Origin of the sequence: Pontibacter korlensis, from assembly GCF_000973725.1 — a bacterium.
GTDB classification, from domain to species: domain Bacteria; phylum Bacteroidota; class Bacteroidia; order Cytophagales; family Hymenobacteraceae; genus Pontibacter; species Pontibacter korlensis.
On record NZ_CP009621.1, the window covers coordinates 5367258 to 5424928 of the forward strand.

The 57671-nt window shown below is 52.9% G+C and carries 31 protein-coding genes (2 of these 31 cut by a window edge); 8 read left to right on the forward strand and 23 right to left on the reverse strand.

What is annotated here, in order from left to right; all coding sequences use genetic code 11:
* From PKOR_RS22940 to PKOR_RS22955, 4 genes are all read right to left on the reverse strand, one after another.
* Positions 1 to 428 carry the 5' end (the start) of a sugar MFS transporter gene (locus PKOR_RS22940; protein ID WP_046313752.1) on the reverse strand. Its footprint begins 820 nt before the window's first position, so 428 of the gene's 1248 nt are visible here — the first part of the coding sequence; its start codon is at positions 426 to 428; its stop codon lies off the left edge, out of view.
* A 1-nt stretch (position 429) separates the two neighbouring features.
* On the reverse strand, positions 430 to 1635 hold the full coding sequence (locus tag PKOR_RS22945; protein WP_046313753.1) for a n-acyl-d-glucosamine 2-epimerase: 1206 nt from the start codon (positions 1633 to 1635) through the stop codon (positions 430 to 432).
* 505 nt (positions 1636 to 2140) lie between these two features.
* Positions 2141 to 3328: a M20 metallopeptidase family protein gene (locus PKOR_RS22950; RefSeq protein WP_046313755.1), complete on the reverse strand. Its 1188-nt coding sequence runs from the start codon at positions 3326 to 3328 to the stop codon at positions 2141 to 2143.
* Between the two features lie 24 nt (positions 3329 to 3352).
* Positions 3353 to 5512: a hypothetical protein gene (locus tag PKOR_RS22955; RefSeq protein WP_052739061.1), complete on the reverse strand. Its 2160-nt coding sequence runs from the start codon at positions 5510 to 5512 to the stop codon at positions 3353 to 3355.
* Positions 5513 to 5761: 249 nt separating this feature from the next.
* On the opposite strand from PKOR_RS22955, the gene PKOR_RS22960 reads away from it, so the two are divergent.
* Positions 5762 to 7387, forward strand: coding sequence for a beta-N-acetylhexosaminidase (locus PKOR_RS22960; protein WP_046313758.1), 1626 nt, complete (start codon positions 5762 to 5764; stop codon positions 7385 to 7387).
* Between the two features lie 5 nt (positions 7388 to 7392).
* Positions 7393 to 9354 carry a hypothetical protein gene (locus PKOR_RS22965; RefSeq protein WP_046313760.1) on the forward strand — a complete coding sequence of 654 codons (1962 nt, stop codon included), beginning with the start codon at positions 7393 to 7395 and terminating at the stop codon, positions 9352 to 9354.
* 123 nt (positions 9355 to 9477) lie between these two features.
* Here the strand turns inward: PKOR_RS22965 and PKOR_RS22970 are convergent, their stop codons facing one another.
* From PKOR_RS22970 to PKOR_RS25920, 5 genes are all read right to left on the reverse strand, one after another.
* Positions 9478 to 11193, reverse strand: a complete 1716-nt coding sequence (locus PKOR_RS22970) for a GMC oxidoreductase (RefSeq protein WP_046313763.1) — start codon at positions 11191 to 11193, stop codon at positions 9478 to 9480.
* 72 nt (positions 11194 to 11265) lie between these two features.
* On the reverse strand, positions 11266 to 14694 hold the full coding sequence (locus tag PKOR_RS22975) for a 3-keto-alpha-glucoside-1,2-lyase-like domain-containing protein (RefSeq protein ID WP_046313764.1): 3429 nt from the start codon (positions 14692 to 14694) through the stop codon (positions 11266 to 11268).
* Positions 14695 to 14755: 61 nt separating this feature from the next.
* Positions 14756 to 16030, reverse strand: a complete 1275-nt coding sequence (locus PKOR_RS22980) for a Gfo/Idh/MocA family oxidoreductase (RefSeq protein ID WP_046313766.1) — start codon at positions 16028 to 16030, stop codon at positions 14756 to 14758.
* Between the two features lie 780 nt (positions 16031 to 16810).
* Positions 16811 to 17230 carry a HipA domain-containing protein gene (locus PKOR_RS25915; protein ID WP_052739063.1) on the reverse strand — a complete coding sequence of 140 codons (420 nt, stop codon included), beginning with the start codon at positions 17228 to 17230 and terminating at the stop codon, positions 16811 to 16813.
* A gap of 74 nt (positions 17231 to 17304) precedes the next feature.
* Positions 17305 to 17577, reverse strand: coding sequence for a HipA domain-containing protein (locus PKOR_RS25920; RefSeq protein ID WP_148561781.1), 273 nt, complete (start codon positions 17575 to 17577; stop codon positions 17305 to 17307).
* Positions 17578 to 18295: 718 nt separating this feature from the next.
* On the opposite strand from PKOR_RS25920, the gene PKOR_RS22990 reads away from it, so the two are divergent.
* From PKOR_RS22990 to PKOR_RS23010, 5 genes are all read left to right on the forward strand, one after another.
* Entirely contained in the window at positions 18296 to 19702 is a 1407-nt protein-coding gene (locus PKOR_RS22990; RefSeq protein ID WP_046313768.1) for a purine-cytosine permease family protein, read from the forward strand.
* 30 nt (positions 19703 to 19732) lie between these two features.
* On the forward strand, positions 19733 to 19927 hold the full coding sequence (locus tag PKOR_RS22995; protein ID WP_046313770.1) for a hypothetical protein: 195 nt from the start codon (positions 19733 to 19735) through the stop codon (positions 19925 to 19927).
* A 314-nt stretch (positions 19928 to 20241) separates the two neighbouring features.
* Complete coding sequence (locus PKOR_RS23000) at positions 20242 to 22359, forward strand: bifunctional rhamnulose-1-phosphate aldolase/short-chain dehydrogenase (protein WP_046314850.1); 2118 nt, start codon at positions 20242 to 20244, stop codon at positions 22357 to 22359.
* Positions 22360 to 22535: 176 nt separating this feature from the next.
* Complete coding sequence (locus PKOR_RS23005) at positions 22536 to 23819, forward strand: sugar isomerase (RefSeq protein WP_046313772.1); 1284 nt, start codon at positions 22536 to 22538, stop codon at positions 23817 to 23819.
* An 84-nt stretch (positions 23820 to 23903) separates the two neighbouring features.
* On the forward strand, positions 23904 to 25232 hold the full coding sequence (locus tag PKOR_RS23010; RefSeq protein WP_046313774.1) for an FGGY-family carbohydrate kinase: 1329 nt from the start codon (positions 23904 to 23906) through the stop codon (positions 25230 to 25232).
* Between the two features lie 504 nt (positions 25233 to 25736).
* Here PKOR_RS23010 and PKOR_RS23015 read toward each other — a convergent pair.
* From PKOR_RS23015 to PKOR_RS23030, 4 genes are all read right to left on the reverse strand, one after another.
* A complete protein-coding gene (locus tag PKOR_RS23015) occupies positions 25737 to 27245 on the reverse strand; it encodes a RagB/SusD family nutrient uptake outer membrane protein (protein WP_046313776.1) in 1509 nt (502 codons plus the stop codon).
* 23 nt (positions 27246 to 27268) lie between these two features.
* Positions 27269 to 30427, reverse strand: coding sequence for a SusC/RagA family TonB-linked outer membrane protein (locus PKOR_RS23020; protein ID WP_046313777.1), 3159 nt, complete (start codon positions 30425 to 30427; stop codon positions 27269 to 27271).
* Between the two features lie 456 nt (positions 30428 to 30883).
* Positions 30884 to 32179, reverse strand: coding sequence for a glycoside hydrolase family 88/105 protein (locus PKOR_RS23025; RefSeq protein WP_052739065.1), 1296 nt, complete (start codon positions 32177 to 32179; stop codon positions 30884 to 30886).
* 182 nt (positions 32180 to 32361) lie between these two features.
* Positions 32362 to 33513: a glycoside hydrolase family 88/105 protein gene (locus PKOR_RS23030; protein WP_235337017.1), complete on the reverse strand. Its 1152-nt coding sequence runs from the start codon at positions 33511 to 33513 to the stop codon at positions 32362 to 32364.
* Between the two features lie 252 nt (positions 33514 to 33765).
* On the opposite strand from PKOR_RS23030, the gene PKOR_RS23035 reads away from it, so the two are divergent.
* A complete protein-coding gene (locus tag PKOR_RS23035) occupies positions 33766 to 35208 on the forward strand; it encodes a glycoside hydrolase family 28 protein (RefSeq protein ID WP_235337019.1) in 1443 nt (480 codons plus the stop codon).
* A 421-nt stretch (positions 35209 to 35629) separates the two neighbouring features.
* Here PKOR_RS23035 and PKOR_RS23040 read toward each other — a convergent pair whose 3' ends face one another.
* The 10 genes from PKOR_RS23040 to PKOR_RS23085 all read right to left on the reverse strand — a co-directional run.
* Positions 35630 to 37222 (reverse strand): sialate O-acetylesterase, encoded by a 1593-nt coding sequence (locus tag PKOR_RS23040; RefSeq protein ID WP_046313779.1) that lies wholly within the window; start codon positions 37220 to 37222, stop codon positions 35630 to 35632.
* 60 nt (positions 37223 to 37282) lie between these two features.
* A complete protein-coding gene (locus tag PKOR_RS23045; protein WP_052739066.1) occupies positions 37283 to 39748 on the reverse strand; it encodes a glycoside hydrolase family 31 protein in 2466 nt (821 codons plus the stop codon).
* A gap of 195 nt (positions 39749 to 39943) precedes the next feature.
* Positions 39944 to 43051 carry a LamG-like jellyroll fold domain-containing protein gene (locus PKOR_RS24280; protein WP_071843189.1) on the reverse strand — a complete coding sequence of 1036 codons (3108 nt, stop codon included), beginning with the start codon at positions 43049 to 43051 and terminating at the stop codon, positions 39944 to 39946.
* 252 nt (positions 43052 to 43303) lie between these two features.
* Complete coding sequence (locus PKOR_RS25940) at positions 43304 to 47023, reverse strand: rhamnogalacturonan lyase family protein (protein ID WP_071843190.1); 3720 nt, start codon at positions 47021 to 47023, stop codon at positions 43304 to 43306.
* Positions 47024 to 47684: 661 nt separating this feature from the next.
* Positions 47685 to 49142, reverse strand: a complete 1458-nt coding sequence (locus tag PKOR_RS23060) for a glycoside hydrolase family 28 protein (protein ID WP_084694896.1) — start codon at positions 49140 to 49142, stop codon at positions 47685 to 47687.
* Between the two features lie 13 nt (positions 49143 to 49155).
* Positions 49156 to 50370, reverse strand: a complete 1215-nt coding sequence (locus PKOR_RS23065) for a glycoside hydrolase family 88/105 protein (RefSeq protein WP_235337021.1) — start codon at positions 50368 to 50370, stop codon at positions 49156 to 49158.
* 36 nt (positions 50371 to 50406) lie between these two features.
* On the reverse strand, positions 50407 to 52611 hold the full coding sequence (locus PKOR_RS23070; protein ID WP_200897404.1) for a hypothetical protein: 2205 nt from the start codon (positions 52609 to 52611) through the stop codon (positions 50407 to 50409).
* 40 nt (positions 52612 to 52651) lie between these two features.
* Positions 52652 to 53758: a glycoside hydrolase family protein gene (locus PKOR_RS23075; RefSeq protein WP_046313781.1), complete on the reverse strand. Its 1107-nt coding sequence runs from the start codon at positions 53756 to 53758 to the stop codon at positions 52652 to 52654.
* Between the two features lie 161 nt (positions 53759 to 53919).
* Complete coding sequence (locus PKOR_RS23080; protein WP_052739067.1) at positions 53920 to 55788, reverse strand: RagB/SusD family nutrient uptake outer membrane protein; 1869 nt, start codon at positions 55786 to 55788, stop codon at positions 53920 to 53922.
* 12 nt (positions 55789 to 55800) lie between these two features.
* Positions 55801 to 57671: the 3' portion of a SusC/RagA family TonB-linked outer membrane protein gene (locus PKOR_RS23085; protein WP_052739068.1), read on the reverse strand. It continues 1315 nt past the right edge of the window; the window shows 1871 of its 3186 coding nt (coding positions 1316-3186); the start codon falls outside the window, past its right edge; its stop codon occupies positions 55801 to 55803.

Below are 57671 nucleotides of genomic sequence, written 5' to 3' on the forward strand. Positions count from 1 at the left end.
AGCACTGTGATATAGGGGTTAGCGGCCACCTGCAGCAGCACGATCCCAACAGCGATCACAAACAGGGCAGCCAGGAACAGTGGGTACTGGTGCATCACTGCAGCAGGATAAAACAACAGCGCTCCCAATGCGGCAATAAAGAAGCCTAGCACCATTCCTTTCTTATAACCTACCCGCTCTACGACCTTTCCCGCGGGAAGGGACATTACCCCATAGGTCAGAAAAAAATAAAACTGCACCAAAGAAGACTCTGAATAGGTCAAGGTGAAGCCTTCCTTGAAGAAGGGGACAAGCGTATCATTAAGACAGGTAATAAACCCCATCATAAAGTACAGGACTGCAAGTGAGACCAAGGCTGGACCGTAACTCCCGCTTGCCGTATCCGCAGCCTTCTTCAGGGATATTTCTTGAACAGGTAGATTTGCCATCTTATTTTTCTTGCAGTGTTAAACTTTCATGCTTCTCAGCGATGGCCTCTAAGGCCTTCCAGCACTGATAGAGTCCGCGCGGTACATGGAAGCACCCCTTCCACTTTCCACCTTTCAAAGACAGCAGAGGTTCTCCTTGCCTGTTAAGATAGCCAAACCACTCCCCATACCCCGGGTCCGGGAAACGTGTCCATGTGTACTCATGCACCCGCTGAAACCACTCCCAGCACCTTTCATCTCCTGTGTGCTGATACCCCTTCAGAAGGCAAACTAACGCCTCAATGTGCACCCACCATAACTTCTGATCCCACTCTAGCTGTTGTGGTGGAAAACCCTTGACGTCTTTAAAGTACAGGATACCACCTAACTGTTTATCCCACCCGTAGTCTAGGGCGCGCATGGCCACCTCTACTGTTCTGGAAATCAAGGCTTGGTCATCCAGACGCACGGCCTGGTCCATAATAAACCACATCGCCTCCAGAATGTGCCCGGGGTTAACGACACGCCCCTCAAAAGAGTCACTCACGTTTCCATCCGGGTAAACATTTTCCATGATCAAACCTGTGTCGGGCTGGTAAAAGACTTCCATCACCTCGTGCACCACCTCCTGCACAAGCGTATTTGCTACTTCCTTATCCAGGAGGTGCTCCATTTCAAGGGAAAGGTTACAAAGGATCATGGGCAAGGAGAAGTTCTTTAGGGGCCGGGAACCTGGAAAGACCTTGTTGTACTTCCCCTTAGGGTTTCCGCGACGTTTCAATATATTCTCAAAGGTGCTGCGTGCAATGTCAGCATACACCTCTTCAGGCTTCACCTTGTAAAGGGCACTAAAACCCAGGGCAGCAAAGCAGTCAGAGAAAATATTATAGGGCTGCATCAGCGGCTTGCCCTGCCTATCCAAGGAAAAGTACCAGTTTCCTTCTGCATCACGTCCGTGCTCGATTAAAAACTCAGCGCCATGCACGGCGATATCCAGCCACTCCTGTCTTTTCTCCACCTTGTCGTACAGGCTGGAAAACATCCACACCTGCCGCCCCTGTAACCACATAAACTTATCTGTATCAAACACGTCCCCTTTCCTATCAAGGCAGGTAAAATACCCCCCAAACTCCTTATCCAAAGAATGTTCGACCCAGAAGGGTATGACATCATTGAGCAGACTACCACGGTATAAGTCAATATAACTAGCAAGTTCTTTTGATTTCATTTTACTGCGTTTTCTTTAAGCTTTATTTTACACCCGAGCCTGGTCACCTACCCTTCCCTAAATTTTTCTACACCGGCACTGTCACCACCAGGTGTTTCCTACAGCATAAACAGGACTATGATTAAAAATAAAAATTATTTTTAATATATGAAAACAACTTATAAAATTTATTTAATAAATTAACACTTAATAATGTTATATACTCTTGTTAGAATACAAATTCAATAATTATATGTGTGAATTAAAACAGGTAAAGCATACTATTGCTTTCTACAGGTGTAGAAAAAAACCTGCATTATTAATTTTATTTAATAATGATAAATAGTTTATAGGATAATAAAAATAAGCACAAGAAGTACGCCTGTAAAAACTGTCGCTTTGCCTTTCAACACAGTGCCTACAGGCAAACGTATGGCAGGATCAGGGACAAGCTTGGGTAAACCAATCTAAAAGGGAAGCTCCTCAGCAAAGAGCGACGCTGGCTGCCAATGCATGCAGCGAAGCGTCAAGCTCCCATGCCAAGGCACCTTAGGGCTGCAAAAGCCATAAGGCCAGCACCTGTCTCCAGAGCTTGTTCATCGATATCAAAAGTAGGTGTATGAAGGGAGGCATTCTGCCCCTGTGCAGCAGCACCGACACCCAGCAGGTAAAAGCATGCATCAGCGGCTTGGGCATAATAGGCAAAGTCCTCAGAGGCCATCCAAACATCTGCCTCCAACACGTTCTCCTCCCCCAGGTACTCTTCAGCCCAGGACTTGAACATGGCAGTCAGGCGGTCTTCGTTTATAAGGCAAGGGTAGCCCTGCACGATGGTCACATCACATGATGCCCCCATACAGGCAGCAATACCAGAGGCTACCTCCCTGATTCGCCTGTGGGCTACACCGCGCCACAGTTCATCGGTAGTTCGAAAAGTCCCCTCTAGCGTCGCTTCATCAGGGATCACGTTGACTGCCCCATTCGCGACTACTTTGCCAAAAGATAGCACAGTGGGCGTTTTTGGATCAGCCTCCCTGCTGACGATTTGCTGCAAGGCCAGCAGAATATGTGCGGCAATTACCACAGGGTCCGTGTTCAACTGAGGTTGTGCGCCATGGCCGCCCCTTCCCCTGACAGTGATGTATACCTCATCATTGGAAGCCATAAAGCGCCCCGACCGCACCCCCACCTGCCCGGCACGTATGGAAGGCATGACATGCTGTCCCAACACCGCCTGCGGCCTTGGTTGCTCAAGCACCCCCTCTTTCATCATCTGCAACGCTCCTCCAGGCACCTTTTCTTCGGCCGGTTGAAACACCAGCTTTACGACACCGCCAAACTCGGACCTGAGCTGGTGCAGGATTGCCGCTGCACCCAATAAAGAGGCTGTATGCGCATCGTGTCCACAGGCATGCATCACGCCCTCTTGCCTGGAACGGTAAGCAACAGCGTTTGCCTCCTGAATAGGAAGTGCATCTATGTCTGCTCGCAGGGCTAGCACAGCCTCCGATGGCTTCTCGCCCCGGATGATGCCCACAACACCTGTGTTAGCCATGGTATCCCATGCTATCCCGAGACTATCTAAAGTTGATTTGATGAAACGGGAGGTATTGTGCTCTTGAAATGAGAGTTCAGGATGCGTATGCAGGTACCGGCGATAAGCCACGACATCTTCGTAAAGCCCCTGTGCCAACTCTTGTATCTTCTGTTTCATCTGCTGCTTCCTTGGTAAAGGCTATTATTTACGGAGCTCTCCCACCACAGACTGCCGCGGAGATCCTAGCATGGAGTCAATAGCTTTTTGCGCTTCCGTTCCGATTGCAGAACCCTCTGATATCTCCCAAAGGCTTTGCCCTTCCTGCTGCAGTGCCAACGTACTCACAATCCAACTCTGGGTCCAGCCTGTAAGTGTCCCCCAAGCTCCCCAACCTGCATCGGCATTGGAAGCCCAATACTCCCATCGGTTATAGTCAAAGGCCCTGAACCAGGCACCGTCCAAGTCAGGGTGAACATCACTCTCTACCTGAATGCGCACCAGGAAGTCTGCCAGTTTTTCAACCGCATGTTGGTATTTTGCATCCCCAGTGGCAGCGGCAGCCTCGTTAAGGGCAAAAAAGGCAAAGTTCGTGGTGTAAAGCATGTCTGCAACAGGGTCCCCATTGACAGCAATCAGCGGTGCCTCGTGCTTTCCATAATCTGCATTTGACTTTGTGGCACCGAACATACCGTCTCCCGCTGCCCCAAGCTCTTCTCGAATAGCCCCGCTTTCATCCATATTCTCCAAAAGCCTGTCAGCTATCAGGCTTAGCCATTTCCTGTGCTGCGGCGTATCCTCTACACGCACCAGCCAGGCTAACGGCAGGATCATCCTGGCCCTCTCTTGTTGTATACCGTTAGTCCATTTCCAGTTGGGGTATCTGTCCATCGTGATGGAAATAGCTTTCTTTGTCTGCTCTAAAAAAGGGCGGTAGCCCGTTTTGTCGTACAGCCACAAGTAACAGGCCCACATCCAGGCCTCAAAGTGCGGATGCGGATATACAAGATCATTCTGCCTGATAGCGTCAAGCCCAGCACTCATAATGAAGGCATCCTCCAGACGCTCCCCCCTGAACCCGTTCTTGCCGGTCGTCCTGAAGTTCGCAATGATGGCCTCGGCGATATACTTGTCCCACGCACTCTCCCCTAGGCGAGCCGACGCCCCTAGGGCACCTAGTATTACCCGAGCGTTGTCGTCCCCATAATACACGTGGGGGTGAGTCGTACTCCAACCTACCAAACCGTAAGTAGCTGCGCCAGGGTCGTTTCTATTACCAGCCCGCAGATTTGAACTCTTGAAAACGTAGTCCAGCAGGTTACCCGCCACCCGCGCCTGCTCAGCAGAGGAATCACTCAACACACTAAGGGCATAGGCTACCTCGGCATTACAGTCGGCACGCATCCAATACCTATATATTTGGGATCCGTCAGCCTGTATCCTGGACAGGTGCCCTTCAAGCACCCCTAGCGAACCATCCCCCGACGGTAGGCTTAGGTCCAGGGGTGGCCCTGCAACACTAGTACCATCTCCCTGTCTTTTGAGGAAAAGGGCTTCCCATTCGGGGTGTACCAGAAAGCGCCCCTTATAAAACCAGTCTGCCCCTCTCCTGATGGCATTTCTGTAATCGTTGGAAGAGAGGATCTCCCCCTTAGCATGCATGGGTTTCACCTGAAGCGGCCAGTTATCAAGCCTCCAGTCCAGCCCAGGGGACAGGTAACGGAAAATGTGTTCCCAAACGGGCCGAATGTGGTTAACAGGGCCAAACCGGGAGGTAATGGCATTGCTCAGCCTCGTGGTTGCTACCAGGAACCTGCCATGTTGAAACAGGAGCGGTTGCGGCTTGACATCGCCAATCCCGTATTGTGCATTATCAAAGCCAGCCACCTTTGCCACTACCACCAGAGGGTTTGGGGCGCTCGCCCCTAATACGTAAGCATTGTGAATAGCAAACAAACCCAGAGAGTCCACGCCTTTGATCTTACTTGTAGCAATGACAGCTCTTTCGAGCTGCGTTTTCAGTGTATCTTGGCTGACGGGCAGGCCTGTAGAGCTTGCCGGATACTCAACAAACACCCTAAGCTTTTTCCTGGCAATCAACCGTCCCACCCCCTGCTCAAATGCAAAGCGCTTCTCTGGATACCCATCAGCAATGAAAATAACACCGCCTCCTTTTCTGGCAGCCTTCACAGCATCGACCTGTTTGGCAATAAGACGGTAACTGTAGTTATTGGCCTCAAGCATCTTACTAACATCACTACCTGCTCTGGAGCAAATGATAATGTCTGTATGGACTTTTTGCCCGTTGCCATCTAAGGAAAACAGCAAGGATACCAGGGTCAGGAGTAAAGCAACTCTTCTCATATTTACTTATGGGTGTACACTATTAAACTTATGTCGTCTGGTCACTCTCAGAGGCACTAACCCTGCTGCACCACAATACCCACCACCTGCACCTAGCTCCGATCCGCCTCCACATGCTAATGTTAAGAAATTGTATATTTAAACACAAACGTATTTAATAAAAAATATTAAGAAGTCTTCTATGTTAATAAAAAAAATGTATATTAATAAGCAAATGAATCTTTCTCAACTATACAACACGAGCAACATATGCGCACAAGAACTTTCCTTTACCTGGCTTTTCTGCTTTTGCCGGCGCTTGCCAGCGCGCAAAGCCATTATGGGGAAACATATGCCGTTATACCCAAGCCGCTAAAACTGCAGCCGCACAAAGGCAGTTTCACCCTCAACACATCCACCAGGGTGGTCTTTGATAAGGCTTTCGGCGGTTCCCCAGCCCTTCAGGCTGCACTGCAGGCGCTGCCTATAGCCTTAGGCAAGGCACAACTGGCAAACAGCAGCACAACACCTGGAAAGGGCAACACTTTGCACTTCGTCCAAGACAGCAGCCTCCGTCATGCGGAGGGCTACAGACTACATGTCCAACGGAAAGGAATCATTATCACCTATAAGAAGCCACAAGGGGCTTTTTACGCCATCAAAACGCTGCAACAGTTGGTGAATCCTGTCACCGGTAGGGTGCCCCGCCTTCTAATAGAGGACCAACCACGCTTTGCTTACCGGGGTGTTATGCTGGACGTCAGCCGTCACTTCTTTCCCCTTGAGTTCATAAAGAAGTACGTAGATGCCCTAGCCTTTTACAAGATCAACACCTTGCACCTGCACCTGACAGATGACCAAGGCTGGCGCATTGAGATCAAAAAATACCCAAAACTGCAGGAAACCGCAGCCTTCAGGGAGCAGACCCTTATCGGGCACCTCAAGGACACACCGCAGGTGTTTGATGGGAAACGTTATGGGGGCTACTATACCCAACAGGAGCTGCGTGATCTGGTTAAGTACGCCGAAAGCAGGTTCGTCACCATTGTACCGGAGATAGAACTACCAGGGCATGCGCAGGCAGCACTGGCAGCCTATCCTGAACTCGGCTGCATACCAGATACCACGTACAGCGTCGGCACGCGCTGGGGTATCTATCAGGATATTTACTGCCCCAGTGAGGCAACCTTCAATTTCCTGGAAGAAGTACTTAGCGAGGTAATCGACATCTTTCCAGGCAAGTATATTCACATCGGGGGAGATGAAGCTCCCAAAGACAGGTGGAAAGCCTCTCCCCTGGCGCAGGAGGTCATCAGGCAACACAACCTTCAAGACGAGCATGAGCTCCAGAGTTATTTTGTGCGCAGGATAGAAACGTTCCTCAACTCCAAAGGCAGGGCGATCATTGGATGGGATGAGATACTGGAGGGGGGCTTGGCCCCAAATGCAACAGTAATGTCCTGGCGGGGGGAAGAAGGGGGAATCGCTGCGGCCAGGCTGCACCACAACGTGATCATGACCCCACACCCGTTTGTCTACCTGGACGCCTACCAGACGCCGGAAGGCAGAGACCTGGAGCCTTTGGCGATTGGAGGGTTTCTCGCCCTGGAGAAAGTCTACTCCTACAACCCCACACCTGCAAGCCTGTCTGAGCAGGAAAAATCATACATCATGGGAGTACAGGCTAACGTTTGGACAGAGTACATGCCTACTCCTGAGCATGTCGAGCACATGACCTTTCCAAGAGCCTGCGCCCTTGCTGAGACAGCCTGGACGCAGGAAGAGCAGAAAGCTTTCCCAGACTTCAGGAAAAGGCTCCTGGAACACACCCGGCACTTTAATGCATGGAACCTCAACTTTGCCACTTATTTTCTAAAAGACACTAACTCACAATAACACATATGAGGCAGTTACTCTATTATTATGTTCTACTCCTGCTCTTTGCCAGCAATGGAGCACTCGCCCAGGAAAAAGGCACCTTTAAAAATCTTGGCCCACAGCTCCATTCTGCCACCTTGCAGGGCTCCGCCTTCATAAAAGCTAAAGGCGGCAAGGAATACGTCTACACCGTCGTCAGGGGGCGCCCTGCCCATTTGGTTGGCTATAACCTGGCCACCAACGAACTGGTGGCAGACCTTCCGCTGGAAAATACAGACGGCTCCTGGGCTATTGTTGCTTCCTCAGACGGAACACTCTATGTCTCCAGTGCGCAAGGCTATCTGTTTAGGCACCAACCCGGTACCCAGAGCCTTGAAAACCTAGGTATTGTCTTGGAGGGAGAAAAGCTGGTATGGGATGTTGTGGCTGGAAAGAACGGAGCAATATACGGGGGTACCTATCCTGGTTGCCGCATCTTCCGCTACCACCCCAAAGACGGATTCGAGGACATCAGCAAAGGGCCGGTTGTAGAAAACCAGCAGTATGCACAATTCCTGGCTTATGATGACAACACCCATAAACTGTATGTGGCTGTCTATGTTGGTGCAAATGTGGTTGAGATTGACCTCAGCACCGGCGCTAAACGGGAGCTCCTTCCTGAACACTACCAAAGGAATGGCTCCATCTATAATCTGAAACTGGTTCAAACCCGCACAGGAACACAACTGCTTGTGTGGCTCAACAACAAGGGCGTTGGAAGGGAGACGCTCGTTATAGATACGCAGACAGGGGTCCTAATGGGAAAAATGGGTTCTATGGAAGTGCGCACGCTGCTACAAGAGGATAAAGGTTCTACGATCTTTTACACAGTAGACTCCGACTTATTCAGGGGCAATCTAAAGGAGGCATTGTCTGTCGCACCCAAACAACTCTTATCGTTTGAAGGCAAAGCCAAGGCAGCCCGGTGGAGAAATAAACAGGAGGTTGAGCTGTTTACTTCGGCAGGGGAATTAATAAGGCACAATACCAAAACCGGTAAAACCAGCACCATCAGCCTGCAGGTTCCCAAGCAACCGATCGATATTCAGAGCATATGTTATGGTCCAGATAAAAGAGTCTGGCTTAGTGGCTACCTGGCTGGCGGTAATGCTGCCTATACCCCTGCAACAGGGGAGACGGTGGAGTACACTGGCTTGATCCAGTCTGAGGGAATGGCCAGTCAAGGCAAGGACCTGTACTTTGGGGTTTACCCCCATGCCCAGCTGTACCGATACGACACCCGCACGCCCTGGAACATAAGTAAAGCCAACCCTAAACTTATCCAGCAGGTTGAGGGCCAGTCAAGGCCCTTTGCCATCCTGAGTGTTGATACCCTGCAGAAGGTGTACTTCGGAACAGTACCCAACTATGGCGTCCTAGGCGGGGCAATTACTGAGTATAACACAGCCACGGAGGAAACGGTAACTTACACAAATATCGTGAATAAGCAGTCACCCGTATGCCTTGCCTACGCTAATGGGATGGTTTGGGGCGGAACAAGCATCTCTGGTGGCCTTGGCATTTCTCCTAGCGCGAAAGAGGGTAAGCTTTTCTGCTGGGACCCAGTGAAACGGGAAACTGTTTTCGAGACTAGTCCAATTGCGGGTATTATGGCCGTTACAGCCTTGGTGAAGGGGCCAGACGGAAACCTTTGGGGCATGGCCGACGGAAACCTCTTTGTTTTTGACCCGGTACAGAGGAAAGTTCTGCGGAAAAGGAAAGTGTATGAAGTGCCCCCTAAACGGACACACCTGTGGAGAGATGCATTCCTGGTGGCACACCCTTCCGGGAAGGTATACGGTACCGGTGGACGGAAAGTCTTCGCTATTGACCCTGACACGCTAAACGTCGAAATCCTTCGAGAAGGGCTGGATCTGCTGACCATGGATGATGAGGGAGTGCTTTACTTCAGGCAAGGGGCTGACTTGTGGAGCTACACTCCCTGAATATTCCTTTGATAGCCAGAATGGGGAGGAACCAATAACCCATAAAGCAGAAGCCAAAAGAAGCGGGGTCATGGCCTTAAGGCCATGACCCCGCTTACAAAAAACGCCACTTCCGGGTATGCTCTAAAGGCTTCCTTTTCTCATTTCGCTCACCGCATAGTTGACCGCTCTCGCTGTCAAGGCCATGAAGGTCAGGGAAGGATTTTGTGTTCCTGTCGAGGTCATACAAGCCCCGTCGGTGACAAAAACATTCTTACAGGCGTGCAGCTGGTTATACTTGTTCAGGAGTGAGGTCTTCGGGTCACGGCCCATCCTCACGCCCCCCATCTCATGAATATCGAGCCCCGGTGCCTGCCTGCTGTCATTGGCGTGAATGCTCTTGCATCCGGCTTTGTCTAGCATCTCTGCGCCCTGCTCCAGAAAGTCCTTCAGGGATTTTTCGTCATTCTCATCATACCCAACCGACACCTTCAAAAGAGGCACACCCCACGCATCCTTCTCACTGCCACTAAGGCTAACGTGGTTGCTTTCCTTCGGGATCGTCTCACCTTGCATCATCATGTAGATACCCCAATTCCCCGGCTCCAGCAATGCATCCTTGTAGGCTGCACCAAGCTGCTCGCCGTTTGCAGGGGCGCCTGCTCTAGCCCTGCTGGCGCTGTAGAAGACCATGTATCCCCGCAAGAAGTCTGTTTCCTGCCTGTGCACGTTCCGAAAGTTGGGCATCATCACAGCACATGGCCGCCGTCCAAAGTAGTAACTATCCTCATACCCTTCCATACTGGCCGAAAGCGTACCCCGGTAGTTGTGAAAGGCTACATACTTCCCTAACAGTCCATTGTCATTTCCTAAGCCTGCAGGAAATCTGCCTGATGTGGAATTCAGCAGGATCAGGTTTGTATTCAGGGTGGCTGCATTCACAAAGATGATTTTAGCGAAATATTCCTGTACCTCCATAGTATGTGCATCTATCACCCTTACCCCCACTGCCCTACCCTTCTTTTCATCATAAAGGATAGAGTGCACCACCGAATCGGGGCGAAGGGTTAGCTTACCGGTTTTAGCAGCCCAAGGCAACGTAGAGGAGTTGGAGGAGAAGTAAGCCCCATAGGGGCAGCCGCGCTGGCATAGGGTTCTGGCCTGGCACTGGCCCCGCCCCTGCTGGTGATGGATTTCCTCAGGCTTCGTTAGGTGGGCGCAACGGCCAATCACCACATAGCGGTCCTGGTAAGCTTCTACAATTCTGTTGCGGATCGCTTTCTCGACCACGTTCATCTCCCAAGGAGGCAGGAACTCCCCATCTGGCAGGGTATCCACCCCATCTTTGTTTCCGCTAATTCCAACAAAGCGTTCCACATAGCTGTACCAGGGGGCTAAGTCTTCATAACGGATAGGCCAGTCTACGGCAAACCCATCGCGGGCAGGCCCTTCAAAATCATACCTGCTCCACCGTTGTGTCTGCCGCGCCCACATCAGCGACTTGCCGCCTACCTGGTAGCCCCGTATCCAATCAAAAGGCTTTTCCTGCACATAAGGGTGCTCTGAGTCCTTTACAAAAAAGTGGGTGGCATCCTCTCGAAAGGCGTAGCACTTGGATGCGATCGGGTTCTCCTCTTTGACTTCTAGTGGCAAGCGGCCACGGTGCGGAAAATCCCAGGGGTTCTTGATAGCCGTGGGATAGTCTTTCACATGCTCCACGTTTCTCCCACGCTCCAGTACTAACGTTCTCAGCCCTTTTTCACACAGTTCTTTGGCAGCCCAGCCGCCACTGATCCCCGACCCGATCACGATGGTATCAAAGGTACGGTCAGAAAATTTGGAGGAATTGCTATTTGCCATCTTACTTGCTTGAAGTGATTTTAAATCATCAAATGGCTGAAGGCCGGTACATGCCGGCCTTCAGGATATTTACTACAATGCTTTCTGGTCCTTGCCTAGATCCTTGATGCGGATGTTCCTGAACCACACCGTTGAACCATGCCCTAAGAAGCCTAGGTGGCCTTTTGCTCGCTTCAGTCCTGGGTGCTCTTTCCCGTCCAAGGTGCCGCTTTTGCTGGCTTCCGCAATATCGCCATCCAAAATGGTAGTGCCGTTGAGTATGACTTTCACTTTTGGTCCTTTCAAGATCACTTCCTGGTAGTTCCACTCCCCTACCGGCTTTAAGGCTCCTCGCTTGGCTGTAAGGACACCATACACGGAGCCATGGTACTGGTAGTCCTCCAGGTCCCTGTAGATGTCAGCGTCATTGTCCAGAATTTGCAGCTCCATGCCCTCATAAGCCGCGTCCCCTTCTAGTGGGGCACGCACGCCGAGGCCATTGTTAGCGCCGGGTGTCAGCTTAAACTCAAAGCGGAAAATAAAGTCGCTATACTCCTGCTTGGTATAGAGGTTGCCGCCGCTGCCAAACTTAGGCTCACGCACCACCAGTACACCATCCTCTATCACGTAGTCAGTGGTGTTGCCTTGCCAGCTGTGCATGTTTGTACCATCGAACAATACTTCAAACCCCTGCTTCTTCTCTTCGGCGCTTAGCTTAAACGGCTCCGGGCGTGGGATTTCGCGGATGAAAATATCACGGTAAGCAACTCTTGAGCCGTGAGCCTGAAGCTCTATTTGCTCTTCCGGGAAAATCGGCAAATCCCGGTTCCAGAAGTTCTCCAGCATTACGTTGTCTGTCACCAACTCTCCGTTCAGGTACACCGTCACCCGGTCCCCTTTCATCAGGATGCGAAAAGTGTTCCACTCGCCCAGCGCATTGTCAGCCACCTTCAGGGGCTTGCTCGGGTTTACTTTGTTGTTGTACAGGCCACCGGAGCCTACCTGAGCGCCCACATCTACGCGGGAAGTATCCCAGATCTGCACCTGCGGGGTACCTCGCAGGTAAATACCGGCATCGCCTTCCTTATGGCCGTCATCGAAAATTTTCCAATCCACAAACATTTCGAAGTCCCCATACTTTTTAACCGTGGCAATGTTGTCGCCCTTACCTGTGAAGATCAATTCACCGTTCTCCACCACCCAGCTTTTCCGCATCTGCTCATCGGCCTGCTGCTGCTTCTGAGCCAGCGTCTTGCTGTCCATCTTGGCCCGCTCGATTGGGTTGGCCACTAAGCCTTTCCAGCCGGTCAGGTCTTTCCCGTTGAATAGCGGCACAAAGCCCTGGTCCTTCGGCATTTCTGCCAGGAACTTGCGCACCGATTCTTTCAGGTACTCACTGTCCGGCCCCTGCAGTACCTGGATGGTTTTGTTTAGATACTCACGCACCACATCTCCCTGAAATTCCTCGCTCGACAGTGCAATATTCATGACTGCATGCGCAGCCTGCTGCTGCAAAGCAGACTCATCCAGGTACTTGCCGGCGAACACCAGAGCCGGGAAGGTCCTATTCTTGCCTACTTCTGTAAGGATAAGCTGCCTCTGCTCAGTGGTCTTGGCAGCATTCATTGCCTTACGAAGCAGCAGCACCTTCTGCGGTGCCGGGTACTTGGAAAGACTCACGGTGCGGATATAGCCTTTTAGTGCCTGATCCAGGTAGGCAGTATTGCTTGCACTTACACTAATGTTGTAGAGTTCGGCTGCTGCGCTTGTATCCGACCACTGCGAAAGCGCAGACAAGGCGGCTGTTCTAGTGTTGGCATCCCCGCTTTGGAAAGCCTGCGTAACAGCCTGAAGCGCCTGGTCTCCGCCTACACTTGCCAATATGTTAAAGTAAGCAGGTCTGTTCTCTACAGGAGCCTTGTTCATCTCTTGCAGTACCAGTTCTGCTTTCTCGGCCTGGTTTTCATAGGCATGTACTGCTGCCACAACGGCTTTCTGCACCTCATTAAGCTCTTCCGCTTGGGATGTTTCGTTCAGGAGGGTAAACAACTGCGGCAGGTTCTCTTTGCTGGCGATGCTGGCAAGTGCCTTTAGCGCAGCCATACGCACGGCAGTATTGCTGTGCTTTGCGTAAAGAAGCACCTCCTGAAACTTCCTGCTTTCACCACGGGCACCCAATACCGCTAACAGTTCTGCCTGCGCTACCACAGGCATTCTCGGCAAGGCCTGTGAGACTTTATCCGTCACACCATCGCCTTTCATGATCAGAAGAGCATTTCTGACGGCGACAGCTTCTTCCTCTCCACCTTTCCGCATGGCTTTCAGCAGGGAGGGCAGGGCCTCTTGCTGCCCCAGCTTACCGGCAGCACCAATGGCGGCAAGCCTTACCTGCATCTTTTTGCTCTTCAAGGCTTTTTCAACTGCCGGCAAAGCGCTTTTCGCACCGTTATTGCCCAGCATGGTGATAATCTCCGCCTGTACCGCTGGGTCGGCTTTCTTCTGCTTTTTTACCCATATTGATGTGTTTTCAGTTGTCAGGTATGGACCGGCAAACATCAGGGCGGCAGCGCGATATTCCTTGTTTGGATCTCCTGCTGCATCCACCAGAAGCCCCATACTTTGCTCTTTCTGTATGTCGCTCAAAAGCTTCAGAGCCGCTGTGCGCGTATGCACCTGCTCATCAGTGGTGGTTTTGCCTAGTATTGATTGAGCAATGCGCACAGCCTGCTCCTGCTGTCCCTTCTCCGCCAGGCGTTTGGCATAAAGCAGATAAGCTGCGACGGCATTGTCTTTGTCAAACTTATACTTATCCTCTTCCGCGGCCTTGCCCAGGGCAGCCTCGGCTGCCGGATCCGCAATGTTAGCCAAAGCATAAAGTGCCAGCTTTCGCAGTTTTTCATTCTGGTTGTTAGCCATGGACATCAAAGGGCTAACGGCCCCCGGGTGGCGAGTATCTCCCAGTGCCTCTACCATGGCCAATTGGCAATCACCCTGCGCACTTTGTAAGGCTTGCAGTAGTGCCTGACTGGCGGCAGGACTATTTATACTTGTAAGCGTTCTGGCGGCAGGACCACAAAGGCGGCCATCACCTAGGTATCCCTGTAGGCAAGCTATAGACTCATCGTTCCCAACCATCTGTAGCTGCCTGATTAAAAAGGCCTTGTTCTCTTCATGCCCAACCCCTTGAAGGGCCTTGCAATAAGCCTTGGCACTCATCCTTCTCCAATCCTCCCTCTCCGATCGCATGACGTAGGTAGAGAAACCACCTAAAGCATACTCTATACTGGTATTGTCTCCTTTACCAGGTGCTGACAGCATGCTGGCTATTTGCAGTATCCCCTCCTCTCCCATGGCAGCTACTTCCGCCATACTTGCCTCCAGTTGCTTCTCGTCCTTAGCCGGCAGCTCTGCCAATAAGTCAGCGATTTTAGTTGAAAGGGTCCGCTGATCGTTTTTGCGTTGCCCCATAACGGCTGTGCCTAGCAGAAGCAAGGCCAGGAGCATGAATGATGTTTTTCTCATGATATTAGCGCAGTATAAATCTAACCTATAACAGAATACCTTTTATTGATTCACTTGATAATCACACCAGTGTCCAGTCAGAACGCATCGGTTGGTATACCAAGCGATTTGCGCCTTCGTCGTTGATGAACTCCTGCTTTACAGGGTCGAACTTAAGAGAGCGTCCCAGGCGCAGGGCTGCCAGCCCCATATTTACAAGCGTGCAGGACCGGTGACCATTTTCCTCATTAAGAGCAAACTTTTGTCGGTTTTTAACAGCTTCCACAAAGTCTGTAACTTGTGGTACTGGATCAGGGAAAGCGGCTAGTTTCCTTTTGAGGTCAGGAATGTCGGAGCGGAAGCCCGGGAAGAGTTTTCCTTTAGGCCCCTCGATGTAAGGAATGTTTTCTTCCTTCCCCTCACCGTCCAGAATGATCTGGCAACCATCTTCATAGGTATAGATTATCTTGCGCCATGTACCTACAGCATCCGCATGTTGCTGCGGCGCGTCTATCTCCACGGATACAGGGCTGGTGTTGTCTTTGCCGAGAAAGTACTGGATGGGATCAAGGTAATGCTGTCCCATATCACCGAGCCCTCCACCATCGTAGTCCCAATAACCGCGGAACGTGCCGTGCACGCGATGCGGGTTGTACGGCTTATAGGGAGCAGGCCCCAGCCACATGTTGTAATCAAGTTCCTGTGGTACTGGCGCCGGCTCCAGATTGGTTTTACCTACCCAGTAGAACTTCCAGTCATAGCCGGTACCGCGGCCAACAGTCACTTTCAGAGGCCAGCCGAGCAAGCCACTGTCCACTAACTTTTTGATGGGCTTAACCGTGGTACCCATGCCGTAGAAGATATCATCGAACCTAAACCAGGTATTCAGGCGGAAAATTCGCCCATGCTGCTGCACAGCCTCTACCACGCGCTTGCCCTCTCCGATGGTTCTTGTCATCGGCTTTTCGCACCAGATATCCTTGCCGGCCCGGGCTGCATCCGCGGCCATTATACCATGCCAGTGCGGAGGAGTTGCGATGTGTACAATATCCACCTCAGGTAGCTGAATTAGTTCCCTGTAATCTGTAAAGGTCTTCACTCCGCTTCCCAATAGGTCTACCGCCTTTTTCAGGTGATACTGATCAACATCACATACGGCTACTACCCGGGTATCGCCATAAGGGAAATGGTTACGTCCCATAGCTCCCACCCCGATCACGCCTTTCGTAAGTTGATCACTGGGAGCCACATATCCTTTCCCCCCTAGGACAAACCTTGGGACAATGGTAAAGGCGGCAAAAGCCATTGCAGACTTCTTTATGAAGTCTCGTCTTGATTTATCCTTGTCTGGCTTCATGAGTATACATTTTTAGGTGCTGTTATAGTTTACACTTGTTTTTTCTAGAAGGGACAGATAAACGCCACCTGAGCCGGATTCAAAACCAAAGCTCCTCCAGGGATCCGGCTGAAGGCTGAAAATAAGGTTGCTTCTGCTGTGTAGGTCAGGCATGGCATTAACGTAGGAAGACTAACCTTAACAGCAGCACCAGGCAAAGCCATAGCTAGCATAGCAGGTTACCCACATAGCTCCCTCCACACAAGAGATGGCAGAAATCGAACCCCGGTAGGTGGCTTTGCCAAATTATTAATTATGCTATGGCTTCCAAGCTTAAATAAAAAATAAATTTTATTGTATGCAAATACTTAGTATATTATTTTAGCAAGTAATGAAAGAAAAAAGAACCGCCTAAAAATCTTATAGGCAAAGTCTAAGATAGGGGACTCACTATCCTTAGCAAGGATTGAACTGCCAGCACTTTTTATAACAAAGGCTTTTGCATCCAAATCTGAATCCCCAAGTCAGCCTTCAGACCCGCCACTCTTTCTCCATCGTGCCGGCGTCTCCACCGCCTTCCCTGGGCCATGCCAGTGAGAAGACCCCGCAGAATTACCTCGACAGCTTTGAGTCAGGGGCCAAGCCAAACATCACCGGTCTTAAGGGGTGATGCCCTTTCGCCTTGCCAGGTGTCTTGAACAGCAAAACTGTATGTGACCAAGTATTGGTAGGTGGCTGGCTCAGGCTATGTTGGTGCATGGGAAGGCATAACGGCCTAGAGTGAAACAGGCGGCACGCTCTTTAGGCCCGGTTTCTTCCAGCCATTGAAAAGTTAAACATCTCCAGTCGCTCCAGGTAATACTTCCTGTACGTTTCCTTCAGGTCCTCCCGCAGGAAAGAGTGATCGAGCAGCTTGCGTACGGCAGTGCGGTCCTGTCGGAAAACATGCAGTATCCCGGCCATGCGCTTTTCCTGCAGGCCTATCCGGAGCCCAAATTCATAAAAGTCGTCAGAGGCATAAAAGCCGTTAGCCTGAAAGCCCTCAGTTTCATCATCAGCCGAGGAGAGTTCTCCTTTCAGGGCAAAGTACGAATCCTCCACGTGCAGGCGGGTGCAGATCAGCTCGTATGCCGGGCTCAGCACGTAATCACCGAAAGCTGCGTCAATGGGGGAGAAATTCTTCAGGTGCGCTTCGCCGTTCGGGAATAGGTAGTTAAACACAGTCAGGAAAACAGCTTTTCCAGCTCCACCCGGTAGGCAGGCAGTGTTGATTCGATGATACGGGGGATCTCCCCCTAGCTTCCCTCATATTCGAAGTCACTGCCGGTCGTGTGCTTGGTTTGGCCGGCAAGCCAGGCCGCATCGTCCTGTCTGTGCCTCATCCCGTCAGGCTTCACATCAAAGCGCCTGGTGATATAGGCTGGCTCCCCGTTCCGGAAAAGAACAAGGGCATTCTCTGCCACCTGGAGCTTGTATACCTGGCGGGCTGTCTGCATGGTCATATGCTCGTTGGCCGGCACCTGGTAGACCCCGTACCAACAACACACCATTATATTTCCTGATGCCAAAACTTAAGATGAAAGCCCAAGACAAAACAGTTGGCTAACGCAGGACGAGAAAAGCAATCATCATTTAACACCTACCGCCAAAAACAGAAGAACACGGGCAGTTTGCAATACCACTACACCGCTCAATCCTTTAACTTGGATTTGACAGGGAGTACATTACACCGTGGTCTTTCAGGCAGCAGATAACATTACTCATAAAGCCCTTACAACAAAAACAGTCAAACCAACAAGCTACCATAGCAAGATTCCTGAATGTTTAGCTAAGGCCTTTTGAACAGTAACCTTCAGATAAAGGCTAGTCAAAACTAAAACCAACACCTCCCTTAAGCACCATCACCTTCTTATTTTGTTGCAAGGAGCTGGGGCTAACTGTGACGCACGACACCTAACCATGGCTGCGGCACCTCCGGCACCGTACCTGTCCAGCACATTCGCCTAGCCTCCTAGCTTAGCTGCTTTAAAATTCACCGCAGGGTCACAGTCAAATTCAAACCAAGGAACGGCTGTACAATAATAGCAACCGCCACTCTTCTTGCCTGGCAATTCCACAAACCCTGAAACTCCTGCCTTTGATGCACTCATCAAATCCTAAGTAATTACTTACATACAGGACACTACCGGATACTTCTTAAATATCTTATTCTTATTTTACTCACTAAAGCCTTTCTACCTTACAGGAAAACAAGGGCAACGGGCCTCAACTAAAGCAAAAAAGCAGATGAAACAAAAACTTGCCACTCAATTGAACGCTATCAACGAGTATGAAAGGGAGCCAATTCCCCAGAGCAAGCTTAAAGGGTTAAAAAGCTTTGTTGGCATGTACGCCGGAGAGCATATAGCCGGAACCGAATTTGTGATAGGTCCCTTGTTTGTTGTTCATGGCGTCAGCGCGCCTGATCTTTTCCTGGGGCTGCTAGTAGGAAACCTCCTTGCGGTTCTAAGCTGGGCATTCCTTTGTGCCCCGATTGCGGTGAAAGTACGCCTGACATTGTACTACCAGCTTGAGAAGATTTGCGGGCGCTACCTGGTGACAGGCTATAATATTGTAAATGCCCTGATGTTCTGCTTTCTGGCTGGCTCCATGATAGCAGTAGCCGCTACCGCAGCTGGTATACCTTTCGACATCGCAATGCCAGGCTTGACTGACTGGTATCCCAACAGCCTGAGCTGGGTGATAACAGTGCTACTTGTCGGGCTGGTAATTACTCTTATCGCGATTCTGGGCTATGAGCAGATTTCCAGGTTTGCAAATGTCTGTGCCCCCTGGATGATCCTGATTTTTGTGGCTGCAGCATTTGCCGTTATGCCTCAGCTAGGCATTACCTCTTTTAGTAGCTTCTGGGAGGTGGCCCAGACAAGAATCTGGACAGGTGTACCAATGGAAGGTTTTAGCAAATTCACCTTCTGGCATGTCACCTTCTTTGCATGGTTTGCCAACATGGCCATGCACATAGGAATGGGAGACCTCTCCATTTTGCGTTATGCCAAGAAGTGGCAATATGGTTTTGCCTCTACCACCGGCATGTTTATTGGTCATGTGATGGCCTGGATATCTTCCGGTATCCTTTGTGCTGCCGCAGGCGGAGAGATTCCTCCTGGCCCGATTGCCTATAACAGTGTAGGCATAGCCGGAGCCATATGCGTCATGATTGCTGGCTGGACAACTGCCAACCCTACCATCTACAGGGCTGGGCTGGCCATCCAATCCATCATGCCTTCTGTTAAAAGATGGAAAGTGACCCTGATTGTAGGCTTGGTTACGACCATAGCGGCCATGTTTCCGGCCCTGGTAATGAAGCTACTAGACTTTGTTGCCTTATATGGCCTGGTCCTGATGCCTATGGGGGCCATTATCTTTATTGACTTTTACGTGATCCCAAAACTTGGCTTAACCCGCAACTACGCAAGTGAGGCAAAAATAAAGTTCAACATAGCCGCAGGGGTAACCTGGTTATCGACACTGGCCCTATGCCTTTTCCTCAACTTTTACCAAGGTATAGATATATTCTTTTTAGGCCTGCCCGGTTGGTTTATCGCCGCTGCGCTGTACATCGTGCTTAGCAAGCTTTATCAGCGGAAGGCTGTGGAAGAGCCGCAGCTAAGGGTATCTGCAAAATCCTTCTAGTGCCTATTTCCAATTTTTAACTGGCTACTTATGCGTACGATCATAAAATTTATCTCTCTTGTGGGCCTACTTCTCACTGTACTGCCTGCGTTGTTGGTTTTTACTGGGACTATGGAGCAAAGCCACCACAAGATGCTGACATTGGCAGGAACTGCACTGTGGTTCCTTACCGCTCCATTCTGGATGAACAGGAGTAAGCAGGAAGATGAGCACCCTGCCTCCTGATGCGCTCCCTATAAGCGGTCGGTATCACGCTTCCCATAGCCTATACCTGCCATGGAGGGCAGGATATGCCACCATGTCTGGGTATAAAGCAGCGGGCAAGGCAGATATTACTTATTATATGATTCCAGTATACCAACAGGTGTACGTACTGCCTAGGGCCTAAACTTTATGGCGTTAGTACAGGACATTACAGGATAGATAACAGGGGGAATAGTATCACTTTTGTTTTGCCTACTTCTGCGAGAAGATTCTTCTGGGGGGAAGCACGAAATCAAATCTAAACAGCAACGCAAAAAGATCTTATCATGGAAAACATGCTTGTTACCACAGACTATAACTATGTGAGTTATCTTTGGGATGTGGGGGTAGCTAACTCGTTTGGCAATGATGAAGTGGCACTTCTGATATACCGGTCCAACTTACTGGGTGCTGATTTACGCTTAACCAACTATGCAGGGGGCAATACTAGCTGCAAAACAGTTGAAGCAGACCGGCTGACTGGACGGGATGTAGACGTACTGTGGGTAAAAGGCTCAGGAGGTGACCTCGGCACCCTGAAAAAGAGTGGACTAGCCGGCCTCTACCTGGAAAAGCTCCACAGCTTAAAGAGCCTGTACAGGGGACTGGAGTTCGAGGACGAAATGGTCCAACTGTTCAATCATTGTATTTATGACCTGGATTCCAAAGCTCCGTCAATCGACACACCATTACATGCTTTTCTGCCATACAAGCACATCGACCACCTGCACCCTGACGCTATCATAGCCATAGCAGCTGCAAAAGATGGTGAACAGATCACCAAAGAGCTTTTTGGGGGCAAGCTGGCATGGGTAAAGTGGCAGAAGCCAGGTTTCGACCTTGGCCTGCTGCTGGAGAAAACAATTCAGGAGAATCCAGGAATCAATGGCCTGATATTAGGAAGCCATGGCCTGTTCACCTGGGGTGATACCGCCTATGACTGCTACCTCAATACCTTGGAGACAATCGAGAAAGCCTCTGCTTACCTACAGGAGAACTTCGGAAAGAACAGGGAGGTCTTTGGCGGGGCGCACATGGAGGCACTACCCAAGGAGCAGCGGGAATCTCAGGCTGGTAAAATCATAGCTGTTTTGCGCGGCCTGTGCTCCAGCAGGAACCGCATGATAGGCCACTTTACAGATGATGCACGCGTGCTTGAGTTTATTAACAGCAATGACCTGGCAAAGTTGGCCCCACTTGGCACCAGTTGCCCAGACCATTTCCTTCGCACAAAGATAAAGCCCCTTGTCCTACAGCTAGAGGCTACTGCTGATTTAACTGATGCGGAAGAAGTGAGACAGCAACTGGAAAAGCAGTTCGAAGACTACAGGGCTTACTATGCATCCTACTATGACCGATGTAAGCATGACAACAGTCCAGCCATCCGTGATGCTAACCCTGTTGTCATACTTTACCCTGGTGTAGGTATGTTCACTTTCGCCAAGGACAAGCAGACAGCCCGCGTCTCCAGTGAGTTTTATATCAATGCCATCAATGTGATGAGGGGGGCTGAGGCCATATCAGAATACCAAGGGTTGCCCGAACAGGAAGCCTTCAATATAGAATACTGGCTGCTAGAGGAAGCAAAGCTACAGCGCATGCCTAAGGAAAAGGCTCTTTCCAGAAAGGTAGCCTTTGTCACGGGTGCATCTGGTGGTATAGGAAGAGCGATAGCAGAAAAGTTGGCACAGGAGGGTGCATGTGTCGTACTCACAGACATGAACGAGGCGGCCTTGGCCACAACCAAATCTGAGTTGACCAGATTATACGGCAAAGACACTATTGAGGCTGTGGTGCTGGATGTTACCAAACCAGAGGCTATTTCCAAAGCCATAGCGTTTGCCAGCCTCTCCTTTGGGGGAGTAGACATCATTGTTAACTGTGCTGGGCTATCCATTTCAAAATCATTAACGGAGACGACCGAAGCGGATTACGACCTTTTGCAGAACGTACTTGTGAAAGGGCAGTTCCTTATATCACAGCAGGCTGTTGGGGTATTAAGAAAGCAGAAGCTCGGCGGGGACATCATCAACATTGCCAGCAAAAATGCATTGGTATCAGGCCCGAATAATATAGCCTATGGCACAGCGAAAGCAGCTCAACTGCATATGTCGCGGCTCATGGCTGCAGAACTTGGCCCGGATAAAATCCGCGTCAATGTAGTCAATCCTGATGCTGTGATACAGGGTAGTAAAATCTGGGAGAACGGCTGGGCAGAAGGTCGTGCCAAATCTTACGGAATCACAGTAGACCAGTTGCCAGCCTTCTATGCCAAGCGCACCGTGCTGAACGAAGAAATCCTAACCGAGGACATCGCCAACGCAGTGTTTGTGTTGATCGGCGGATCTATGAACAAGAGCACCGGTAATGTACTGAATGTGGATGGTGGTGTACCTGCCGCCTTTGTGAGATAACATCACTTTAAATAGATGGCACTGTGGCTTATATACTTTATATTAATGGTGTAGAATAAGTTAGTGTTTGTTTAGGTTAGTTTAAGTTTTGCTTATTAGTATAGATCATAAAACTGCCACACTGCCTCTATTTTCAGTACTGAACCGGGTCCAACTACTATCAAAAATATTCAGCAATGATATTAGACAAGTCATTAATCGATCAGCACAATGAGGATAAGCACGCCTCCCACCAAAGGAGGTTCCAGGCTTTAGCTGCCGTTCTCTCCGATGAGAATCAGCATGTGGATGCGCTCTTAGATAAAATTGCTGCCTTCCAGGTGGCTATTCCTAGCTGGGCACTGGGCACAGGAGGAACACGTTTTGGTCGTTTTGCAGGAGGCGGAGAGCCCAGGAGCCTGGAGGAAAAAATAGAGGACGTTGGATTGCTGCACACCCTGAACCAGTCCAGTGGCGCTATTTCACTGCACATCCCCTGGGACATCCCTCAGAACCCTGGTGACATAAAAAGATTAGCGGCCTCCTTTGACCTGAAGTTTGATGCCGTAAACTCAAATACTTTCCAGGACCAGGAGCTACAGAACTTTTCCTATAAATATGGTTCTCTGTCGCACACAGACCGACACGTACGGGACCAGGCCATCACCCACAACATTGAAGTGATTCGGCATGGTATTGACCTTGGCTCCAAGGCACTGACAATCTGGCTCTCTGACGGCACTGACTTCCCTGGACAGCAGAACTTCCGCAGGTCCTTTGAGCGTACGCTGGACTCATTCCAGCAGATTTATGCCGAACTCCCTGACGATTGGAAGCTATTTGTAGAGTATAAACCTTACGAACCACATTTTTATTCTACTGTTATCTCGGACTGGGGCACCTCACTTCTTTTCTGCCAGAAACTAGGCCAAAAGGCCCTGGGTCTGGTAGACCTGGGACACCACCTGCCCAATACCAACATTGAGCAGATCGTATCACGATTCCTGATGGAGGGCAAACTGGGGGGCTTCCATTTCAATGACTCCAAGTACGGCGATGATGACCTAACAGTAGGTTCTATCCGTCCTTACCAGCTGTTCCTTATTTTTAATGAACTTGTAGAGGGCATGTCCAGCCCCGAGCTTAGCAACCCTGCTCTCAGCTGGATGATAGATGCCAGCCACAACGTAAAAGACCCTCTTGAGGATTTGCTGCAATCTGTGGAAGCTATCAAAACGGCCTACGCCCAGGCATTATTAGTGGACCGTAAAGCCCTGGAAAAAGCCCAGGAAGAAAATGATACCGTTTTAGCCCAGGAAATCTTACAGCACGCATACAAAACCGATGTAAGGCCGTTGCTAGCGCAGTCCCGGCTGCAGTCAGGAGCAGCCCTGCACCCACTAGCCTTCTACAGAGAAACAAAGGTGAGGGAGGAGCTCGTCAGGCATCGTGGCGCCAAGGCTTTTGCTACAGGATTATAGTGCTTGCGCTGCCACGTTTTGAGCATATACTTCTGCTAAACCAGTGCCCGGCACTGGAACTCTAATGTAAAATTCACTTCAACTATGGTGCCTTGTGTTGCAGTCTTTGATATTGGTAAAACCAACAAGAAGCTCCTGCTCTTCGATCAGAACTATCAGATCATTAAGGAGGAAGAAACCTGCCTGAAAGAAACAGTTGATGAGGACGGTGATAAAGGAGAGGACCTTGCAGCCCTGGCAAATTGGCTCAAGCGCACATGGCACCTGCTGGAACAGGACCTGCACTATGATGTTTTAGCAGTAAACTTTACAACCTATGGCGCGAGTTTAGTGCACCTTGACCAGGCTGGAAATGCAGTGGCTCCCCTTTACAATTACTTAAAACCTTTTCCCTCACACCTCGAGGAACAGTTCCATGCCAAGTACGGGGACCGGATTGAGATAACCTCCCAGACCTCCTCCCCTGCGCTTGGCATGCTCAACGCTGGCTTACAGCTTTACTGGCTCAAGCATTGCAAGCCGGCTCTTTTTAAAAAAGTCAGGCATAGCTTACACCTTCCGCAGTACATCTCCTACCTGTTCACAGGGCACCTTGTCTCAGAGTATACCAGTATCGGCTGCCATACAGCTCTATGGGATTTTAAAACCCAGTCTTACCACAAATGGGTACAAGCTGAAGAGTTGGATCGCTTGTTCCCCCCACTGCGCCCCCATGCGCAACCTTTACAAGCTATGTTCAGAGGTAAGAAAATACCGGCTGGGCTAGGACTGCATGATAGTTCCTCTGCGCTGATCCCCTACCTAAAGCAGTACAAACAACCATTTCTGCTACTCTCTACCGGCACATGGGGTATCACACTAAACCCGTTTGCCAAACGGCCCATCTGCTCTTCCGACTTACAACAAGATTGCCTGCTTTATTTAACCTATCAGGGTAAAAAAGTAAAAGCCTCCAGGAAATTTATTGGAAACGCGCATGAAGAACAGGTAAAGCATTTAGCCGCATACTACAAAAAACCCCAGGACTTTTTCAAAAGTGTGCCGTATAACGCCGCTTTTCTTTCAGAAACAGGTTACTACCCACTTCTGCAGGAGCAGGAGCAAACAGCGGTTAAAGCCAAAATCTCCCCCAGGGTACGCATCAATTTGGACCTGGCCTTGTACCCTTCTTATGAGGCTGCTTATCATCACCTGGTAGCCCAGATTGTACAAGAGCAGCTCTGCTCACTTCAGCTCGCGGCAGAAGGTGACCTGAGTGCCTTTGAGCTGTTACTGGTAGACGGTGGGTTTAGCCGTAACAAAATTTTTATGTCCCTTCTCCAAAACGCATGTCCAGGCCTGGAGATCAAGGCAGGTAAATCCGCCCAGGGCACTGCATTAGGCGCAGCCCTGGTCATGGACATGTGGCCCTAAACATCCATTGCTGGCAGCTCCTGTGAGCACATGGCAAGGGTAGCACCACTCTCGCATACTGGGCGCCCTTAGCTGCTACATGCAGCGAAGGGCTTCCGTAAACCTGCAGAAGGCTAAGTTACAGCTACCAAGCCCCGTCACTCCTCCGGGGAAGCCTCCCCAAAACCGGCGTAGCAGTGAATTTTCATTTATTGCTTTTAGCCTCCCCAGCGCTGCGCTGGGTCTAGGGCAGCAGAACAAGCCTGCCTCCTTCTTCAAAAAGAGGCCGCTTTGCTTCACTCTCCCCCGGGGAGTTGTAGACAAGCCCACATTCGTTCCCCTCCCTTATGCCCCAGCAACGGACTGCGGGAGGCCTTTCCACCCAGAATGCCCTGCACCAGCTTAGGCAAGCGCAGCAGCATGCAGGAATACCTTGATATCCCCTACCCGCAGGCACGAAGAAAAAAAACAGCCTGGAACATCCAGGCTGCTTTTTACTAATCTAAAGGATAGTCTAATCATTTCCTAGTAACCAGGGTTCTGGTCATAGAGCCCTGTTTTGACGTCCAGCTGATTCTGTGGGATCGCATAGATAATATCGAAGTTCACGACGTTCTGCGCCATCTTTTGCTCGTCAGCATCTTCCTCAGCAATCCAGGCATTCATCACATCCAGCACCAGCCCTGACCTTACCAGGTCATGCCACCTAAGCCCCTCTCCTACAAACTCTTTTCTGCGCTCTTCCATCAATTCCTCGTAAGTAACATTGGCAACAGGCTCCAGGCCTGCACGTGTTCTGACGGCATTGACAATTTCATCCACCTCGGCCTGCCCACCGCCTGTCTTCAATAGAGCCTCAGCCTTCATCATCAGCACATCCGTATAGCGGATAACCGGGAAGTTTAATTCAAAATCGAAGCGATCCACACCTAGATGGTTCAGGTCTAAATATTTGTTAATAAAGCTCTCTGAGCTAGGGTTACCGTTCTGATCTGTATAGCCCTGCTGTATGGATGCTGCTACGCGCAGGTCGCCCTCACCAAATGAAGCCAGGAGTCCATCAGACGGAGTTTTCGGACCATCTGGCGGAGTCCCTCCGGCAAAAGGGATCCCTACCGCACGGGCATAAGGCTCAGAGTAATGCCCCTGCACATACTCTCCGCCCAGGCCCTGGCCTCCGCTTCTGTACTGTATGTCAAACACTATCTCGCTGTTGTTCTCATTATCGTAAGCAAAAATCCTGTCATAATCTGACAGCATGGCAAACCGGCCACTGTTGATGATCTCATTGAGTAGTTGCAGGGCCTGCGTATACTCATCTGTTCCCAGGGTAGGGCCATCAGGATGAAGCTCCGGGCCTGACCTTGTCAGGTATACCCTTGCCAGGATTCCTCGTGCCGCATGTGAGGTAGCACGGCCAACATTGTCAGCGCCATAGCTCTCCGGCAGGTTCTCTACCGCAAACTGCAGGTCTGCCAGGATAAGGTTATACACGTCCTCTACAGGACTTCTAGGTACCTCCAGGGCCTCCAGCGGACTTAACGAACGGTCAAACAGAGGGACTCTCCCAAACCATCTCACCAGGTCAAAATAGTACATGGCTCTCAGGAACTTTGCTTCTGCCTCAAACCTGGTTCTAAGGGCTTCATCGGGCACAGCATCTGCGCTTAACTTTTCTATCACGGTATTGGCACGCATGATACCGTTGTAGTTGCTGTTCCAGGCCCTGCTCATCTGCGCGTTTGTCGCCAGTGTCCTGTTGAAGTTATTCACCAGGTTATAGTCCCTGATCCCTGAGGTACCAGGGGCATAGATGTTATCAGACCGAACCTCTGATAAATCGAAGTGAACCATAGGGTAGCCTCTTAGCTGGCTGTATACCCCCGTAACAGCTTTCTCAAAATCGGCGGTGTTTTTGTAGAAACCATTACTACCCACCTCAGAAACAGGCGCCAAATCCAGCTTTTCCTCACATGCGCTCATGCCTGCCGCCAGTATGATAGCCGATGTCAGTGTGTATATCTTCTTTTTCATAAAGTTGATGCTTAAGATGTGTGCTAGAATGTAAGGTTAAGTCCTGCAACCATAGATTTTGCCAATGGAAAGGCGCCATAGTCATCGCCGTTGTTGTTCACTGCTTCAGGGTTGAATCCGCCCGTGTATTTGTCTGCGCCAAACCAGTTCTCTGCCGTTACATAGATTCTGGCCCCTGAAATAAGCTTTTCACTCTTGATAACTCTTCCCAGATCATACCCTAATGTTATGTTTCTGATCCTCCAGTAGTCTGATGGGTAGAGCCAGTCTGTATTTTTGATTCTTCCAAAACTGGAAACCGCTTTTCCTACCTGCCCATTTCCAGGATCCTCCGGGGACCTCCATCTGTCACGGTGTTTACCGAGGGCATTTTCTGTATAGTCCATCCCTGGCCTGTCCATGGCACGTCCAAATGTGGAGTAAATTAAACCTCCCCACTGTCCCTGCACCAGCACATTCAAGTCAAAGCCCTTGAAGGTGATGGTGTTGTTAACCCCCCACACATAGTCTGGATTAGGATGTCCGGACAGTATGCGGTCATCCGGGTCTATCTTGCCATCACCATTGGCATCAAAGTACTGCGGATCTCCCGCCTGCTGGTTCCCGTACAGGGCAGCGCCATTGTCAATATCTTCCTGCGTGAGGATACCTGTCTGCTGCACCAGGAACAAAGTGTACATCGGCTGGCCAACCATTAGAATGTTGTGGTTGATGTCGTGTGAGCCACCTAGAATAGGTGCGTTACCAGGTCCTAGCTTCCGTACCTCATTGGCATTGTGGCTAAAGTTAAAAGAGGTGCTCCACTCAAAAGGGCTGATGATGTTATGGGTGGTAAGTTCGACCTCCCAACCCTTGTTCACTACTTCCCCAATGTTTGTCAGGGCACTGGTAAAGCCAGTAGCAGAAGGCACCGGGATGTTCAGCAGGAGGTTGTAGTTGCGCTTTGTATAATAATCGAAGGAAGCATAGACCCTGTTCTTGAGCAGGCCCAGGTCTAAGCCCAGGTTGATCGTCTCCGACTCCTCCCAGCTTAATTCTGGGTTGGCAAAGTTACCAGGTACCAGGCCGTTGGCATACCCACCTCCAAACGTGTAGTTGGCAAAGTCCAGGGTTGAGATGTGGGAGTAGTCTCCAATGCCATTGTTTCCGGAGATACCCCAGCTGCCTCTCAGCTTCAGGTCATCTATCACATTAACCCCGTCGAAGAAGCTTTCCTCGGAGACGCGCCAGCCCAGTGAAACAGATGGGAAAACACCCCATTTTGTTTCATTGCCGAATCTTGATGAACCATCGCGGCGAAGGGAAGCTGTCAACAGGTACCTGTCATCGTAGCCGTACTGCAGCCTACCGAAGTAGGAAAGCAGGGTGCTTTGGGTTTCGGAGGTATTCGTGCTTCTGGCATTAATGATTGCAGCATTCAGGGTAGTGATGCCTTCTACATCAAAAGTACCACTGATATTCCAGCTGTTTCGCTTGTAATCAGAATAAGAAACGCCTCCTAAGGCAGCGATGCTATGCACACCCGCAATCGTGGTATTGTAGGATAGCGTGTTCTCATTAACAAAGTTCTGTCTTCTGTATCCGCCAAACCCACCAGAGGTATTGTTGTTGCGCGTTACACGACCAGGTGTGTAGCTCTTGCCCTGAGAGTCCGTGTGGTCCAGGTTAAAGCTTGTTCTTAGGGAGAGGCCTTTTAGCAGCTCATATTCCCCATAAATGGTTCCGAGTGTTCTGAATACTGTTGTCTGCCCTATCCTTTCCCTGACATAGGCAACAGGGCTTATACTAGAGTTGCCCCAGGTATAGACATCATGCGGAGCAGCACCTGTCTCCAGCCCTGCCTCGGCCTCCACAACCGGGGCCATTCCCACGACTTTATGCATCTGTGCATCTTTTCCTTCCACTCCAGCATCATTGAGCGTAGAGTAGGATGGGCTCAGGTTCAGGCCAACTTTCAGCTTCTTGCTGGCCTGCACTTCCACGTTGGCACGGGCAGAGTACCGCTCATACCCTACCCCCAGCGAGATACCCTCCTGATCAAGATAGTCCCCAGACACGAAGTAGTTTACAAAGTCGTTGCCGCCACTGGCACTAACCTGGTAGTTTTGCACCATACCTTTTCGGAAAAACTCGTCCTGCCAGTCTACAAACATGATTCCCGGGTGCCCCTCCTGGAACCATCTGTCATCTTTGATGTAAGCCCTGTTAAACTTGCCTCCCAGCATGGCTAACCTCTCTGCCGAGGTTTGATTCGCCGTTCTACCGGGCCCTGAGTTCACCCAATTGTGATCAATCATTTCTGAGGCACGATCTATCCATTCCTCGGCACTGAGCACATCAAGCTTTTTAGCAGTCTCATTCCAGCCTACGTACGTGTTGAAGTTAATCTTCGCCTTTCCTTCCCTGCCTCTCTTGGTGGTGATGATAACCACACCATTAGAGGCTCTTGACCCATAGATGGCTGCTGACGCTGCATCTTTCAACACCTGGATGGACTCAATATCGTTAGGGTTAACATTATCAAGCGGGTTACCGCCTGAGCTTTCCAGCGGGAAGCCGTCGATAACGTACAGGGGCTGGTTGTTGGCATTGATAGAGCCTGTCCCCCGGATTTGAACATCAAAGCCCTTCCCAGGTATGCCTGTTGTTTGCTTTACCCGCACACCTGCCATCTGGCCTACCAACGCCTGATCCACCCTCTGAATAGGTCTTTCAGTAATGTTCTTAGGTTCAAGTTGCGCTATAGCACCTGTTATGTCAGCTTTTTTCTGCGTTCCATACCCTACCACTACAACTTCCTCTAATGCCTTGGCATCTGGCTTAAGCGACACATTAACCGAAGCCCTGTTCTGAAGGGCTACTTCCTGGGTGAGGTAACCAACGTACGAAAACACAAGCGTGGCATTTCCAGCGGGCACCGAAAGAGCATAAGTGCCATCCATAGCCGTTGCCGTACCGGTAGCAGTACCCTTTACAAGCACCGTTACGCCTGGAAGCCCTTCTCCATTCTCTCCTGTCACACGGCCGGAGACACGAACCTGAGCCGGGCTCGTTTGCATCAGGGGCATTGATATAGTTGAGATTGCTGCAGGTCTGGCCTCAGCATGTAGTGTGTTTGACGCTAACCCCAACAGGGGCAGGGCCAGCAACAGATACCGAACATGTACTTTTTCCCTTTTCATATTGATAGTTTATTGTGCTTACAACAGATGATCATTGCGTTAACCTGTACTAAACCTACCAAATCAAGAAAGGGGAATTATCCTGTGGCATCCTGCCAAGAAACAGCAGGAGCCTTTGTCTTTAAATTATTTTAAAAAACATACCACATAAATACCAAATTGTTAATAAATAACAACCATAAGTGTTATAAATTTAATTTTTAACAAACACCAGCTAAACTATTTTTTTTGTGAGCACCCACTTACTGTCACGCTAGCAAGCAGGGCATATTGTCAACACAGCCCATCATGTTGCAACACCCTACAACAACATAAATAGTCCATAAAAGAGAAGCTCAGTAACGAAACCTGATTATTTGTTTTCGTTACTGAGCTTTTAGAGCGGGGCAGCAAGGACCTCTCTCCTTTTGGTTTTCAGGAAACTCTAAAAGCTTCCTGTGGCCAGTCCACCTGGTCCTACAACTGCATTAGGCGCTTTAACTTCACGACCTCAATGCCGGCATCAATCACGGAACCGACACCGTGTTTCTCATTTGGCCTGGCAGGCCGGTTGTAGTAAAAGGGCAGATCGTTCTTGATACCGGTGCCGACGCAAATAGCATCTACCTGACCATCCGCTTTTATCATCTGCTTCTTGAGTCCCTCCCACCCTGTAAGAGCCACAGAAGCGTACCTCTTGTCAATCCATCCTTCGTTTACTCCCTTGGCAATGCCCTGCACAAACATGGCCGATACAGAAGTTTCAGGGTATGAATCGGGCTTGTCGAGCAGCTGATGCCACAACCCATGCTGATCCTGGTAGCGGGAGAGGCCGATCACCTGCTTTTTCAGGTTCTTAAGAATATCCGGCCGCTTGGGGTGGTCCTTAGGCAGGTAGCTTAACAGGTGGACCTGCGCCAGGACAACCCAGCCATTGCTTCTTCCCCAGTGTGCCACCCCGTTTTCCTGGCTTTCGCTGTAGTAGCAGTGGTAATAAAGCCCTTTCTCCTCATTCCAGAGGTACTTGTCAAAGTTCAGCACCTGTTGCACAGCATCATCAAAGTACTTTGCCTGCCCGGTTAACTGGCCCATACGAGCCAGGAACGGCACACTCATGTAAAGGTCATCGGCCCATAAAGTCATGTCGTGCGGCGAATTCCTGATTGCCTCAGGGGTTTTTCTGACGAGTGTGCCGTCAGGTAGGCGCTCCTGCCTTTCGGTAATGTGCCTGGCGGTGTTGTAGATATATTCCTTGTAATCCTTACGCCGGACGTGGTTGTACACTTCTATCACACTGGCACCCATGGCGCCACAGTCATCCAACTCTTGCATCGTCCAGAGCTGCCCAAAGGGGTAATAGTAGTGGCGTCTGTCATGCTTGAAACGCTTCTGGAAGAATTTATAGTTATCAAACCCAAAAGCAACGTGCCTTGCCGCAAAATCGGCATACTTCTTCTCTCCCAGAAAATCCGCCAAGTGCAGCATGGCCATGTTAACCACACCATTGGTATAATGCCACTCGCCATACTTGCTGCTAAACTTCACTTCTTCATTGGCAGGTATCTGCGCCGTGGTGGCGTAGACTTTATTGCTCTGCTCCCCTACAAACTCAAAGGATGCCTTGGAGAGGATGTAGTCGGCGACCTTCCGGATAACCTGTTCATCTTCAAAAGCAGCACTTTGGGCAGCAGCATTGAGGCTACTCAAGGCCGTTACCAACAGGCAGGCACAGATAAGGTTCAGGAGGCTGGTATTCGTCGGTATTGTCTTCATTCCAATTTCTGTAAGGTTTCTTAAGATATTTACCTGTTTTTAGCTATGCTAAACCTACAAAGGCACACGCCTTATTTTATCCTGCACTGTCCTGTATCCGTCTAAAACAGCAGCGGCCCTTTTACAGCAAAGGATAAACTCTGCCATACAAGGGCCGCGCTATGGACTGGCAGTACCAGTTTCTATCTCATCTTCATGATTTCAGTGCCTGCCAGGAGAAAACATCCCAAGCCATAGTCCTCAAAATCCGGCCTGCTGGTATAGGTAACCGGCTGCCCGTCTTTTGGCTCCTTACCGGTGCCCTGCACGTAGCCCAGGTACCCGTTCGGGTGAAGTGCATCATTTTCCATAGCAGCCCAGGCTTTTGCGATAACAGGTTTATAAACCTTCCCGTCCAGCAAACCATTGTTAAGCCCCCAGGCCATGCCATAGGTGAATAAGGCCGTTCCCGTCGTCTCCTTTCCTCCATAATGGTTCGGGTCGTGCAGGCTTACGTTCCAGAAACCATCTTCTCTTTGCAGGGGAACCAGTGCCTCCATCATCTCCAGGTATGTTTTCTGATACTCCTCCCGGTGAGGGGCGTCTTTGGGCATAATATCCATCACGCGCACAAGCGCCGCCACAACCCAGCCGTTGCCCCTGGACCAGTAACAATCCTCCCCATTCGGTTCCTTATAAGGCGGCACAAAGTCCTTATCGCGCCACCACAGCTTATCCTCTGGGTTGTACAGGCCCTTACCGCCGTGCTGCGTTTTGGTGAAGTTGTACAGTTCATACATCTTTTCAAAGTATGTTTCATCCTCATACATCACGCCCAGTTCGGCATATACCGGCATCGCCATCAGCAATGCATCGATCCAGTGCCAGTCGTCTACTTTGTCGCTGTTCACCATGTTATCGACAGACGCCTTGATGGATTTGATCCGCTCCGGTTGAGGGTCCATTTTGTAGAGCTCGAGGTACGTTTGCCCACAGGTCTGGTAGTCGGCGTGGCGGATGTGGTCCCCGCCCGTTAGGCCCCAGTTATGCTTCTGGCCCCACTCCACGGCATAGTCGTAGTACCGTTGCTGCGGGTCTGCCTTGTACAGCTCCATCAGGCCCACGTAGTATACCCCCCTGGTCCAGATGTTGCTCGGTCGCGTTTTGTTTGTCACGATCTCTTTCCCGGGGTCAGGCCACTTTTGCATAAAGTAATCGTTCGCCAGCGTCAAGGTCTGCAGTACCTTTCTTTTTTTGGGCAATTTGTTGTCTGCGCTTGCCTGGAAGGCACCCCAAAACACGAGGGCGCACAGCAGGAAAGCCTTTCTTATAAGGCCTGAATTGTGTGTCATCATAATCCCTTCTTTATGAACCTGTCATTGTCTCGCTTATACTTCTATTCATCTGTCAGGAAGTAAGATAAGACTTATCCAAACAGCAACCATCCTGTGGTGTAGGGTTCTAACGATTAAGGACACCTGTCTTTTCGCAGGACAGCACAGGACGGGCAGTACAAGGAAGCTGCATACCTTTAAAAAGGAATGCAGCCTGCGGCATGCAAGAAACATCCTGACAAACACAATTTCCCACACTAAGGCTATAAACCTATGCACAAGATGAAGCTAAAGGGATTAATCCTCCTAACAGTTTTCTCGCTGGCTCTTGCCGGCTTCAAAGAGAAGCCTGACAAAGAAAACTTACCTAAGTTAGACTGGGTTCAAGCGGTTGGCGCCAAAAAGATGCCCACCTCCAAAACAGTTTTCGAGGTAACAAAGTATGGTGCCGTGAACGACGGAAAAACGCTCAACACCAAAGCCATTCAGGCCACTATTGATGCCTGTGCCGCCAAGGGTGGTGGTATTGTCACCTTTGCGCCGGGTGCTTACCTGACAGGCGCTATCTACCTTAAAAAAGGCGTGCACCTGCGCCTTGATAAGGGGGTGACGCTTTTAGGCAGCCAGGATTTGGCAGACTACCCCGACATGGAGTCGCGTATTGCCGGAATTGAGATGGTATGGCCTTCGGCCCTGATCAATGTGCTGGACCAGGAGAAGGTAGCCATCACCGGCGAAGGCACGGTACACGCACAGGGCAAGCCCTTCTGGGACGCCTACTGGAAGCTCCGGAAAACGTATGAACCGAAGGGCCTGCGCTGGATTGTGGACTACGACGCCAAGCGCCCCCGTACCTTGCTTATCTCAGAATCATCTGACATAACGGTACAAGGGATCACCCTGCAGCAGGCGGGTTTCTGGACCGTGCATGTGCTGTACTCCGACCACATCACTGTTGACGGCATCACCATCCAGAATAACATAGACGGCCATGGCCCCAGCACCGACGGCATTGACATCGACTCCTCCTCGCACATACTTGTAGAGAACTGCGACATCGACTGCAACGACGACAACTTCTGCCTGAAAGCCGGCCGCGATTGGGACGGGCTTCGCGTAAACCGCCCGACAGAGTATGTGGTGATCCGCGACTGCATCTCCCGCAAAGGCGGCGGCCTGATCACCTTTGGCAGCGAGACCTCCGGCGGGATACGGCACGTGCTGGCCTATAACCTGAAGGCAAAGGGCACAGGCGTAGGCTTGCGCTTTAAGTCGGCAACCACACGAGGCGGTACGGTGGAGGAAATTTACCTGCAAAACATCGAGATGGAAGAAGTAGGAACCCCTATCGAAGTGGCTATGAACTGGAACCCGAGCTACAGCTACTCTACCCTGCCAGAAGGCTATAACTACGAGACCCTGCCGGCCCACTGGAAGACCATGCTCACGCCTGTTGAACCCACCGAGAAAGGCATCCCAACATTCCGCAACATATACATTTCTGACATCAAGGTACAAAGCGCCAGAAAGGCGATCGCCGCGGCAGGCGTGGAGCAATCCTGGATACAGAACTTCAGGTTAAAGAACATCGACATCAACGCCAAAACAGCCGGTAAAATCACCTACGCCAAAGACTGGCTTTTTGAGAACTTCAACATCAGCACACAGGACAACAGCAAAATAGCGACGGAACATGTGTCAAATGTAGCATTGTAGGTCCAGAAGGTGCGAAAAGGGGCTGCCCGGTTAACCGGGCAGCCCCTTTTCGGATGCGCCAATGTATCACAGTGTATAACATGCATTTGGAAGGCGCAGGTGTGCTGCGCTGCCTTTAGCCGGCATAGCGACTATTCTCAGCCTTGCAAGTGCCCTTCGCACCGCTGCCTCCCGAAAGCAGCACCCGCTGACCTTTGTCATCCTGAATGGGTCTTGTGGAAAGCGACATCCGCTTTACTTTTTAGGCCCTGTTGGTTATTTCACACCTAGCGTCTAAAGTACAGTCATCATGAATTAAGTCTTGACGTCTCTTCGGACGTGAAGGGGCAAGCTTACCTGTAGCATTATTCGGTTCAGCCCCCTTGCTTAGGTTCAAGCTAAAGGCATAACCCGTTTCAAGGTGACCGGAGAAAGCACCTCCTTAGTTCTTCAGGCTACTGAGCTCCACCTCAAAAGTGTCGGTGCGGAATGGCGAGGCCGGTAGACCCGCACCGTTGTACAGGCTGACAGGCGGATGGTCGCCCCAGGCATAACGCACCGCCACCGGTTTTGCTACCTCCGGGCTCCTGACCACCACGGTCTCGCCCTCAATCCTTGCCTGGCCCCACACAAACTTTCCGTCTTCCCCGGCAATGGCAAAGCCCGCCAAGCCATTGTTCCCTTTGGCTTTTAACCCGCCGTTAGTGTGGTCAAAGTATAAGCGGATGGCATCTGCTTCTCTCTCCATCTGCTTGTAGACAGGGCCGGAGTAGGCAATCTGCTCGCCGTAGGCGATAGCCCTGGCAGCCAGGGCCAGGCGGCGGCCGATCGCCTGCTTGTTTTTGGGGTGGATGTTTCTTGGGTTATCCGGGTCAGCATTGTCAATGGCCACGACCATGGCCGTGTGCGGCACGGAAAGGTTCTGCAGCTGCGCCTCCCGCTTCAGGGCAGCCACCCCGCCCTGGGCAGGGATGGTGTCCGGCGTTTTGGCGTGGTTGGCCAGCTGCACGTAGATAAACGGAAGGTCATCCTGCCCCCATTGCGCACGCCAATCACGTATGAGTGTCTCCATCTGCCGGCGGTAAATGGTGGCTGTTTCGCTGTTTGACTCGCCCTGGTACCACAGCACCCCGCGCACGGCGAAGGGCACCAGCGGAGCCACCATCCCGTTCCAAAGCACAAAGGGACTGTGCCGGTTATTGATCGGGTTAGGGTCCTGCGGACGGCGTACATAGCCTTTACCTGCTGCCCGCGCCTCCGCATCTTTTACCTTCCACTCGGCAAATGTTTTTGCATACTTTCGCTGTGCGGCTGTATCGGCTTTATACTTCTCTATTTTCTCCTGCAGGTTGTCGAGCAAGAACTTGTAAGCAGGTTCAGCCTCCAGCGCTTCGCGCCGCGTCCAGGCCTCCACCTTGCTTGCTCCATGCGCTGACACCACCAGCCCGACAGGCACCTTTAGCGTTGCCTGCAGGTCGCGGGCAAAGAAGTAAGCAGCGGCTGAGAGGTTGCCTACCGTCTGCGGGGAAACGACTTCCCACTGGCCGCCTACCTCCTGCTGCGGCATTTCGCTATAGGAGTTGGGGGCGGTAAACACCCGGATTAGCGGGTAGTTGGCAGCAGCGATTTCCTCGTCCTCGTTAAACACGCCTGCCCAGGTAAGGTACTTGCTGCCGACGGTCATCTCCATGTTTGACTGCCCGGAGCAAAACCATACTTCGCCTACGTACACATCTTGCAGCGTGAGCGTGTTTTCACCCTTGACAGTCATTTCATAGGGGCCGCCAGCCTGCAACTTGCCCAAGTTAACCAGCCATTTCCCTGCCTTATCGGCCCTGGCTTTGAGCTTCTGTTTTGCAAATGTAAGCGTTACCTGTTCCCCGGGCCTGGCGAATCCCCAGACAGGCACCTGCTGCCCCCGCTGCAGCACCATGTGGTTTTTAAAAGGGCTGCCAAACCGCACCTCTGCCAGCACATGGCTTGCCTGAAGTACAAAAGCCAGAAATAGGATAAGAACCGCCTTGATTCTGTTCATAGCCAATCATGAATAAATGGATAACACTAACTCCTTGTGTTTGCCGGTGTCTTGCCCGGTTTAGTAGGAGAGATCGAAATTTAATTCGTCTCCGGCGGCCTTACGGCTTTTGGCCCACAGCACTTTTGCCTCCGCATCATAGTACCAGCCTTCGGAACCAGCACCCGTAAATTGTTCAGAGTTGGTGCTGGCAAGCTGTTTTCCACCTGCTTTCACGCTGGTTGGCGCCTTGTCCTGATGCACTTTGATGATGTAGTTACGGGTAGGTACCTGGTAGGCTCCTTTAGCCGCGCCGATGCGAACGGTGGTGCCACGCTCTGTGGCATTTGAAGTAACAGTGGTAATGCTGTAGCCGCCCTCTTTGTACTCTTCGCTCAAGCCGTCGTCCTCAAACAGCTCAAAGCTTGATTTGCCAGCCGGGTATACTTCGAAGGTGAGGTCGCCCCACGCTTTTCTGTCGTCAAACTGCACTTCTTCCTGCATCGGAATAATAGCGCCGGCCTTCACAAAAATCGGCAGTTGGTCTAGTGGCGTGACGATGTTGTAGTGCTTTTTGCCTTCGTAGGTTTTGCCGGTCCAGTACTCAACCCACTCCCCTTCCGGCAAGTATACCACCCGCGTCTGCGCCCCCTTGGTCGTCACCGGGCACACCATCAGGTAATCGCCGAACATGTACTGGTCCTCCACGCTGTAGGTGTTCACATCGTTCTGGTTTTCCAGCACCAGTGCCCGCATCATCGGCACACCTGTTTTATAGGTCTCAAAAGCGCTGCTGTAGATGTAGGGGATCATGCGGTAGCGCAGCTTATCATACTTGGTGAAGTTAGCCAAAGCCTCCTCGCCATAGTTCCAGGGCTCTTTGTAGCCGGGGTGGTCCATGCCGAACACGTGGGCTACAGGGCTGAACATACCAAACTGTACCCAGCGGATGTAGAGCTCCGGGTCGGCCTTGTGCTCAAAGCCGCCCATGTTGTGCGTCCAGTAGCTTACCCCGCTGAGCCCGATGTTGAGGCCGGCTTTGATAACCGGGGCGAAGTACTGCCACTCGCTCGGCCAGTCGCCGGCCCAGATAAACGGATAGCGCTGGATGCCGGCATACCCTTCGCGGGTGTGGTTCATGCCGCGCATGCCGTTAAACTTACTGAACCTTTCGTAAGGGGCCTTGGCATAGGCGATGGGAAAGATGTTGTGCAGGCGCTGCGCTTCAGGACTGGTAGGGCCTACCTTTTTGCTTTCGTTGGCTTCCCGGCCAAAGGCGCTGCCTTCGTCTGTTTTCAGGAATTTGGCGCCGATGGAGGCAATCTTCATCACCGCATTATCCCACCACCAGTCTACAGCTTTCTCATCAAAGAAATTCACGAACTCGCCGGGGTTGGTTTCCTCCGGGTACACCATGCCTTGCTCCCGTGCCTGGTCCAGCAGGTTGAGGTGGGTCCCGTTGTCGTAGCGGCCCCGGATGTGCAGCCCCACCATGTTCAGGTTCATGGCATAAAGCTGCTCGAACATCCTTTCCGGATTCTTCATGTTCTCGCGCCACTCGTAAGAGGTGGCCCCGTTGCCCCCGCTCTTGCCAAACATACGCCAGGTAGAGTCCAGGTGCAGGATATCAATGGGAATGCCCATGGCCCTGTACTTGCGGGCCAGCTCTACCACATAGTCAGTGGAGGCCATCTCGGTGTGGCCCCAGGTGCCGCCGCTGTAGGTGCCCACGTGCAGACCATGCGCAAAGCGTGGCAGCAGCGGCGCTTTGCCGGTTAGCGTGGTGTAGTGTCCTAGTATCGCGGGAAAGTCAGGTCCGTAGATGAAGTAGTAATCCAGCTCGCCGCCCTCGGCCTCAAAGGCGTAAGTGTTTTCATCGGTGTTGCCCATGTCCCAGCGTGTGGCGTAGGGGTTGTGCAGGAAAATACCGTAGCCGCGCGTGCTCATAAAGAAAGGCACCGGAGCATAGTTGGCTTCCATCACGTTATAGGCCCCGATAATGTGCGGCTTGAGCGTGCCGCGCCCCACATTCAGGCGCAGCTCTTTGCCCCGCTGGTCCACGAAATCCATGCGCTCGCCGAAACCAAAGAAATGCTCCTCGGGCATCAGCTTTTTGCGTGTGCCCACCACCTTGTTTCGCTTGTAGGCACCCTCACTCTGCCCAAAGGATTCGGTGGAAAGAATATCACCTTCCTTGTTGGCGATCTCTAAGGTGAAGGGCGCCTTACGAACTCTTACCTGCAAAGCATCGGTGCTTAAGGTATAATTGCCGGATTTTTTCTTCACGTCTACCTTAAGCGGCGTCCAGCTGTGCTGCACCACCATGTACGATTCCTCCGGCTCGAACTCCTCTTCCCAGGTGGTGCGGATGCGCACCATTTCAGGCGTGCAGAACTCGAGCTGCACCCGGGCATTGTCGGTGGAAAAGGTGAAGGTGTTTTGCTTTTGCTCTGGTTTCCCCTTCAGGTTGCCAATGCCCTGCCGGGCCTGGCTGCAAAGAGGGAAAAGGAAAAGGAGGAGCAAAAGGGAGAAGCTAGGTCGTATCATAATCAGGCTTTATTGTTCATACATCGCTACAGGTGCAGCACTTTATCAGCTATCCTAAAAATAAGATGTTATTTTTAAACCGCTATCCTGCCCTGTCCTGTAGCCCTGCAGGGTGGTATGCAGCAGCAAGCGCACCTCGAAAAAAGAAGGCCGGCTGCAGAAACAGCCGGCCTTCGGGAAACCTTTCATGCAGCCTTACTGCTTCACAATGCGCCTGACCATTTTATAGGTGGAGGTCTGCAGCACGCAGAAGTACACCCCCGGCTTCAGGGAGGCGAAGCGGGCGTCGGTGGCGTTCCACTGCAGGCGGTGCAGCCCCGCCTCCAGCGTCCCGCTTACCAGCGTGTGCAGCCGTTGTCCGTTCACCTGGTCGTAGATGGCGATGCTCACCTGGTCACGTTTTTTGAGCTGCAGCTCCACGTGGAGCTGATCAGAGAAGGGGTTGGGGTAAGCGTAGAACATGCCCTCTTTCGTCTGCTCCTCCAAATCAGAAGTCGCAGCGGTCGTGAAACGCCACACGTCACCTTCTACCACGTCGCCGCCGTCCACGGCGTCCACCCGCCAGAAGTAGCCTGTCCCGTGCGAGAGGTTCTCCAGGACGTAAGCACTCTGGGTCAGTCCCGCCGCCTTGAGCTCCAGCGCATCGGCAGCAGTGCCCAGGTAGAGGTTATAGGCCGGGGCATCGCCCTGCCAGCCCAGCTCCACCATGTCTGGCTCAACAGCTGTGGCCAGGTCGGCCGGCGTCGGGCTTGTGGCCTGGCTGATGAGCGGGCTGTTCTGGTACAGCAAGGCGATCTCCTGAGGCGACAAAGCATAGTTGTATACCTTGAACTCATCCAGCGCGCCTTTGAAGGCAACATTAAAATCCCGGGAGTTGCCAATGATAAGCGGCTCTGTCTGCCCGATGCCTCTGCTGGTGTTATCGTTTGCCTCTTTTGCCAGCATCCCGTTCAGGTAAATGCGGATCTTTTTATTTTCTGCGTCCCGCACAGTCACCACGTGCACCCACTCGTCATTCAACAGCTCGGTGATGGTGATGCCCACCTCGCTCTTTTTCCTGTCGTCGTCCACGGCAAAGCGCAGCAACCTATCCTTTAGCTCCAGCCCGAACCATTGCCCGGTGGCCCCTTCAAAGGCGCTCCTGGAAAAGGTGCCTTTGTGAAACAGGTAGGCGTGCCCGCTTTGCATGGAGGTCTTCATCCAGAACGACACGGCAAACGAGTTCTCGTCGAAGTATAGCTGCTCCTGGTGCGGCACATGGACGTGGGTGGTCGTGGTAGAGGTATTCAGGTCGAGGGCATTCTTTTCCATCCCGGCTACCCAGGCGTGTGCTTCACTGTTGCGCAACTCTCCGCTATTTGCAAACTGGCTGTAATCTGTCACAAAAATACCACTCCCCTCATCCATTTTCCAGTCCCCCACCTTGCCCGAGCGAACGAGCTCGCCTGTCGTAAACGTCCATACTTGCCCTTCTGTTCTCCCGATCTCGTTCGAGGCATCTACCCGCCAGAAATAGGTGGTGTTGCTTTTGAGTTCGGTGATGTGAAAGGAGTTTTCCGTCCCATCTGCCTGATGTGCCAGCTTGGTAGCATCGGTGCCGAAGTACACATGATACGAATCGGTACTCTCGCTGCCGGTCCACCGCAGCATCAGGTGGTCCATGCCGTTATAGAGGGCGGCATCGGCAGGAGCGGCGCCGGCTGGCGCAGCGGGAGCGGTAGGGATAGGAGGCGTGCTAACCAGGACTGGCGAAGTATAGCCAGAGGCCTCAGACCCGCTCAGCGACTGCAGGCGATAGGTATACTCTGTTTCCGGCTTCAGGTTGGTATCGGTAAAAGCCAGGGTGCTGGCTGGCAAGGTGGCGACAACAGTATAAGCTCCTCCGTTTTCTGAGCGCTCTAGCACCGTTTGCGCCGTGCTGCCTTCTTCCACTTCCCACACCAGCTCAACGGTGGTGGGTGACACACCCGCAATCCTTAGGCTGAAAGGCGAAGGCATAAACTCACCCGGACCGTTCACAATCAGGTCCTCCAGGTATAGCTCCAGGTTAGAGTAGCCGCTTGAGCCAATCACCTTGCCGTCCTCGGCATTATTTGGATCCAGATTGTGCTGCACCTCCCAATAGTCCGGGATACCGTCCTGGTCGGTGTCTGGGGCAGCGGCTCCACCTCTCACCTTGCCCGGACCGGCTGTGGGCAGGCTCATCTCGTCGCTGATGGTTTGCCCTTTGGTGCCCAGGGAGGTCAGCTCGTCGATGAGAAAAGCGTCGACCTCATCGCGGTGCAGCGAGGCGCCGACGTTCGCCACCACCCACTCGTAGGCCTGCTGCGGCGAGTGCATCGTCACCTGGGGAAAATCGAAGGGTTCTGCCATCCAGGTCACAGGGCCATATACTTCTGCCGGCACCACCGATCCGTCCAGCACGCCATTTTCGTTCGCATCGTGCCAGTTGTTTTCGGCAAACAAGTGAAAGTTCTCGTTTGCCCTGTTGAAAGGAGGCGTATCGCCGGTTTCGGGGCCGTCGATAAAGTAATTGTTCTGCACGTTGGCCTCCGACCGACCCTGCGAATCACCCAAGATATAACCGGCCACCGCCCAGTCGTAGACCACATTGTTGACAAACTGGTTCATGCCCTTCACCTTGGGGTTACGGGTATGGTTATCAATGTAAAGGCACCTTAAAATAGACACACCACCAGTAGACTGCACCAGCCCTCCGGTGGAGTGCGTTTGCAGCCCCTGCCCCACAATGGAGTTCTGGAGGGTCACATTACGCACATCCCCGTTGATGTCGAAGGTCCCGTCGCGCCCCCAGGTGATGGAGACGTGGTCGAAGATCATGTCGTGGCCGGAGGCAATGGCAATGGCATCCTTCCCGCTGTCGCCCACCTTGCCCATGCGGAAGCGGATATGGCGGGTAATGGTGTTGTTTGCCTCGGAATAAGAAAGGCCATTGCCGTAAACAGTGATGCCGTCTCCGGGGGCCGTTTGCCCGGCGATGGTGATGTTCGGGGAAACAATAATCCGGGAGCTGATACGGATAACGCCTCCTACATCAAACACCACCGTTCGGTTGGGCTTGCTCACTGCATCGCGGAAGGAGCCGGGGCCGCTGTCGTTCAGGTTGGTGACGTGGTATACCTCGCCGCCTCGCCCGCCGGTGGCAAAGCGCCCAAAGCCTTCGGCGGTGGGAAAAGCCAGTTGTTGTGCCTGCAGCTGGTAGGTAAAGCAACAGGCAAGCAGAAGCGCCAAGATGCGCAAGGCAGCACGGCAAGTGCTGAAAGAGTAAAACTTATGTTCCATAAAACAAGGTGTAAAAAGTGAAAAATGTCTTAGGTGGCGATGGTGTGAAAAGCCCGGGTATGGCTGAGGGTGGCTTGGTAGCGTACAACTGCCCCGGCTGTCAACCATCCGTGGTGTGATCAGCCCTGTGAGACAACTTGAACAAAATAGGATCAAAACAGAAGAAACCTGTCCTGCACTTACTTGATGCTGTGCTCATTACAAATGAACAAGGGCTGGCTATTTGCCGAGCCGGCCCTTGTTCATGCAGCCTTACTGCTTCACGATGCGCCTGACCATTTTATAGGTGGAGGTCTGCAGCACGCAGAAGTACACCCCCGGCTCAAGGGAGGCGAAGCGGGCGTCGGTGGCGTTCCACTGCAGGCGGTGCAGCCCTGCCTCCAGCGTCTCGCTTACCAACGTATGCAGCTTCTGCCCGCTTACCTGGTCGTAGATGGCGATGCTCACCTGGTCTTGGTCTTTGAGCTGCAGCTCCACGTGGAGCTGATCAGAGAAGGGGTTGGGGTAAGCGTAGAACATGCCCGCTTTCGTCTGCTCCTCCAAATCAGAAGTCGCAGCGGTCGTGAAACGCCACACGTCACCTTCTACCACGTCGCCGCCGTCCACGGCGTCCACCCGCCAGAAGTAGCCTGTCCCGTGCGAGAGGTTCTCCAGGACGTAAGCACTCTGGGTCAGTCCCGCCGCCTTGAGCTGCAGCGCATCGGCAGCAGTGCCCAGGTAGAGGTTATAGGCCGGGGCATCGCCCTGCCAGCCCAGCTCCACTGCCTCCGGCGCAACGGCTGTGGCCAAATCGGCCGGCGTGGGGTTAGTAGCTTTGCTGATGAGACGGCTGTCCCGGTAAAGCGCAGAAATCTCCTCCTCCGATAAGCTGTAGTTGTATACTTTCAGCTCATCCAGCATGCCTCTGTAAGGCCCGTTATAATTGCTGTTGTTGCCGATCACCAGCGATTCTGTTTGCCCGATGCCTGCACTCGTGTTGTCGCTGGCCTCCGACACGAGCGCCCCGTTGCGGTACAGGCGCAGCTTCTTGCTTTCCCTGTCTCTGATCACCACCACGTGCACCCACTCATCCGTCAGGAAAGTAGCGTTATTTGCACCTACCTCTGTTTTGGTGATGTTGTCGTCCACGGCAAAGCGGATCAGGGCGTCTTTCACCTCCAGCCCGAACCACTGCCCGGTCGCGCCGGTGGCATCGTTTTGGGAAAAAGTGCCTTTGTGGAAGATGTAGTAAGACTGCGGCGAACGGGCAGGCGTTTTTATCCAAAGCGAGACAGAAAAGGAGTTGTCGTCAAAGTACAGCTGGTCCTGGTGCGGCACCTGCACATGGCTGTTGAGCGCGGTGGTGCCCGTCAGGTCGAGGGCCCTGTTGAATTTACCCCTTGTCCATATGCTTCCATCTGTATTCTTAAGCTCGCCATGGTTGCCATACTTGCTGTGGTCCTGCACGCCAATGCCGCTGGCCTCGTCAAAGCGCCAGTCGCCGCGTATGCCCGTCTGGTTTAGCGTTGCCGTATTAAAAGACCATACCGCGCCTGTGGTCAACCCTACCTCGTTCTCAGCGTCCACCCGCCAGTAATAGGTGGTGTTGTCCGCCAGATTGGCGACCGAAAAAGAGGCAGCGGCTGCATCGCCTTTGAAGGCCAACTTAGCCGGGTTGGTGCCGAAGTATACTTTGTAGGTGTCGGTGTTGTCGCTCCCCGCCCAGCGCAGCGTCAGTTTGTCTGTGCCCTCGTAGGTGACGGCGTCGGCAGGCGCCGGATTGTAAGGCACCTCTGGCTTAGTGGGAATAGCGGGTGTGGCCAGGGCAAAGGGCATGCTGAAAGCCGACAGCGCCTCTCCCTGCAGAGTTCTGAGGCGGTAGAAATACCTGGTGTCCGGCTCCACGCTTTTGTCTTCATAAAAGGTCGTGTTAGCCGCCAGCGTGGCCAGTTCTGTGTAGGAGGAGTCATCTTCAGAACGCAGCAACAGGATAGCTGTCTCTCCCTCCGCATTATCCTGCCAGCTCAGGCGTACGGAAGAAAAGGTAAGGTCTTGCGCCATCATATGGGAAGGCGGCGTCAGGGAGTTAGTATTATCCGGTACAGTGGAAGTACCTGCCAGCCGCACCTCTGGCTGCAGCGGCAGGTTCATGTTATCACCCAGGTAGTAACTTACGTGCGGCGGCTGGTTATAGCCCACGTTTTGCCAGGCGATGGCCACCCGGTACTGCGGGTTATGCATGAGCGTGTACAGGCGGTAGTTGGTAGGGAAGGTGGTGGTATAAATGCGCAGGCTTTCGTTGTTGTCTTCCCTTACAATAAACTCCTCGCGCCAGTCCCCAAACAGGTCAGCCTGCAGGTTGGGCGTAGCCTTGGTGCTGTTGTTAGAGGAGGCCCCTGTAGCCGTCAGCAAGCGGCCTACGCCGTACTTGTCGATACGGTTTTCGTTGAGGAGCTCGCGCAACAGGTCGCCGTCCCACCAAATGGCAAAGTTTGTGGAGGCTGGGTTGCTCGTGGCGATCACCTCGCCCTTAATGTTGCGCACGCCGCCAAAGCCCCAGGCCTCAAAGCCCCGGTGCGCTGCCGTGATGTCGGCTGCCAGGCCACGCCCTACGTCGGCATTGGCTGTTTTCCAGAGAACCTCGCCTGTACGAGCGTCCCAGAGCGAGGCTCCCGGCGTAGCGGGTGTTTCGTGTATCGAATATACCTCCAGTCCCGGTCTGTCGGGGTCCAGGTCTGAGACGTGCTGCGCATCGCCGTGCTTGTGGCCCGTGGAGTAGAGGCCTGTCCCGTCGTGGTCCACGGCCATGGCCCCGTATACCACCTCATCCTTCCCGTCGCTGTCCACATCGGCAATGCTGAGACTATGGTTGCCCTGCCCTGCGTAAGCGCTGTACTCCGGGTCGTTCGTATCGAAGGTCCAGCGTTGGGAGAGCTGCCCGTTGCGCCAGTCCCAGGCCACCAGCACCGAGCGGGTATAGTAGCCGCGGGCCATCAGGATGCTCGGGCGCTCGCCGTCGAAGTAGCCCACACCTGCCAGAAAACGATCCACGCGGTTACCGTAGCTATCGCCCCACGAAGAGACATTGCCTCTGCCGGGCAGGTAATCCACCGTCGCCATGGCGCCGCCGGTTTCGCCGTTAAACACCGTTAAGAACTCCGGCCCGGCCAGAATGTAGCCGTCGGAATTACGGTAATCGGCACTGGCGTCGCCTATCACCACACCCGTGCCGTCTACGGTACCATCGGCGGTTTTGCAAACAACTTCGGCCTTGCCGTCGCTGTCGAAATCATACACCAGAAACTGGGTATAGTGCGCCCCGGCCCGAATGTTCCAGCCCAGGTCAATGCGCCACAGGTGCTCCCCGCTCAGCTTATAGGCGTCCAGGAAAACCTTCCCGGTGTAGCCCTTTTGCGAGTTATCCCGAGAGTTGGAGGGATCCCACTTCACGATTAGCTCATACTCCCCGTCTCCGTCCAAGTCTCCCACCGACATATCATTTGGAGAGTAGGTATAGCTGCTGCCGTTCACCGTGCCTCCTGCCGGCCGGTTGAGCGGCAGCGACATGTACGCTCCCTGCCACACCACGGCTTCCTCGGATGGGGCCTGCTCCTGCCCCTGCACTACGGCACGCACGTGGTAAGTGGCCTCGCTAGCGGCGCTTTTATCCACAAAGTTGGTAGACAGGACAAGCGGCTCGTCGTTGAGTTTGGTCTCGCCCCGGTACACATTAAAGGCAACATCCGAAGGATCAGTACCCAGCAGGCGCCAACTGATAAAAACCTGGTTGGCATTTTTTCGGACAGCTACTACTCCCCGATTCAATTCCTCCATATACCTTTTCTGGGCATTGGCAGCATTTACTATAAGAGAAAGTGCCAGCACTGCCAGAAGGAGGAGTCGGTATTGATTCTGATTTCCACTGATACTTGGCCCCTGTTGCTGCTGCGCTGTACCTGTGTATGAGCCTGTGTGTTGGTAAAACTGTTTCATGCATGGATAATTTTATGATAAACACTCTGTTCCACAGCACACGGCTTGACCTGCTTCGCCTTATGCACCATGGCAACCTGAGTCAAAATAGCACACAGCATACAGACTTCTGTCCTGCCCTATCCTGCAACAGCATAATTTTCAAGCGCTTAAAATAAAACTTCCCCTGCAAGTGCTATCCAGTAGCACTTGCAGGGGAAATATGATCAAGCCTCTGTTTTGCTAATAACCTTGCCCTTTAAGAGCCGGGGCCAGCTGCACACACCCGCCGTTCAAGTGTATGGACAGGCTAGTGGTCCAGCTAGGTTTTTCAGAGAGCAGGAACACTGCCATTTGAGCAAAGCCTGCGGTAATAGTCGACCGTTTCGTTTGCCTAGAGAAGTAGTCCTGATGAGAGTTTGCATGTTGGTCATGGGGTCAGGCTATTGGCAGTATCACGAACTATGCAATCAAGAAATTCGAATCGGTGAAAGCTGACCGTAGAGCTGTAAGCTGGCAAGCCTTCTTCAAGTGCCGAACCAGGATTAAGCCCAAGTCACGGGCAAAGCTCCAAAGAAGAACAGGGAAGTTACCAGCACCAATAAGCTCCAGGTGGTGCTACGTCTCTATTCTTGCTAATTTTCCATTGGCGTTGCTTTTGTTTTACACTCATGCCGTGGACTTATTTCTTGCTGGCAACAGGCTTCTCCAGTTCGTACGCTTGCTTGTTGATAATGACGTTCCTGAAGGTCATATTTTGAACATGGTCCACCTGTAGCGGCTCGTCCACGCCATTGATGGTGCAGTTGACCAGGCGCAGGTTCTCTACCGGAGACTCCTCGTATGCCTTAACCAGCACGGCATATTTTCCCCCGTCCTCTACCTGCAGGTTTTCAACTAACACGTTGCGGATAGTGGGCATGTGCTCGCCGGGCTCTTCATAGAACATATTACACTTGACGGCAGCCTCCTTATAGGTTCCCACCTTCACGTCTTTCATGAAAATATTTTCGATCACGCCGCCGCGCCGCGAGCTTGTCTTGATGCGCAGCACGCGGTCCAGGTTTGGGCTGTCCATGGTCAGGTTCAGGGCGTAAATATTGCGGGCCCCGCCAGAGATCTCGCTGCCGATCACCACGCCGCCATGCCCCTCTTTCATTTCGCAGCCTTCGATGATGATGTTCTCTGAGGGCTTGTTGATTCTTCTGCCGTCGTGGTTGCGTCCTGATTTGATGGCGATGCAGTCATCGCCGGTATCAAAGTAACAGTCTTTGATAAGCACGTTTTTGGAGGACTCCGGGTCGCAACCGTCGTTGTTTGGCCCCAGCGACACGATGCGCACTTTCTCGATCGTCACGTTCTCGCACAGTACCGGGTTCAGGTTCCACATAGGGGAGTTGATCATCTTCACGCCGCTGATGAGCACGTTTTTGCACTTGTAGGGCTGCACAAACTGCGGGCGCAGGTAATGGCCGGCACCATAAATCCTGGTGCGCGGGTCCTGTTCCTGGTGGTTTTGCTCGTGCAACTGGTTGCGGTCCGTGGTCTGTTTAGGCGTGCCTTCTTCCCAGCCGTAGCGCTTGGCACCGCACCAGGGCCACCAGTACTCGTTGTTGGCGTTGCCGTCCAGTGTCCCGTTGCCGGTAATGGCGATGTTCTCCTGCTCGTAGGCATAGATAAAAGGGGAGTAGTTCATCAGCTCCATGCCCTCCCAGCGGGTAAACACCACCGGCAGGTAGTCGGCCGTGTCGCGGCTGAAAAGGATGGTGGCCTCATCCTGCAGGTGCAGGTTCACGTTGCTCTTCAGGTGGATGGCCCCGGTCAGGAAGGTGCCGGCAGGCACCACCACCCGCCCACCGCCCGCCTCGTGGCAGGCTTGTATGGCCTTTTGAAAGGCCTCGGTGTTTTTCACCTCTCCCCCTTCCACAGCGCCATATGCGGTGATGGGGAAATCCCTGTCCGGAAACGTCGGAGCCTTTATCTGCGCGCGGATGTTCTCCAGTTCCTTCCAAGGGTCTTCCGTGGCAGCTTCCTGTTGGCTCTCGGAGCTCTTGCAGGCGTTGAGCAACACCAAAAGCAAGGCAAAGGTTAGCGCCAGGGGCGTTCCTAGGGTTTTATACTTTTGCTTCTTTCTTTTCATCGTGTAAGGGAGTTTACTTGTTTAGTTCCAGGCTAGCCAGTATGAAAGGCCCCGTGCCCTTAGGATCGTCTGTTCTGATTTTCTCGTTCACGTAGTACGCATAAGAGCCATCGCGGTCAGCACTCAGGCCCGCCACAGCGCATACCTGCGTCAGGTTTACCTCCCCGTCCGGCTGCACCTGTATCAGCTTCTCGGTGAGACCTTTAAAACCCTTCTCGGCCACCTTGCGGTAGCGTTTGTCCAGGTAACCCTTGTTGGCGCCTTTGGCCAGGGCATACACAAACATACTCGAGGCAGAGGCCTCCAGGTAATTTCCTTCCCGGCCTCCCTGGTCCACTACCTGGTACCATAGGCCTGAGGCAGCATCCTGGTACTTTTGCAGGGCCGGCGCCAGGCGCTGCAGGATCGCCTCTATGTCTTTTCGTTTCGGGTGATCGGGCGGGAAGAAGTCGAGCACATCCACCACGGCCATGGCATACCAGCCCATCGCCCGTCCCCAGAAATTAGGCGAGGTACCTGTCTTGGGATTGGCCCATACCTGCAGCTTGCTCTCATCCCAACCGTGGTAAAGCAAACCGGTCTTTGGGTCGCGCAGGTGCTGCTCCAGAAGCATCAGCTGCAGGGCCACTTCGTCAAAAGCTGCTTTATCGTTGAATGTTTGGGCGTACTGCGCCAGGAAAGGGCTGCCCATGTAGGCCCCGTCGAGCCACATCTGCCAGGGATAGCGCAGCTTGTGCCAGTAGCCGCCTTCCGTGGTGCGGGGCTGCCACTTGAGCTGGTTGCGCAGCCGCACGATCGCTTTCTTATACTTCTCGTCCCCGGTCTGTTCATAGAGGTTAAAGAGTATTTTGCCGGAGTTGAGCATGTCTATGTTGAAGGTGCCCACATCATAGGTGTTGATCGTGCCGTCCTCGTTGATCATCAGGTCAGCGTAAGCTTTGATATAGGCCAGGTACTGCGGGTCCTGCTTCTGCCGCCACAGCTTTTCGAAGGCATGCAGCACCAGCCCCTGCGGATAGCTCCACACCGGCTTTTTGGAGAACTCGATCATCCAGGGTTCGGGGTTGTTCTTCTGAATCGACAGCGCCATCCGCTCCGACCACTTCAGTGAAGCCGGAATGGTCGTGTCCCCTGCCGGCGGCGTGCTTGCCGTTAAAGGAAGCAACAGGGCCAGCAACAGACCAGGACATCGTTGTTTTCTAAGCTTGAAAAGTATCGTTCGCATCATGATACACGAGCAAATAAAGGGTGGCTTAACATCTGGTTATGGCATCTTGTGCAGGCCCTCCCAGCGTACCTTCCAGGTGCCGTCGGCGGGAAAGCCGGGGTTCGGGCGGTCCGGGGCACCGTCCCAGCCGGCCGCCATCATGGCGACCGCTGTAAGCAAGCCCCCGTTGCCCGGCAGGTAAATGCGCAGGCGCTCGTCCTGGTAGTTGTGCCCGTTCGGCAGGTAGGTGTTCTTCTGCACATCCATGAACAGGGCATCCACGGCCTTCCCCGGCTCATTCAGCCGGGCGGCCGACATAGCCATCAGCGGGTAGTCCCAGCCCCAGGTGGTGTCCCACTGCCACTTCTCAAGGATCTCGTTGTAGGTGTTTTTCATGATAACAGTGTCCACCTTCCCGCTCAGGGGCAGGTAACCGAAGGCCCCTACCACTGCCGGGTGGTCACGACGGTAAAAATCATCGGTATAGGCCTGCGGATGCGTGGCGCTAGGCAGGTACAAGCCGTCTTTCACCGCCAGCGGGGCCAGCTTGTCGATCACCTCCTGCCACTTCTCGTTCTCCGGCAGTCCCATCCTCTTACGCCACTCCTGCGCCACCGACAGGCCGTAGTTCCAGTAGGCCAGCTCAAACGGCGGATCATTCGTCTCGCGTGCCGGGAAAAGCTCCTGGGCCGGAATGATGGGCGAGGCCAGGTGATAGCGCTGATCCTCCTTGCTGTAGGTAGGGTAGGAAGCCATGAAGTCGGCGGTGGCAAAGATCAGGTCGTCATACTTCTCGAGCGTTTCCCGGGTAGGTTTCTGGCGGTAGGCCAGCTCGGCAAAGTAAATGATGTGTGGTTGTTGCCAGATCAGGTAGGGCCCTACACTGGAAGGGCTTTCGTTGCCCTCGGGATCCGTCATTTTCTGCCACCTTACCCCCTGATAGCCCTGCCATTCGGCTGTGGCCTTGGCCTTGGGCATTACTTTGGTGTACCAGGGAAGGCTTTTCTCTAACTGGCCCAGCCTGTTCCAGAGGGCAAAGTGCACGCCGTGCCACCAGTGCATTTCCAGGTGCGGCTTGCCGTACCAGCTGTTCATCGTCAGGCCGGTTTCCTGCGGCGGCAGATCGCCCGTGCACTGGATCTTGGTCAGGTACTGCGAGAGCACCACGCGGCGCTCCAGCTCCTTTGCCCGCGGGTCTGTGGAGCCGGAAAAGTCGATCGCACCGCCTTCGGTCCAGTACCTCTCCCACTCTTTTTCGCTGCTGGCCTGCGTTGCCAGGAAGTCAGGTGCTTTGCCGGCAGGCTGATCCTGGCTGAACATCACGCTGAAGGCCATGCTTTCCTCTTCTGCCGAAGGGGTCAGCTCAAAATGGTGCCTGGCTTTCTCGGTGAACTGCCCCTTTTCGTTCCAGCTGATGTTGGTGTAATACACGGTTGAATCGAGCTGGCGCTTTAGCTGCACCTGGTTGGCGCCGGACTCGGCACGGGCCATGGTGGTGGTATGCTTGTCCTGGTTCTGCCAGTTATAGCCGGGGCATACGTGGCAGTTGGCTCCGTACGGAAACTTGAGCGACACCCTCAACCGTCCCTTCGAAATGAGCGGCGAGGTGATACGCGCGGAAATAGCATCTTTTTCCTGGTGCCCGTAGAGCTCCACCGTCACCGGTTGCCCCTCCACCTCATACTTGCTTTCGATCTTGCCTGTCCAGAGGTCCAGCTTCTGATCTATCTTCTGCAGATCCTGCACCTCGACCTCCTGCCCGTTCTCTTTTAGCAGCACCAGCCCCACCACACCCAGGTGCAGGCGGTGCGGATTGGTGCGCAGCCAGTTCATGGCATCCACCTTGCGGCCCTTGCCCTTGTGCTGCACCGGGAACGGGATCACACGGCCATTGGCCGCGGTATCGTAACGGGCCACATCCGCCAAGGTATAGTTCTGGTCGGTGGGCACCACATGCCAGCCCCATTGCGACTGCGTGCCCAGCGACACGCCGTTCTCATAGTAGGCCGGGAAGCTCTGCAGCCCCGACACATCCACAGTATAGGCAAAGTCGCCGTTGCCAACCGAAAGCGAGGCCAGGGTATCCGGCTGGTGAAGCCTCACGTTGTGGCGCGTGACCAGGGCGTGACGGTCAATTTTCTCTCCTTCGTTGCTGCCTGTCGTGCTGTCGGAGGTGCTGCAGCCCGCCAGGAAGGCCAATGCCGCTCCCAGCATACACTTGGCCAGGCCTTGGGCCCTGTGCTTTAACATTTTCTGATCCATGTATCCTTTTGCCGTTTAAGGGTCTGTTCGGTAATTCCTGTTAGCTCTTCTTTATTTGCTTTTCCGGTGCGATCCGGAACACGTAGGTACTAGAGGTCATGTACTTGCCGCCCTGCGAGGTCAGGAACAAGTGCGTAGGCTGGCCGTGTTGCAGTAAAAGCTGCGGGCGCTCAAAGCGGCCATACTTGGAAAGGTGCCTCGGGGCCGGCGGCTGCGCAAAGTAATGGTCGGTGTTATAATAGGCCACCTGTGGCTCACTCCACTTGGTCCCGTTCCCGGACTCCAGGTACAGGCCGTACTGGTGGTTGAAGATGCCCATATCGCGCATCACCATTTTAAACCTGCCGCCCTCGTGCCACACATAGCCGTCCTCAGCCTGTATGTTGTTCCCCCTGCCGGAGTAATCCAGGACAGGATTGCCCTCATACCGCCTGTAAGGCCCTTCCAGCTTTTCGGCAATGGCCAGGCCATACTTGCGGTTGCCTCTTATTTTCGGGTCTGTATAGTTTTCGTACTCGCTCGTGTTCCAGGACTTGTAATAAAGCCAGTACTGCCCGTTCGGGTGCTTGATAAAGCTGGGGTTAGAGGTACAGTGATCGTCCCACGCCCCTTCCGGCCCTGCCTCCAGTAAAGGCTTGTCGGGTCTTGTCCAGGGGCCGTAAGGGGAGTCGGCTACCGCCATTCCTACCCGCTTGGTGTTGGTGCGGCGGTTGGAGTTGCCCATGTACAACAGGCAATATTTGCCGTCTATGTACTTAATGTGGGGGTTATGGCAGGTGGTGCCATCCCAGTGTCCCTCGCCCCTGGGTGCCAGCACGGTGGAAACATATTGGAAGGGAGACTCAGGGGTATCGGCGACGGCATGCGCTATCTCAGAGCTGTTGATCCAGCCGCCCATGCCTTTTTCGGCTTTCCACCGGGAGTAAAACACATGCACTTTGCCGTCCGGCCCCATGATCGGGCTGGTGCCCCACACGTAATAGCCTTCCGTTTCCAGAGCCCTGCCCACCGGCTTTAGCCGCTTGCTGAAATCAGAGGCCATCGTATTATCCGCAGCACCCAAAGCCCTGGCCTGGGCCAGATGCCCGGCACAGGATAAGAGTAGAGGCGAGAGCGCACTGAGCTGTAAGAATTTGCGTCTGTCCATGGTTCTTGTGTTCCTTCGTTTGAGCGAAGCCTACTAAAAAAACTGCTCTTGACTTAAAGCTAAAGGTTCGTGCTGAGCAAACTATCCTGTTGTGTCCGGTGGTGATGCTGGCCATACACAGAAGGCCTGGTTGTGCCAGGCCTTCTGTAATAATCCTTCCTTTAGTATCCGGGGTTCTGCTCTGCCGCTTTTGCATCCGGTGTTAGGGGCGCTCCGTCGCGGTAGATCCTGTCCAGGTGGGACTGCGGAATCGGGCGCAGCTTATGGTAATCCTGAATGTTGACGGCATCCTGGTTAAAGTGACGTGCCCTGTCGATGAGCAACTCAGTACGCACCAAATCCTCCCACCGGTGAAATTCCCCGGACAGCTCACGGGCACGCTCGTTGAGCATAAAATGTATGAACCGCTGTTCTGTGGAGGAAGCTGTAGGCGGGTACAGCTCCCCTGGGTCAGATAACACGTCATCGGTGACCATGATAGCCTCATAGGTGCTGCTTTGGTCGCCCTTGGCTCCACCCTCTACCTGCCAGTATTGTGCTGGCTTCTGCTCTCCGGCTTTATAAGCCGCACGCTGGCGCAGCACATTTACCAGTTCAAAGGCTTTGGCCAGGTTCCCCATCCTGCCGTAGGCTTCCGCTGCAATAAGGTAGGTTTCGCCAAGCCGGGCATACACGCCGTCCCGGGAGCCCTTCCGTTCGTTGATGTCTGGCCTCAAGGGATCCAGGTGTTTGAGGAGCGTCGGAAACTTGCCCCGTGAGAAGCCCTGCTGCAGGTTACCGGAGGCATCGGTATAATAGCGCGCATACACCTTGTACGGAGTCCTGTTGATTTCCTCCTGCGTCAGTGCTGTCTCTGGCGTGTTCACCACCAGGTAAACAGCCGTGTCTCCTACCTCATACTTTGGCTGGCCCACCAAGTCCTGCGAAGGCGCGTACTGCGAGGTCCAGGAAGGAATGCTGGCGGCATTGTTGCTGATGTAGGCCAGCTTAAAGCTCTTGTAAAAGCGGGAGTCGTTTTTCCGGTCAAATACATCGAGGGTATAGTCGGTTGGTTTGACCCTGCGGTAGGGACGCCCGTTGAGCACATCGCGCTTCATGCCGGGCTCATTGTCATAGTACATGATAAAGTAGAGGTGGGTCCAGTTACCCCTGGCTCCTTGCTGGATCGGGTCGGAGTTGAACTGCGTTGAAAAGACCGTCTCTACGCTCTGCCTGTTGTTGATGTCCCACAGGTCGGCAAAGTCCTGCTCCAACTGGTACACCCCGGAGTTGATCACCGACTCGGCATAGTAGGCCGCACTGTCCATGTCCGTGGGTTTCTGGCCGCGCTCATCCTCCACGGCGCTGCCCCTGGTCAGGTATACTTTGGCCAGGTAGTGCTCGGCGGCTCCTTTGGTGGCCCTGCCATAATCGCTCTGGTTGAGCGGCAGGTGCTCTGCCGCAAACCGCAGGTCGTTGATGATTGCCTCATACACGGCAGGCACCGGGGTTCGGGTAAACTCCAGCTTTACGCCCTCGCTTGGCTCGAGTAGTAAGGGAACGGCGCCAAACTGCTGCACCAAACCAAAGTAGTAAAAGCCCCTGAGAAAGCGCAGCTCCGCTATCCGTTGGTTCTTGCCCTCCTCGGTACGGTAAAGGCCGGTGCCCTCTATGCCCGGAATAAGTTTGATGCCCAGGTTGCAGCGGTTGATCCCGTCGTACCAGTCGGTCCACATCTGGTTGACAGTACCCTCAGAGGAGTTCAGGTCCGAGTTGTAGACATTGTAGCGGTACTCGGAGGGCTGGTCGCCGTGGGTGTAGGTATCTACGCCGTAGTTGAAAAACATAAACGAAGAGCCGCGCTCATACTTGATGCGGGTTTTCTCATAGGCGGCCCGCACCAGGTCTTCCATGCCTGCCTGGGTGGTGTAATGGTCATAGGTCAGGGTGGCGACCTGCGTTTCTTCCAGGTAATCCTCACAGGAGCCCAGGGTCATCAGCATGAGGAGGCAAGCGCCGAGCTTTTTTATGTTGTGTGTATTTCTTTTCATGGTGGTTCTGGCTTAAAGGGTTATTCTGGTTCCGAAAACAAAGCTCTTGGCGCTGAGGTTGTCCCCTCCGTTGGCTCCTTCCGGGTCCAGGAGGTTGAAGTCCGTGAACAGGAAAGGATTCACCGCATTAAAGTACAGGTTGATCGTCTTGGCCTTTACCTTGGAGACCAGGTTCGTGGGCAAAGTATAGGACAAGGCGATGTTGCGGATCTTCACAAAGGAGGCATCCTGGTACATGAGCGCGGAGTAATACTCCGGGAACTCCTGGTTAAACCGCGGCTGTGGGTACTCGTTGCTCGGGTTTTGGGGCGTCCAGTAGTTCACGTCCAGGTTCGGGAAGCGGCCCGAGAGCGAGGCCAGCGTGGCGCGGTAGTGGTTGGCACTGGCCATCTGCCCGATCCTGGCATACACCAGCACCGACAGCTTCAGGCCCTTGTAAGAGAAGGTGTTGTTGATGCTGCCCGACCAGTCCGGCACGGTGGAGCCCAGGTAGACGTAATCGTCTGCGTTGAACTTGTTGTCTCCGTTCGTATCGGCCACCCGGATCATGCCTGGCTGCAGGGTGTTGGCCCCATTTTCGCGGTAACGGGTCAATACCTCCACATCTTCCGGGGTGTCTTGCCAGATACCGTCAAACTGGTAGTCGTAGTACACGTTCACGGGTTTGCCGATAAACCAGCGGTTGCCGACATCGTCGTTGGCCCCACCGTACAGCTCGGTAATCTCTTCCTTGTTTTTAAAGTACACGATGTCTGTGCTCCAGGCAAAGTTCCCTGCCTCCACGTTGATTGTGGACAAAGAGGCCTCTATGCCGGAGTTTCTGGTGGCCCCCACGTTTGCCCACACGTTGTCAAACCCGGAGGCAGTCGGGATGGCACGCTCCATCAAGAGGTCTGTTGTGTTCATGCGGTATACTTCCACGGTTCCCTGGATCCGGCCCTGCAGGATGCCAAAATCAAGCCCCAGGTTTGCCTGCCGCGTTTTCTCCCAGCCCAGGCCCGGCGTGGGGATCGTAGCCGGCCGGTAACCGAAAGCGGCATCATCCCCCCAGGAGTAAGGCGTGCGCCCCAAGGTGCCCGTCGTCGCATAGGGGCCAACAGCTGAGTTGCCCGTCAGGCCATAGCTGTAGCGCAGCTTCAGCTGGTTAAACATGCTGACGTTCTGCATAAAGGGCTCTTCCAGGATCTTCCACCCTAGCGCAACGGACGGGAAGAAGCCCCATTTATTGCCGGGGGCCAGTACCGAGGAGCCGTCATACCTGCCGGTCAGGGTTACGAGGTAGCGGTCTTTGAAACTGTAGTTCGCCCTTCCCATAAAGGACATGAGCTTGACCAAACTATAGTTGCTTCCAAACCCGTTGGGCGAGCCGATGTTGGTAGACCCGATGTTATAGAATAATTGGCTGTCGTAGGGCAGGTCGATGGCTGACACGCCGATCGATTCGTACCGGTCGTTCTGTATACTTTGCAGCAAGGTTAGCCCGATGGTGTGGTCTTTGAGCTTTTTATCATAGAACAAGAGGTTTTCCAGCACATAAGAGAAGCGCTGCTCCTGGCTGTTGTTCGCATAAGACGTGCCGCCCTGGCGTTCGGAAGACTCCGAGGCCTGGAACACGCCGGTACGCCGGTGCCGGAAGTCGGGGCCGAAGTTCACGCGGTACTTGAGGGCATCTGAGAACTTCAGCTCTCCATAAAAGCTACCGAAATAGCGCGTTGTCCGGCGCTCATTCACGATGGCCTCCGGGTCGAGCACGGGGTTTACGATGTTGATGTCCCCGCCAGGCAGGAGAATAAAGTTGCCGTCGGCATCGTAGGGCACCGCGATCGGGATCTGGTCCACCGCCTTGCCGTACATGTTCACGCCATAGTTCTGCTCGCTCAGGC

Coding starts and splice junctions, on each gene's coding strand:
- PKOR_RS23030 (WP_235337017.1), bottom strand. CDS start 33,513: ATGATGACACACAATTCAGGCCTTATAAGAAAGGCTTTCCTGCTGTGC.
- PKOR_RS23045 (WP_052739066.1), bottom strand. CDS start 39,748: ATGATACGACCTAGCTTCTCCCTTTTGCTCCTCCTTTTCCTTTTCCCT.
- PKOR_RS22965 (WP_046313760.1), top strand. CDS start 7,393: ATGAGGCAGTTACTCTATTATTATGTTCTACTCCTGCTCTTTGCCAGC.
- PKOR_RS23075 (WP_046313781.1), bottom strand. CDS start 53,758: ATGGACAGACGCAAATTCTTACAGCTCAGTGCGCTCTCGCCTCTACTC.
- PKOR_RS23065 (WP_235337021.1), bottom strand. CDS start 50,370: ATGATGCGAACGATACTTTTCAAGCTTAGAAAACAACGATGTCCTGGT.
- PKOR_RS23025 (WP_052739065.1), bottom strand. CDS start 32,179: ATGAAGACAATACCGACGAATACCAGCCTCCTGAACCTTATCTGTGCC.
- PKOR_RS25940 (WP_071843190.1), bottom strand. CDS start 47,023: ATGAAACAGTTTTACCAACACACAGGCTCATACACAGGTACAGCGCAG.
- PKOR_RS22980 (WP_046313766.1), bottom strand. CDS start 16,030: ATGAAGCCAGACAAGGATAAATCAAGACGAGACTTCATAAAGAAGTCT.
- PKOR_RS23015 (WP_046313776.1), bottom strand. CDS start 27,245: ATGAAAAAGAAGATATACACACTGACATCGGCTATCATACTGGCGGCA.
- PKOR_RS22955 (WP_052739061.1), bottom strand. CDS start 5,512: ATGAGAAGAGTTGCTTTACTCCTGACCCTGGTATCCTTGCTGTTTTCC.
- PKOR_RS23020 (WP_046313777.1), bottom strand. CDS start 30,427: ATGAAAAGGGAAAAAGTACATGTTCGGTATCTGTTGCTGGCCCTGCCC.
- PKOR_RS23010 (WP_046313774.1), top strand. CDS start 23,904: ATGGTGCCTTGTGTTGCAGTCTTTGATATTGGTAAAACCAACAAGAAG.
- PKOR_RS22960 (WP_046313758.1), top strand. CDS start 5,762: ATGCGCACAAGAACTTTCCTTTACCTGGCTTTTCTGCTTTTGCCGGCG.
- PKOR_RS23000 (WP_046314850.1), top strand. CDS start 20,242: ATGCTTGTTACCACAGACTATAACTATGTGAGTTATCTTTGGGATGTG.
- PKOR_RS22975 (WP_046313764.1), bottom strand. CDS start 14,694: ATGAGAAAAACATCATTCATGCTCCTGGCCTTGCTTCTGCTAGGCACA.
- PKOR_RS22950 (WP_046313755.1), bottom strand. CDS start 3,328: ATGAAACAGAAGATACAAGAGTTGGCACAGGGGCTTTACGAAGATGTC.
- PKOR_RS22945 (WP_046313753.1), bottom strand. CDS start 1,635: ATGAAATCAAAAGAACTTGCTAGTTATATTGACTTATACCGTGGTAGT.
- PKOR_RS23080 (WP_052739067.1), bottom strand. CDS start 55,788: ATGAAAAGAAATACACACAACATAAAAAAGCTCGGCGCTTGCCTCCTC.
- PKOR_RS23035 (WP_235337019.1), top strand. CDS start 33,766: ATGCACAAGATGAAGCTAAAGGGATTAATCCTCCTAACAGTTTTCTCG.
- PKOR_RS24280 (WP_071843189.1), bottom strand. CDS start 43,051: ATGGAACATAAGTTTTACTCTTTCAGCACTTGCCGTGCTGCCTTGCGC.
- PKOR_RS22995 (WP_046313770.1), top strand. CDS start 19,733: ATGCGTACGATCATAAAATTTATCTCTCTTGTGGGCCTACTTCTCACT.
- PKOR_RS22990 (WP_046313768.1), top strand. CDS start 18,296: ATGAAACAAAAACTTGCCACTCAATTGAACGCTATCAACGAGTATGAA.
- PKOR_RS23040 (WP_046313779.1), bottom strand. CDS start 37,222: ATGAACAGAATCAAGGCGGTTCTTATCCTATTTCTGGCTTTTGTACTT.
- PKOR_RS23070 (WP_200897404.1), bottom strand. CDS start 52,611: ATGGATCAGAAAATGTTAAAGCACAGGGCCCAAGGCCTGGCCAAGTGT.
- PKOR_RS23005 (WP_046313772.1), top strand. CDS start 22,536: ATGATATTAGACAAGTCATTAATCGATCAGCACAATGAGGATAAGCAC.
- PKOR_RS22970 (WP_046313763.1), bottom strand. CDS start 11,193: ATGGCAAATAGCAATTCCTCCAAATTTTCTGACCGTACCTTTGATACC.
- PKOR_RS23060 (WP_084694896.1), bottom strand. CDS start 49,142: ATGAAAAGAAAGAAGCAAAAGTATAAAACCCTAGGAACGCCCCTGGCG.